41 protein-coding genes and 1 tRNA gene (2 of these 42 only partly in view) are annotated in these 57671 nt (G+C 51.0%); 17 read left to right on the plus strand and 25 right to left on the minus strand.

Features of this window, described 5'->3' with window-relative positions; all coding sequences use genetic code 11:
- Together HJG54_RS02195 and HJG54_RS02200 are read right to left on the minus strand one after the other, a co-directional pair.
- Positions 1 to 811 carry the 5' portion of a homocysteine S-methyltransferase family protein gene (locus HJG54_RS02195; RefSeq protein WP_316433101.1) on the minus strand. The gene continues 173 nt to the left of window position 1, outside the view, so 811 of the gene's 984 nt are visible here — the first part of the coding sequence; the start codon lies at positions 809 to 811; its stop codon lies off the left edge, out of view.
- 244 nt (positions 812 to 1055) lie between these two features.
- Complete coding sequence (locus tag HJG54_RS02200; RefSeq protein ID WP_316433102.1) at positions 1056 to 1568, minus strand: hypothetical protein; 513 nt, start codon at positions 1566 to 1568, stop codon at positions 1056 to 1058.
- Positions 1569 to 1994: 426 nt separating this feature from the next.
- Between HJG54_RS02200 and HJG54_RS02205 the strand changes: the two genes are divergently transcribed.
- Positions 1995 to 3701, plus strand: coding sequence for an alpha/beta hydrolase (locus HJG54_RS02205; protein WP_316433104.1), 1707 nt, complete (start codon positions 1995 to 1997; stop codon positions 3699 to 3701).
- Positions 3702 to 3864: 163 nt separating this feature from the next.
- On the opposite strand, the gene HJG54_RS02210 is transcribed toward HJG54_RS02205, so the two are convergent.
- From HJG54_RS02210 to HJG54_RS02240, 7 genes are all read right to left on the minus strand, one after another.
- Entirely contained in the window at positions 3865 to 4644 is a 780-nt protein-coding gene (locus HJG54_RS02210; RefSeq protein WP_316433105.1) for a PRC-barrel domain-containing protein, read from the minus strand.
- A 137-nt stretch (positions 4645 to 4781) separates the two neighbouring features.
- Positions 4782 to 5081, minus strand: a complete 300-nt coding sequence (locus tag HJG54_RS02215; RefSeq protein WP_316433106.1) for a hypothetical protein — start codon at positions 5079 to 5081, stop codon at positions 4782 to 4784.
- A gap of 463 nt (positions 5082 to 5544) precedes the next feature.
- A complete protein-coding gene (locus tag HJG54_RS02220) occupies positions 5545 to 6129 on the minus strand; it encodes an IS630 family transposase (RefSeq protein ID WP_316435597.1) in 585 nt (194 codons plus the stop codon).
- Complete coding sequence (locus HJG54_RS02225) at positions 6090 to 6575, minus strand: helix-turn-helix domain-containing protein (protein ID WP_316430114.1); 486 nt, start codon at positions 6573 to 6575, stop codon at positions 6090 to 6092. The genes HJG54_RS02220 and HJG54_RS02225 overlap by 40 nt, the downstream gene beginning before the upstream one ends.
- Positions 6576 to 6940: 365 nt before the next feature.
- A complete protein-coding gene (locus HJG54_RS02230) occupies positions 6941 to 7339 on the minus strand; it encodes a hypothetical protein (RefSeq protein ID WP_316433107.1) in 399 nt (132 codons plus the stop codon).
- A gap of 216 nt (positions 7340 to 7555) precedes the next feature.
- Entirely contained in the window at positions 7556 to 7726 is a 171-nt protein-coding gene (locus tag HJG54_RS02235; RefSeq protein ID WP_316433108.1) for a hypothetical protein, read from the minus strand.
- Between the two features lie 263 nt (positions 7727 to 7989).
- Positions 7990 to 8062: transfer RNA gene (locus HJG54_RS02240), tRNA-His, on the minus strand.
- A 284-nt stretch (positions 8063 to 8346) separates the two neighbouring features.
- On the opposite strand from HJG54_RS02240, the gene HJG54_RS02245 reads away from it, so the two are divergent.
- Entirely contained in the window at positions 8347 to 8754 is a 408-nt protein-coding gene (locus tag HJG54_RS02245) for a DUF4359 domain-containing protein (protein WP_316433109.1), read from the plus strand.
- Positions 8755 to 8802: 48 nt separating this feature from the next.
- Here the strand turns inward: HJG54_RS02245 and lnt are convergent, their stop codons facing one another.
- Positions 8803 to 10410 (minus strand): apolipoprotein N-acyltransferase, encoded by a 1608-nt coding sequence (lnt, locus tag HJG54_RS02250; protein WP_316433110.1) that lies wholly within the window; start codon positions 10408 to 10410, stop codon positions 8803 to 8805.
- Positions 10411 to 10578: 168 nt separating this feature from the next.
- Here lnt and HJG54_RS02255 point away from each other — a divergent pair, with 168 nt between their 5' ends.
- Positions 10579 to 11835, plus strand: coding sequence for a serine hydrolase domain-containing protein (locus tag HJG54_RS02255; protein ID WP_316433111.1), 1257 nt, complete (start codon positions 10579 to 10581; stop codon positions 11833 to 11835).
- Between the two features lie 29 nt (positions 11836 to 11864).
- Here the strand turns inward: HJG54_RS02255 and HJG54_RS02260 are convergent, their stop codons facing one another.
- Positions 11865 to 13355, minus strand: coding sequence for a low-complexity tail membrane protein (locus tag HJG54_RS02260; protein ID WP_316433113.1), 1491 nt, complete (start codon positions 13353 to 13355; stop codon positions 11865 to 11867).
- Between the two features lie 777 nt (positions 13356 to 14132).
- Between HJG54_RS02260 and HJG54_RS02265 the strand changes: the two genes are divergently transcribed.
- Positions 14133 to 15332 carry a homospermidine biosynthesis protein gene (locus tag HJG54_RS02265; protein WP_316433114.1) on the plus strand — a complete coding sequence of 400 codons (1200 nt, stop codon included), beginning with the start codon at positions 14133 to 14135 and terminating at the stop codon, positions 15330 to 15332.
- Between the two features lie 256 nt (positions 15333 to 15588).
- On the opposite strand, the gene HJG54_RS02270 is transcribed toward HJG54_RS02265, so the two are convergent.
- The gene (locus tag HJG54_RS02270) at positions 15589 to 16242 is read right to left on the minus strand and encodes a hypothetical protein (protein WP_316433115.1); all 654 of its coding nucleotides are present in this window, start codon (positions 16240 to 16242) and stop codon (positions 15589 to 15591) included.
- Positions 16243 to 16629: 387 nt separating this feature from the next.
- On the opposite strand from HJG54_RS02270, the gene HJG54_RS02275 reads away from it, so the two are divergent.
- The 4 genes from HJG54_RS02275 to HJG54_RS02290 all read left to right on the plus strand — a co-directional run bounded on the left by HJG54_RS02275 (position 16630) and on the right by HJG54_RS02290 (position 21069).
- On the plus strand, positions 16630 to 17622 hold the full coding sequence (locus tag HJG54_RS02275; RefSeq protein WP_316433116.1) for a DUF2382 domain-containing protein: 993 nt from the start codon (positions 16630 to 16632) through the stop codon (positions 17620 to 17622).
- A gap of 340 nt (positions 17623 to 17962) precedes the next feature.
- Positions 17963 to 18958: a PRC-barrel domain-containing protein gene (locus HJG54_RS02280; RefSeq protein ID WP_316433117.1), complete on the plus strand. Its 996-nt coding sequence runs from the start codon at positions 17963 to 17965 to the stop codon at positions 18956 to 18958.
- A gap of 281 nt (positions 18959 to 19239) precedes the next feature.
- On the plus strand, positions 19240 to 20136 hold the full coding sequence (locus HJG54_RS02285) for a carbohydrate ABC transporter permease (RefSeq protein WP_316433118.1): 897 nt from the start codon (positions 19240 to 19242) through the stop codon (positions 20134 to 20136).
- Between the two features lie 102 nt (positions 20137 to 20238).
- The gene (locus HJG54_RS02290) at positions 20239 to 21069 is read left to right on the plus strand and encodes a carbohydrate ABC transporter permease (RefSeq protein ID WP_316433119.1); all 831 of its coding nucleotides are present in this window, start codon (positions 20239 to 20241) and stop codon (positions 21067 to 21069) included.
- 33 nt (positions 21070 to 21102) lie between these two features.
- On the opposite strand, the gene HJG54_RS02295 is transcribed toward HJG54_RS02290, so the two are convergent.
- The gene (locus HJG54_RS02295; RefSeq protein WP_316433120.1) at positions 21103 to 22365 is read right to left on the minus strand and encodes an ABC transporter substrate-binding protein; all 1263 of its coding nucleotides are present in this window, start codon (positions 22363 to 22365) and stop codon (positions 21103 to 21105) included.
- Between the two features lie 267 nt (positions 22366 to 22632).
- On the opposite strand from HJG54_RS02295, the gene HJG54_RS35340 reads away from it, so the two are divergent.
- From HJG54_RS35340 to HJG54_RS02305, 3 genes are all read left to right on the plus strand, one after another.
- Entirely contained in the window at positions 22633 to 22734 is a 102-nt protein-coding gene (locus HJG54_RS35340) for a pentapeptide repeat-containing protein (RefSeq protein WP_420717315.1), read from the plus strand.
- A 113-nt stretch (positions 22735 to 22847) separates the two neighbouring features.
- The gene (locus tag HJG54_RS02300) at positions 22848 to 24287 is read left to right on the plus strand and encodes an MFS transporter (protein WP_316433121.1); all 1440 of its coding nucleotides are present in this window, start codon (positions 22848 to 22850) and stop codon (positions 24285 to 24287) included.
- Positions 24288 to 24650: 363 nt separating this feature from the next.
- Positions 24651 to 31244: a DUF4347 domain-containing protein gene (locus tag HJG54_RS02305; protein WP_316433122.1), complete on the plus strand. Its 6594-nt coding sequence runs from the start codon at positions 24651 to 24653 to the stop codon at positions 31242 to 31244.
- Between the two features lie 306 nt (positions 31245 to 31550).
- Here the strand turns inward: HJG54_RS02305 and HJG54_RS02310 are convergent, their stop codons facing one another.
- From HJG54_RS02310 to HJG54_RS02335, 6 genes are all read right to left on the minus strand, one after another.
- The gene (locus tag HJG54_RS02310) at positions 31551 to 32090 is read right to left on the minus strand and encodes a Dps family protein (protein WP_036001367.1); all 540 of its coding nucleotides are present in this window, start codon (positions 32088 to 32090) and stop codon (positions 31551 to 31553) included.
- A gap of 138 nt (positions 32091 to 32228) precedes the next feature.
- Positions 32229 to 33251 (minus strand): UV DNA damage repair endonuclease UvsE, encoded by a 1023-nt coding sequence (gene uvsE / locus HJG54_RS02315; RefSeq protein ID WP_316433123.1) that lies wholly within the window; start codon positions 33249 to 33251, stop codon positions 32229 to 32231.
- 240 nt (positions 33252 to 33491) lie between these two features.
- Complete coding sequence (locus HJG54_RS02320) at positions 33492 to 35120, minus strand: ABC transporter substrate-binding protein (protein WP_316433124.1); 1629 nt, start codon at positions 35118 to 35120, stop codon at positions 33492 to 33494.
- Positions 35121 to 35199: 79 nt separating this feature from the next.
- Positions 35200 to 36690, minus strand: a complete 1491-nt coding sequence (locus HJG54_RS02325; protein ID WP_316433125.1) for a glycosyltransferase — start codon at positions 36688 to 36690, stop codon at positions 35200 to 35202.
- Between the two features lie 197 nt (positions 36691 to 36887).
- Positions 36888 to 37331, minus strand: a complete 444-nt coding sequence (locus HJG54_RS02330) for a hypothetical protein (protein ID WP_316433126.1) — start codon at positions 37329 to 37331, stop codon at positions 36888 to 36890.
- A gap of 199 nt (positions 37332 to 37530) precedes the next feature.
- Positions 37531 to 38145, minus strand: coding sequence for an EVE domain-containing protein (locus HJG54_RS02335; RefSeq protein WP_316433127.1), 615 nt, complete (start codon positions 38143 to 38145; stop codon positions 37531 to 37533).
- A gap of 98 nt (positions 38146 to 38243) precedes the next feature.
- Between HJG54_RS02335 and HJG54_RS02340 the strand changes: the two genes are divergently transcribed.
- Both HJG54_RS02340 and HJG54_RS02345 read left to right on the plus strand, forming a co-directional pair.
- Positions 38244 to 39473, plus strand: a complete 1230-nt coding sequence (locus HJG54_RS02340) for a Coenzyme F420 hydrogenase/dehydrogenase, beta subunit C-terminal domain (protein ID WP_316433128.1) — start codon at positions 38244 to 38246, stop codon at positions 39471 to 39473.
- 137 nt (positions 39474 to 39610) lie between these two features.
- Positions 39611 to 41032 (plus strand): serine/threonine protein kinase, encoded by a 1422-nt coding sequence (locus HJG54_RS02345; RefSeq protein WP_316433129.1) that lies wholly within the window; start codon positions 39611 to 39613, stop codon positions 41030 to 41032.
- A gap of 169 nt (positions 41033 to 41201) precedes the next feature.
- Here HJG54_RS02345 and HJG54_RS02350 read toward each other — a convergent pair whose 3' ends face one another.
- Positions 41202 to 43517, minus strand: coding sequence for a hypothetical protein (locus HJG54_RS02350; protein ID WP_316433130.1), 2316 nt, complete (start codon positions 43515 to 43517; stop codon positions 41202 to 41204).
- A 165-nt stretch (positions 43518 to 43682) separates the two neighbouring features.
- Positions 43683 to 44909, minus strand: a complete 1227-nt coding sequence (locus HJG54_RS02355; protein WP_316433131.1) for a glycosyltransferase family 4 protein — start codon at positions 44907 to 44909, stop codon at positions 43683 to 43685.
- Between the two features lie 265 nt (positions 44910 to 45174).
- On the opposite strand from HJG54_RS02355, the gene smc reads away from it, so the two are divergent.
- Together smc and HJG54_RS02365 are read left to right on the plus strand one after the other, a co-directional pair.
- Positions 45175 to 48936, plus strand: coding sequence for a chromosome segregation protein SMC (smc, locus tag HJG54_RS02360; RefSeq protein ID WP_316433132.1), 3762 nt, complete (start codon positions 45175 to 45177; stop codon positions 48934 to 48936).
- A 123-nt stretch (positions 48937 to 49059) separates the two neighbouring features.
- Positions 49060 to 50040 carry a PRC-barrel domain-containing protein gene (locus tag HJG54_RS02365; RefSeq protein ID WP_036001386.1) on the plus strand — a complete coding sequence of 327 codons (981 nt, stop codon included), beginning with the start codon at positions 49060 to 49062 and terminating at the stop codon, positions 50038 to 50040.
- 24 nt (positions 50041 to 50064) lie between these two features.
- Here the strand turns inward: HJG54_RS02365 and HJG54_RS02370 are convergent, their stop codons facing one another.
- The 4 genes from HJG54_RS02370 to HJG54_RS02385 all read right to left on the minus strand — a co-directional run bounded on the left by HJG54_RS02370 (position 50065) and on the right by HJG54_RS02385 (position 54380).
- Positions 50065 to 50997, minus strand: a complete 933-nt coding sequence (locus HJG54_RS02370) for a Uma2 family endonuclease (RefSeq protein ID WP_316433133.1) — start codon at positions 50995 to 50997, stop codon at positions 50065 to 50067.
- A gap of 98 nt (positions 50998 to 51095) precedes the next feature.
- A complete protein-coding gene (kaiC, locus tag HJG54_RS02375; protein WP_316433134.1) occupies positions 51096 to 52670 on the minus strand; it encodes a circadian clock protein KaiC in 1575 nt (524 codons plus the stop codon).
- 319 nt (positions 52671 to 52989) lie between these two features.
- Positions 52990 to 53310 (minus strand): circadian clock protein KaiB, encoded by a 321-nt coding sequence (kaiB, locus tag HJG54_RS02380; RefSeq protein ID WP_036001394.1) that lies wholly within the window; start codon positions 53308 to 53310, stop codon positions 52990 to 52992.
- Between the two features lie 170 nt (positions 53311 to 53480).
- Complete coding sequence (locus tag HJG54_RS02385) at positions 53481 to 54380, minus strand: circadian clock protein KaiA (protein WP_420717319.1); 900 nt, start codon at positions 54378 to 54380, stop codon at positions 53481 to 53483.
- A gap of 228 nt (positions 54381 to 54608) precedes the next feature.
- On the opposite strand from HJG54_RS02385, the gene HJG54_RS02390 reads away from it, so the two are divergent.
- Both HJG54_RS02390 and HJG54_RS02395 read left to right on the plus strand, forming a co-directional pair.
- Positions 54609 to 54908: a hypothetical protein gene (locus HJG54_RS02390; protein WP_316433137.1), complete on the plus strand. Its 300-nt coding sequence runs from the start codon at positions 54609 to 54611 to the stop codon at positions 54906 to 54908.
- A protein-coding gene (locus tag HJG54_RS02395) for an ATP-binding protein (RefSeq protein WP_316433138.1) crosses the window boundary here: on the plus strand, positions 54905 to 57671 show its 5' portion. 380 nt of this gene lie beyond the right edge of the window; the window shows 2767 of its 3147 coding nt (coding positions 1-2767); the start codon lies at positions 54905 to 54907; its stop codon lies off the right edge, out of view. Before HJG54_RS02390 ends, HJG54_RS02395 begins: the two co-directional genes overlap by 4 nt.

Raw genomic sequence — 57671 nt, forward strand, 5'->3', positions numbered from 1 at the left:
CGTCGTCTAGGGTTTCCGACTCGTTGAGTTCGGCATGGCTTTTGGTGGATGCATTGGCGCGCAGGCCACGAATTCTTTCAGTCCAAGCTTCACCCGGTACTAGCGTAGTAGCGAAATGGGTGGGATGGGCACAGTTGATCATGTAGTAGGCCGGGAACTGGTTCGTGGCTTGTTCCACCTGTTCAATCGCTGCCTTTAAGGTCTGCCCAGTGGGTAATTTGCCATCGGTTTCTACGGTAAAGGAAATGACGACGGGCATACCAACCGATTGAGCAGCACGGGCAATGCCAATCGCTTCTTCTACATAATTCATGGTAATCGCCGTCACGAGGTCAGCGTCGGCATCCCGGAATGTTTCAATTTGGGGGCGGTGATACTCTGCGGCAGCTTCTACGGTCATGGCTTCTGCGGGAATATAACCATCCCCACGAGGACCAAGGCAACCACTAATCACCATCCGACTCTGCTCGGTTTCGTAGTCCTGGCGAATTTCATGCAAAAGGGCAATGGCCTTACGGTTCATCTCGGCTAGGGCAGTGCTGGAGTAGCCTAGTTTTGTACCCCAATCTGGGTTAGCTCGCCAGGTTGCACTCTCTAAAATCAACCCCACTTGATAGTTTCTAGCCAAGCTAGCATAGGTGCGAAAGTAAGTTTTCAACGCTTGATAACCGCCCTCATGCCTCAACAAATCGAAGGCGGCGAAATCAGGTAAATCCAAACCTTCGCGAAAGATCAGCGTCGTTTCAATTCCACCGTCTGTGAGAAATAGATCGCTCGATAATTGGGGCAGATTATTTCTGTATTGCAACATGGTCGTTCTCCTGCGATGCAGCTTTACGTATCTGCACCTACGGTAACGACAGCAGCGATCCGAAACCGTTCCGAAACCGATCCACCGCCGGGAGCAGAGCCAACCAAGTAAGTAGCGAGGCAAAATTACTCATCAAACGTAGAGCAGGCATCCAAATTGCTGGCGGACAAGATGTCCGCACTACGGGTTTACCGACTCAGGGTTATACATTTTTATACATTTATAGGTATTGAATCAACAGAACTCATGGCTCTGATTGTTCAATCGCCTGAGCTACAAGCTGCAAATTTTCGGAGGATAGTTCGCAGCCAGGGATAGCCGGGTTGGGGTCGGGAGCTATTCCACAACCAGGTTCGGTTGTTGGTCCCCAATTTGAATATTGAACTGATCTCCCCGCGGCGATCTCAACAAAGGGACTAATAGAGCCTAAATTTCCACGCATCATTTCAAAATAGGTGAAAACTGCCAGTGCACAGTCTTGATAATAGGTGATGCCAGCAAGTCGGTTGTTTCCTAAATCCATAGTTTCAACCAGCTTGACAGGGACCTCTACCCCACAGGCTTTATTATGATTTGTAGTAAAAACAGTAGGTTTATCCTCAAACGGCCCATCATGTACAACTGCAAACTGCGCTAATTCTGAGGCAGTCATTCCTTGACGAGAAGAGGCTTGATTGGAGGAGTCGTTAGAAGCGGTTGTTACAACTCCACAACTGCTGATGATTAAACCAATCAGTAAGATAGAGAGCTTAAGCATTGTCATTGCCTCCTTAATTTTCGATGCCTTGCTATCTTAATTAACGAGCTGAGAATTCTTGTGTTCTACCTTTCAACCACTCTTCGTTCAAAATCTTATGACTCAAAGCTCTCATAGTCACTTTGAGTCACAGTTACTGTTTAAGCTTTGTTTAACCTCTTCAGTTACAACCTTGTAGCTGATGGTTGTCTTTCAATTATGTACTAACCCGTCAAGCATCAATTTATAAGTTACATTACAAAGACGATTCTGAGGTGTTAGGCTGATAGACTGTCAAATCGCTTGCTTGCGGCAGTTTTAGAGGTATTGGCGATAGCTTGCCGTCAGGTATAGCGGCTTCTCGCAGAGTCACTGCTGCGACACAAACGATGACGCACCCTACACTATTTATGGTAGGCTGATTCCCTACTCGAAATGTTCCCCTCTATGCATTTTCCTGCTTCAAACTCATTTTGGCTTCCGCGTTTCAATCAAACCCGCAAACTAAAGCGGTTTGGGTTACAGACTCTGTTAGGATTTGTCTGCACTATATCCCTCCCCCTTCCTGGCAAAGCGGCAGAAACCGTCCATTTTAGCTATGGCCTGTTTGAGCGCTCGGTTGCGGTTACTTCCCTCGAAGCCTATGCCAAAGATGGCACCGTTCATCCCGATCTCGCCTTTTTCCTGGGGTTTCTCACACCCGAAGTGCGGGAAGAGTTCCGCACAGCCCTCAGAACCTCCCATCAGCTCAGCCCGGTCGTGGTTTCCCAAAGCTTTTATGAACCAATGGGAGAAAAAGCGCTAGGCTATGTGGGCAACCTGATCCAAACCGGCAAACGCCAAAACGGTCTACATGCCTTGCGATCGGCCCTGATTTTGGCAGCAGCTCAACCCGGCGGTTTTACCCTGATCGATGTATTGCGACAGTTTCCAACTCAGGATATGCGGATTGACCTGCGAGTAGCGCTGAATGCATTACGACAGGGCGAAGCGTTTTTTCAGGAAACGAACGCGGTAATTACCGGAATTGAGCAACTAGCCCGGCAGAGTGAATCGGCATCAGCGATTGAACCGACAGATATTCCAGATCTCCGTCAACCTGGAGGCGTTCAATTTTCCAAACAAACTCTGATTCTAGAAGACAAACGCCGCAATCGCACCTATCCGGTTGATCTGTACTTACCACAAACCTCTAGTTCGGTTCCAGCCTCAGTACCAGTGATTGTGTTATCCCATGGGTTGGGATCGAGTCGAGCCGATTTTGCTGATGTTGCTGAACATATTGCCAGCTATGGCTTTGCCGTTGCTCTGCCCGAACATATTGGCAGCAATCATGATTTGCAGCAGGCGGTTTTAGCTGGAAGAGCTTCTGAGGTATTCCACGTCAGGGAATTTATCGACCGTCCGCTAGATATTAGTTTTTTACTCGACCAGCTAGAGCAGCGCAATCAATCCGAGTGGCAGGGACGCTTAAATCTAGAGCAAGTTGCCGCCGCTGGCCATTCGTTTGGGGGCTATACGGTCTTGGTCTTAGGGGGAGCAACTGTCGATTTTGCCCATCTCCGCCAAGATTGCCAGCAAGATAGTTTTATTGATTTTCTCAATCCTTCTCTGCTGTTGCAATGCCGAGCGCTAGAGCTAGAATCTTCTTCCACGGCAGTCCAGCAGCTCACCCAGGGATTGCAAGATGAGCGGGTGAGTTTCATCATTGCCTTCAACCCAGTAAACGCCAGCATTTTTGGGCCGCAGGGGTTAAGCCGAGTACAAATTCCGGTCGTTATTGGCGCGAGTGGTTATGATCCGGCTGCCCCGATTGTGCCGGAACAAGCCCATTCCTTTACCTGGCTGACCGCTCCTCAAAAATATTTGCTGTTAGCCAGAGGCGGAGCGCATATCCCTCAGTTGACGGCTATGATCAATCGGATTCTGTCTCCATCGCTGGACCCCCAACAGCTTGAAGAAGAGATTACGCTGTTTCGCAGCAATGTCAGAGCGTTACTGCTAGCATTCTTGCAGCTCTATCTGGCAGATCGAACCGAATATGAGCGGTATCTAGAGCCATTCAACATCCAAACATTAGGTGATCCACCCTTTCAGTTCAGTTTAATTCGTTCGCTCAGTACAGACCAATTAACGCAGATGTTAGAAAAATAATAGAGAAGATTGAAGTATTAACTCTTCCCAAAACCAATCGCCCCCTACCCGACCTGCCAGAATTTCAGCAACAGCTTGAACCAACAAGTACTCGCTTTACGCTGTGGCAAGCTGTGGGGCAAACCCTCGCGATTATTTCAAGCCAGTGGCGTAGTGGGGCAACTCAGGCACGGGGTTTTGTTAATCGCGTCCAGGCAGAATCGACAGCTTGTTTCAGCCGTTGTTCAGTGCGGCTCAAGCTCTGCTGAACAGCATTCCATTTGTCTTGTAAAAATTCAGTGGCTTCTTGCAGCGCATTTTTGTCATGTCGTCCAGATGTGGCTAGTTCATCGTGGACTTCTTTGATCTTGACGCGCACGACCTCAGGCTTATCGTTAGGAGAAACAAGAGATTTGAGGCGATCGCCCATTTTTTTAACCAATGTTTTGACCTGTTGTGATTTTTCACTTAAAAAGCCTTTCAACCCCTCTGATTCACTCTTGAGGCGGCTCGTTGCATCTTCTTTAATCACAATCACGTCTGCATCAATTACCTCTACATCCTCGGGAAACAGGACTGCCCGCCCGCCAAACGGTGCGGCAACAGTACCACCAAGGATATACGCCGCAATGTCACCGGTTTCCCAATCAAACAAAAAGTCTTCCACCCAACCGATTGGCTCAGCAATAGATGGGGATTGCACTGCCATACGATATAGGCGTCGCAGTGCCGTTGGCGGTTCCGTTGCCAGATCAGAAATTGCCAGATCAGAATAGGTGAGGACGGCATCGGAACCAATCATGGAAACTTGTTCAAAGGGAATAAAGCCAGCAGTGCTAGCGAAGTAAACGACCCGGCCATCTGCATCAACCCATACCTCTTCTACACCACCCATACGAGTTGCAGTACTGCTATCCATTGCCATTAAACCAACCATCTGACTACGGCGAACAATGTTCAACATGACTCAATCCTCCGTAAGTGAACGGAAACTGCATAAGAGGGACATACAGATGATTTATGGCTTGCCCCTGTTAACTTAGAAATAGAAATAGTTAGAAATAGCCAGAATCGAAAGAGGATGCTCGGAAGATCAACTCATTAGTAGCTTTGGCTGGCAGTTTTGATAGATTGTTGCAGTTCTTGTAAATAGTCTCGCCCTTTGGCAGTCATCTTGCCGCAAATGAAGTGAATTGGCTGAGGCAAAATAGCGAATGCCGCATAAGCTCCTGGAGTGAACTCTCCCTCGATGAAACCCTTTTCATTCAGATAATCCAGGTGAAACACTAAATCATATTCTTCATTAAACAAATGAGCAATGTCTTTCTCTTCAAAGCCTGCTTCTCCTTTTCTATCAGCAATCTCTAGAACTTGCTGAATAATGTCTCGGTTTAGTCGCATAATATTCTATCTCCTGCAATTGATGTACTGTAATTGATGTAATTGATATAACCATTCTCAGTCCAGATAGATTCAAGTCGTTTAATCATTGGTCATTAGGTGTTGATCATTGATCATTGGCTGTTCACAAATGACCAATGATCAACACCTAATGACCAGTTCCTAAGCCGCTTGATTAATCTCAGATACCCGGTTAAAGAAGCTAGAGAACTTATCTTGAAGTCACAGTCACAACGTCAGTTTTCGTGTGCTCATTCGAGTTAGCAATAAGATGCCGTTAAAGTTCGTTAAAGCTGTTGTGTTTTACAATTGTGACCTTAATTGATACAGATTTAGACCCGCACCACAAACGTTTCCGACGCATCTTTAATCAGTTCTCTATTATAAGTTGAAAAACGGATTTCAAGGCATCGTTTCTTACCGTGAAACAACCCATTGAAATCATACACAAACTACAGCCATCCTAGATAGGAGATGAACAGTAGCCGTACATAAACGCCTTGGCGAAAGCAAAGGTTTGACAATGCGTGACCAATTGAAACAGAAACTTGACCGACCCAAATCTTCTACACATTCGTGCATACTTGCGAATAAACTGCTTCGCTTGTAACCAAACATCCTCAACTGGATTCTGCTCAGGTGCATTAGGGGCTAAGCGAATACAGGTAATCTTCCACGCCTCAGTCGGTAAGCCTCCATTGGTCTGCTCCAGAAATTCCTGCACCACCTTTGAGCGGTGGTAGCTCACCCCATCCCAGACAATCACCAGGCGCGTGTTCTCAACATACAAAGACTGGAGATACTGTAGGAAGGCAACCGTATTCTCTTCGTTGCCTGCGCTGTACTCTTTGACAACAAACTGCTTGGTGAGATAATCCAATGCCCCATAGTAGGTCTGTCGTTGCTTGGTAGACTTGACTTCCACATCCACCCGTTGCTTGCGGCGGCTCCACCCATAGCCACTGATATCGCCCCACAACAGGTGGCATTCGTCGAGAAATAAAACTCTTAATTGTCCATCGGCGATCTCAGATTGATGCGTTGCCAGTAGCGCTTCAAGTTCTCTTTTTTTTCCTGAACCAGAGTTTCATCCTTGTCAGGGTGAACCGGTTGTGCCTTCTTCCAACTGAAGCCAGCGTCTCTGAGCAGGGCATAGTAGCTCTGGAGTGATTGGTAGACCACCCCATACTCATCCTCAATGTGGTCAATTACCTCCTGGAGTGTCCAAGCATCCTGCCCGTCGAGCCACCGAAACAACGCTTGCTTCTGCTCACAATCGAGATAGCCTTGGGTGCCCCAATAGTTGGAGCGCAGTCCCTCCACACCTGAGCATTCGTAGCGTTGATGGCTAGCTGTGATGAAGCCAACCGACACTTGCAGAATGTCACGGATCTCCCGATAGCTGTGACCGCCTTGACTCATCTGCACAGCGAGTGCACGCTTGAGTTCCAACGGAGGTGGGTTACTTTGAATGAACTGTTCGAGCGTTTCCATCGGCTGAGGGGGTAAAGTTTGGGGCACGTCCTCAGCCTACCATTTGTTCACATCCTATTTAGGATGCCTATAGGATTCATCCAGTTGCTATTCCGAGTTAGACTAATTCATTAGACTAATTCAGCCGATTACAAGTCTGTTCCGAATGATTTAACAGCAGATCTTTACCTTTGGCAGAATTGTAGAACGCAATCCAAAGAAAAGGGGGTCGGTTTTCCAGGTCAGAAAGGTTCCTGTTTCCGACCCTAGTTGAGCGGGTTGTGTCGCAAAAACAGGTTAATGGTAAGCTCGGGAAGCCTAACACCTTCCCCCCCCTTAACCGAGCCTATATTGAGCTGTGTTCAGCACCGTGTAGCGATGGCTGGTTATTCCGGCTGAACAAATGCTGTTTCCCTTACGATAACCCACCTACCATTTTTCTTCTCAAGGTGTAAGCTGAAGATGGATTTCTCCGGTCTATCTTTCATCTTCATACGCCTCGTGACAATTACCTGACCTCTATGCTCATCCGCTTCAACGTAATTATAGACAGTTTCTTTACTGAGCGGTTCATCTCCACGAGTCCGTTTAGAAGCGAAGAAATCCAATGTTGCCTTTTTAGTTAATACCTCTACATTGCCAAGTTCGTCTATCTTGACGATTTTCAGGCTATCATCATAAATCTCGTTCAGTTTCTCGACATTGTAAGTTGTGCCGTGTTCAATCAGGCTTTCGACCGTCTTTTTGACTTCTTGCTCTAAAGTTGAACCTGTGTTGGTGTTCATAACTTTACCTCCTGATAGATACAAGCAAAAGTAATGCGCAAGGAAGCCACCGCACTCTGAATTAATTCTCTTCTAAGGAATCAGCAATGATTTTCTGGAGACACACAGAATGCGATCGTATTCCTCTTGAGTGTGCAACCAAACGGTCATCCGACGAATACCATAGAACGGAGTCGCGGTGTACTGTTGGTCACACGCCTTCAGCGGGGCGAAGTCCTACAGGTTCATCAGATACAACTTACACAAGTCTACTTCAACCGGCTTGTAGTACCAACTCGAACGGGCTAAATCAAGCAAATTACACTGACGAGACAGGCTGATAGTGGGATAGTTGGCTTCGACCAGCAATCGTTTATGGGCGAGGGGACAATCCCAGATTTTTTTCAACCAGTCCAACTCCACTTTGAGTTGTCCAATTTGTTGACTATAGGCTGACGGTCAAGTCTTCCTGCTCCTTCTGGTTTTGGGCATGACGAGACGAGACGATGCTAGGCAATTCTGTAAGCAGTTGAGCAGTTGTTTTTTCCACTGATGAAGGCGCGAACCTACAGCGCCCCATCCCTATAAACAGCGCTTGGGCTATGGAGATAGAGAGTACTTGGTTTCGGCACCTAACTCGGCACCTCGATTTCAGCAACCTCTGAAACCAGGGCGAACGAGGGGACTCGAACCCCCGAGTGGCGGAACCACAATCCGCTGCCTTAACCACTTGGCTACGCTCGCCATTCCGTTCCCTATTATAACACTCCTGACTGACTTGAACCAGGTTGCCAGAGCAATTTTTTCAACTGCTGCTAGCTGACCCAATTCCGTCAACTCGGTTTGTTAGCCTGTTGTTAGAAACGAATTAGCGAAAAGAACCAGGAGGCAAACAGTGGAGCTTTTGCATAGTTTCTTGGCACAGTTGAAGACTCTTTGACTGCATAGGCAACTGTTGCTGATTTTCTATTTCAATTTCAATCCATATCGATTCTATTTAAGGCTGTATTGTTTGACTGGGCGAGGCTATGAAAAAAACTAAGATTGGATGGTATGTAGCAGCAATGGCGTTAGTCGGCATCGGCGCAGCAATGGCTGTCACCAATCCAGATCAGGAACGCTATAACCAGTACGCAGCTCAGCGGTTGAGCCAGCATCTGCAAGCAGAAGAATGCGTCAAGCTGGATGATGCGGTACGCGAGCTGTGCAAACTTTTGGAACGGGAACAAGGGCAAGCGCTGTTAACTCGCCTGATTGCTGACAACACCGAGCGCCAAGACTTTCTGTTGTGGAGCACCTATACCACCAACCTTTCGACGCAGAATCTGCTGCCATCATTTTTAAGCAATTTGCTATCAGTACCGACCCTCTCGTATCGAGCTGAAACCGTCGGCCTCTTCGGTCAGTTTCAGACCTATCGGATTGAGCGGGAATAGGTCGGAGCAGGAGTCAGGAGCAGAAGCCGGGATGTGATTGATCCAGGTTTAATTGCGTCGCAGTGCTCTGATGATCCAAATTGCGCTGCTGAGTCCTAGCAGCCCAGGGGTTAACCAGTCGCCCCAGCGCACATAGAGAGTTTGGATTTGGCGACGGTAGATGGTGTGGGCGTGGGTTTCAAAACTGCGGAAGCGTGACAGCCATGCGGTGTGTCCGTGGGGATCGACAATGCCTGATAAACCAGTGTTGGTGGCTCGCACCGCCCAGCGGTTGGTTTCAACTGCCCGCATCACATCCTGAGCATGGTGTTGGGCCATCATGGCGCGACCGTAGGGATCGTTGTTGGAGGCTGTGAGAATAAAGCTACCGCCGCTAGCTGCCTGATGCCGAAACAGATCCGGAAAGGCCGATTCGTAGCAAATTCCGGCAATGGCCTGACCGAAAGGGGTTTGCAGACGTTGATCTAACTCTCCAGGTAGCATCGAAGCGCCCACCGGCGAGAGTCGGTTAATCAAGCCACCCAGCACCGATTCAAACGGAATATATTCTCCCAGCGGCACGAGCTTGACTTTGTCGTAGCGGCCAACTAGTTCCCCTGTAGCGCTAATGCTAAACAAGGTTTGGGTAACTCTGCCCTGCCGCAGGCCAACCGTGCCAATCCAAGCTGGTACACCGTTTTCTACAATTGCCCGATAAAGCGGATTGTCAGTCGGCTGTTGAATCCAGAGCCAGGGCAGTGCGCCTTCGGGAGTGAGTACAGCATCAACGCCTTCCGCAACCAAACGCTCGTAACCTTTGACGTAATTCTCTAACGATAAGCGCAGACCCTGCTCAAACAGCTTGATCCGGGTTGGAATATTACCCTGCACAATTCCTACCTTGAGGGCTGAATCGGTGGAATCGGCCAGTGGTTGACTGTAGAGCAGAAATCCAACTAGATGCAAGCCTAATAGCAGCGCTAGCCCTGTGATTAGTAAGCGCCGAACTGCTAAAACTACCTGCCGCTGCCATTGCAGCCACGCTTCTGCCAGGACGCCGTTAAATGCCACAAGCGCCGCCGTTACGGCGAGTGGGCCGGAGAGCTGTCCTAGATGCAAAATCGCCAAATTATGGGGACTCTGGGTGTAGGAAAGCGAAGTCCAGTACAGCACACCTCGGCCCCACAGCGCTTCTAGGCCACACCAGAGGGCAACGCCCAATAAAATCCGAAACCAAACCGTACAGTCCGTCCGGGATTTGCCGGCGATTCCCGTCAAGCGTCGCAGCAGCCAAGCCCATAGCACCACTAAAAGAGCACCCCAGAGGGTAATAAAGGCCCAGCAGAATCCGGTAATAGCCAAACTGGCCAACCAGGGGACGCCCATCCAGGTGAGGGGATGCAGGTCGCGAATCCAGGAAAGGGCCAGCCCGTGGTAGCCAATGCCCCAAACTAAGGCCGCCGGCAGTGGAGCTGCAGAGCGGTATACCAGTACCCAGAGTGGCGCTAGGGCGATCCAAGCTAGAAACCAAGCATTGCCGGGAGCTGGAGCCAGCCCCATGCCCACACCGCTACCAAAGGCCAGCAGCAGTAAGGTAGAGCGGGACAACCTGAGTGGAAAATCAGCAGTTGGGCTAGGCTTAATGATAGGTACTTGTGAATCTGCGGGGGGTGGCATACCCAGAAAATCCTGTCACTGTTGCCCAGCATAAGGGATTTTGCCGCCGGGTTGAGTCCATCCTGAGGTCATGCTTCCTACTTAACCCCGCAGGAGGGTTGAAATTGAGAAACCCCAGCGATTCCGATAGGCTCTTAAGAGAGACAGCAGAGAGACAGCAGCAACGGTATGGCACGCCCTCGATTAAATTCGCTGTTTAGTATTGGTTTGGCTGCGCTGGTGGTGAGTTCCGGGTGCCGCAGTGGTTCGGTAGCCACTCCCTTAGAGCGAGGCATTGCAACGCGCCTACAGGACTGGTTTGCTGACTCTAAACCCGCTTTCCAACCGGCCCTGTTTTCTCTAGAAACCGAAAGCGAGTTACATACAGCACTAGAGCGCTCGGCTAAAGCTGCTGAGCTACCGGGAGCTGTTTTGGTCGTTTCTGCGGCTCAGCAAACCTGGATGGGCGCAACGGGCCAAGCGAATCTGGAAAAACAAGTTGCTATGCAGCCAACCGAACGCTTCCGACTTGGTCGTTTGAGTGAAATGTTTCTGGCGGTGGTCTGCTTGCAGCTTCACGAAGAGGGCGTGCTAAACCTAGATGACCGACTCAGCGACTGGTTGCCTGCCGAACTGGATCAGCAGATTCCCCAAAGCCGCTCAATTACGATTCGGCAATTGCTCAACCACACCAGTGGTCTGCCTGATCTCGAAGCTGATTCATTCGGCCAAGCTGTAGCAGCCGACCCCGCCTATCGCTGGCGTATCCCTGAACTGCTCGACTTCATGCCCGACCGCGAATCGGGCAAACCCAGAGGAAGCTTCTCCTATTCCACGGCTAATTACCTGCTGCTGCAATTGATCCTGGAGCAAGCAACAGGCAGTTCCCTGACCGAGGTGCTGCAAAGTCGCATCATCAAGCCGCTTGAGCTGAAAAATACATTTGTGGAGTTCAGCTCTAAGCAACCCTTTGCCCAAGGCTATCAGGACTGGAATCGGGATGGCACTGCTGAAAATGTCACCCAGCCACTGCTCAATACTGGTCTGGGACTTGGAGGCAATGCCCTGATCTCGAATGGTCCAGACTTAATTCGCTTCTTGCAGGCCCTGTTCTTCGAAAATACCTTGTTAGAGCTAAGCTCTCGCGACAAAATGTTGGTCTTAACGGAAATGAACAGCGGCAGCTATGGCCTCGGCATTTCCCACGTCATGACCCGCTGGGGCGAAATTTGGGGACAGATTGACAACACAACCGGCTTTTCGTCAGCCGTACTCTACTTACCCATCCATGACCTGATACTCGTCACCTGGACTAACAGCGGTGATTTGTCTGAGCGAGGGCCAGGACCCAAAAAGAATCAGGCCTCTGAGTTAGCAGAGGCTAGCCTTGATGTCATTTTAGGGCACCCTCCCCGCTTCTTTAGCAGGCAGGGAGGGCGCTGGTAGTTGCTACCGTTACGCGAAACCACCAGCATCTAGCCGATGGGTGGCTCAATCCGAATCACTGTATCAGTAACGTTCTTTTCCTGAAGTGGACTGGCATCAGATGGGGATTCTGGAGCTGGCGGCTCGACGGCTGGGGTCGAAATAGATTGTTGAATCGTGATAATCGTGACGACGGTATCGGTGACGCTTGATGGTGGATTACGGGCTGAATTCACAGGTGGTTCAGGGGCTGGATCATCAGTGGATTGAGGTGATGGTTGCAGCTTTGCCTGGGATTGGGGTGGCGGTTCCGCTGGCTGGTCGGCAATCCGTTGAGTATCTAACGATTCGAGGCTTTGAGGCTGGTCGGCAGCCAGTTGCTCGTCAGATTGGGCGATTGCTTGATCAATTTCTGGGTCGATTTCTGGGTCAATTTCTGGGTCGATTGGGTAATCAACCTGATGATCAATTTCGGTTGGATCTGCCTCACATTGGTCACTCTCAGTCCCAGCTTGAGACGAATCCTCAGAAACAACATCGGCTGACAGAGTTTCTGACAGTACAGGTTGTGAATCTTGAGATTGGCTGTCCTCTAGTTCCGGTGCAACCGGTTGTGGCTCCTCGACTGGATTTGCTGCCAGCGAGGGCGCGTCTGCCTCTAGTTGTGCCGAGGTGGGCTGACGCGGTTTGGACTGACTCTCCTGCAACGTTGCTTCCGCCTCAATTGATTGCAGAGGGACTGATTGCAGAGGGACTGATTGCAGGGAGGCGGGCTGTGCTGCATCGCCTGAGGGCGGTTCTTGACTGGGGACATCTGGTGAGACAGGCTCCGGAGTCACGGCTGGCGTTCCTGTTTCTTCAGCCAATTCTGCGACTGATTCTGTAACCGACTCTGCGACCGATTCTGCAACGACATTGGCCTTTTCCGGCTTTAGCCTGGGAGTCAGGGGCGGAAGAATTTGCTTGACCTGAAACCCAATCATCGTAAAGTCTCTAGCAATATCCTTGACTGGATAGGGGTCTGTAGCAACCAATAGCCGATCGGAAGTCAGCAGCACGGGCAGCACACTTGCTGGCACGTGCAGAAACAGATTCGTGAGCAAAAAGCTAGTAGCTGCTAAGATCAACCCACCAAAACTGCCAGCGGGCACCAGCTTAGCCTTGATCACCACCAGCGGCACCCATTGGTTAAGCTGCCACAAAATCGCCAGGGCCGCAATCGCCACGCTAACCGCGATGATTTTCCCCAATGGAGTCTTGAATCGACCTAGAATCCGTCGTTGGGTTTCAGTTAGTTGACTGGGCTTGAGCGCCAGAAAAACTAAGCTAAAAATATTGAAAGGCCGCTGCCACTGCATCCAAAATACCGGCCCGATGCCAATAACCGCTACCAGCAAAAACACCAGCCCTGCTGGTAGGCTAGTTTCAGCCGCTTTCAAACCCAACAAACACAGCTCCAGGAAAATGGGCACTGCCGCAATCCCTGCCAAATGTACCCAGAGATATGGCTCTGACCTTGTTGACTGTATGACCGACTGCATGACCTTCTCCCAGACAGCACTATAGCCATCGTAATACTGCACGGAAACTTGGCCTACGCCTGTTCACGTTTTGTAGAAGGAAACCTAAACCGCTGCCAGGATCAAATGCTAGGAGAACAGGCAAGCCTGCTTATAGATAACTTATAAGGTACTTTGAGCTGGAAAATCACCTCAAAGCAGGAAGGGAGCAGGAATTTCCGTGATTATTCTGAAGAGGTAAGGGATGTAGGTGTTACACTGATCTTGTCCATCACTTCCATTAAGGTTTTACGGCGTTGAAACACTTTTCATTGACTGGACACCCCTGGCTTTCCATGTGGTATCTGGAGATGAAACTACAGCGTAGGCGCTTCGCCGATCCTGCGCTCTCCTGGGCAGATCGTTGTGAAGGACCCAGTATGCGCTGATCGATCTGTAACTGTAGGTTTGCAGGTGGTTTGAGTTTTCTGAGCAACCGGCCTCTCTAAGCAGGCAACCTCGCAAACTCGGTCGATCAGGTGCTCTGTGTACCAGAGTTTTTTCCAACTGAATTGGGATGGGGATAGGTTGCCTGCAGGCAATTGGCCCCAAACTTTGCTGGCTGTACGAGCAGAAGGTGATTGATTTCAGCCTTGATTCAGTGCTGTGGTTGCTTGAACCCCTACAGCTTGAAATCGTGCGGTTTGAGATCGTTTAGCTTTGGGCTGGCATCAGGATGGCCGTTCTCATGCCCATTCATCATCACTCATGACTTACTGGTTCGTTCCGTATGTTTTTCAACCATTTAGGAGAGCAATCATGTCTTTACTTAGTCGCCAAATTTCACCCTCCCCCATGCCGGCCAACATCAGCGTGGTGGATTTGATTGATGGGTATTTCACTGCCTACAATTCGGCCCGGTTGCGGGAAATTTGCCATTTGCTGACTCGCGAAGTCATGCAGCCCGGAGTTACGGTTGGCCTCAGCCTATCAGGTGCCTTGACCCCAGCTGGCTTTGGTGTCTCAGCCCTGTCACCTCTAATCCGCCACGGTTTCATCGACTGGATTATCAGCACCGGGGCTAACTTGTACCACGACATGCACTATGGCTTGGGTCTGGAGCTATACGCCAGTAATCCCTTTGTTGACGATACAAAACTGCGTCAAGAAGGGCGGATTCGCATCTACGACATTGTGTTTGGCTACGATGTGTTGCTGGAAACTGATGCCTTTATTCGAGAGCTACTCAAGGCGGAACCGTTTCAGAAGCGCATGGGTACAGCAGAGTTTCACTATCTGTTAGGCAAGTATGTGCATGAGGTCGAAAAACAGCTCGGCGTCAAAAATCCCTGTCTGCTTTCGACGGCCTATGAATGTAGTGTACCGATCTACACCTCATCTCCAGGAGACAGCTCGATTGGCATGAACGTGGCAGCGCTTTCCCTAGAAGGCTATAAGCTGGTAATCGATCCATCGCTTGATGTGAACGAAACGGCGGCACTGGCCTATGCGGCGCGTGAATCGGGTATTCCAAATGTTGAAGGCAAGAGTGCGGCGTTGATTCTGGGCGGAGGCAGCCCCAAAAACTTCTTGCTGCAAACCCAGCCTCAACTCCACGAGGTACTGGGCCTAGAAGAGCGGGGGCACGACTACTTTATTCAAATTACCGACGCGCGTCCCGATACTGGCGGCCTATCTGGTGCTACTCCATCGGAGGCGGTGAGCTGGGGCAAAGTTGACCCCGAAGAGCTGCCCAACACAATTGTCTGCTATACCGACAGCACCATTGCTCTGCCAATTATCACAGCATACGTAATCGACCAGTGTGCTCCTCGTCCGCTGAAGCGACTGTATGACCGACGCGAAGAACTGTTGGAAAAGCTGCGGCTTGATTACTTGGCAGCCAAACTGCAACAGCCAGAGCAGTCAACCGTTGAAGTGGCAAAAGCTGTCAAGCAGGATTTGCAACCCGTTGCCACCTATCCCTGCGGCACACCCATTCGCAATGGCTATCGTTAACGGCTGCTCTGAAGGCCATACTGAAAGTGAGAAAAGACCGCTAGAAAGATTGTAAAGGGACGCTCATACTTTACATAAATCAATTAGAAAGAGGCGCAGTTAAGAACGCCTCTTTTTTTGCTGCCTTAAGCAGAGCAACGTGATTAATTTGAAGATCCGTAATGCCAGCGTCCGCTGGCGCGAGCAAGATGCCCGCACTCGTCTACCGTTTGATTTGGTTGACCTGCCTATTTTGCTTCAAACCATTTTGAATCCATTATGCATGGGGTTCCACGACCGTATGAGTTACAGTGGCGCGGGGATGACGAGTGCCTACCGAAGCACCCACCAAGGCTGCGATTAACCCCAACAGCGATCCCAACGCAAACGACCATCCAACTGTGGCAGCATTACCAGCAATATCGCGAGCTTGATCGGCAGTGACATTTGGTGGCGTATCCGGTAAATTACCACCCGTAGGAGCCTGGTTAATAATCTCGCCAGCATTGGAGGCCACGATTCCAAAGGCACCGGAAACACCGGTAGAGAGTAACCAGGCGCTGATCGCCAGCGTTGTGGCCCACAAAATTGCCCCATTCAACAAGGCTGTACTGCGATTCATTGGCCCACAAGCGCGCGCCGTGATCCACCCACCCAAGAATAAGGAGATCAGCAGACTAATAATCGACCAGATACCAACCGCCGAACCAACCGCGCCTGCATCGGTACGAGGAGCACCCGAATTGGCTAGCGTGGTCAGACCAATGGCCGCGCCAATACCGCTCAGAACGAGCTGCGAGCTAATCGCTGTTACCAATCCAGCCAGAATCGGACCCCAACGGACCCGGTCATGATAATCTACAGCCGGCACCGGGGCAATTCGCTCCGCTCCCCGGTTGATCGGATTCACAGGTTCATTCGTGTAAGTCATAGCTGACCGACTCCTACAAGCTTCTAAGTTAAAAAATGAGGCTAATTTAATTGATAGTTCAAACAATATAAAGGAGTTAGCAGCAGTACACCTGCCTTAAGAGAGAAATTAACCATTGCCCAATAAGCGACCAGCCAAGCAAGAAGCGAATATTAGCGTATATACAACCAACAAATATCGGCAGCGAGTATCAGCAGCTAGGAAAGGAAGCGAAAAAATTTAGTTTTGTGAACATTTCTCTGTCATGTTTGGATGGTCACTAAACACAGCTTCTAAGGCAGATTCTAAGGGTAGAGGTTGTCAGGCTATAGCCAGCTAAGAGATCCCTCAAAAGATTGCGCCATCTAGCCCAGCAGACAGATGGTGGACAGAAAGCGGACTCCTAGCATGGGAACTGTAACTCAAGGAATTGAGGTGAATAAAATGCCATTGCACAAAATTAGAGAGTTTTATCCAGATTATCGCGATCAGTTTGGCGATCATGACGTTTTGGGATACAGCTTCTATAGTGGTACCGACAAAATTGGCTCGGTTGATGATCTGTTAGTGGATGATGAAGGTCGTTTTCGCTACCTGGTAATCAACACTGGAGCCTGGATTTTTGGCAAGAAAGTGCTGCTACCAATCGGTCGTGCCCGTATTGATTACAACGATAAACGCATTTACGCTGACGGTTTGACCCGTGAACAGGTCGAGAACTTGCCAGAGTACGATCCAAACTCAGCGCTAGATTACGACTACGAAGAGCGCGTTCGTGGCGTCTATCGACCGATGGGTACAACGACAGGTACAACTGGCATGATGGCAAGCCCCACCTCGCTGGATGCAACGCCTGGGATGACCGATGACACTACCCTACCCCTTGGCGATCGTCCAGTCGCCGATCGGACCGTCAATCGTGACGTCAACCGCGATGTCAACCTGGGCCGTGACTACGACCGTAGCTCCTATCGCTATGACTATGATCCCGATCTATATAACCTGAACGAGCGGGATCACCAAACCCTCAGACTCTATGAGGAGCGCCTGATTGCTGACAAGACTCGGCGCAAGACTGGTGAAGTTGCTATCGGTAAGCATGTAGAAACTGAAACTCAGCATGTCTCTGTGCCCGTTGAGAAAGAGCGGGTAGTCATTGAACGAGTCAATCCCACAGACACTGACGTTGCTTCTACCGTTGGTACAGGCGCATTCCAAGAGGGAGAAGTCGTTCGCATGGAAGTCTACGAAGAGACTCCTGATATCCGCAAGGAAGCCTTTGTGCGTGAGGAAGTGCGGGTGCGCAAAGAAGTGGATCGGGATACGGTAGAAACCGATGAAACCATTCGCAAAGAGCGTCTGGACATCGACAAAGACGGTAATCCCCTTACCCGTGAGTAAAAGTGAGGCAAACTAGCCCAGCTATTGGGGTGTCCATTGGCGAGTGTTGCTGATCTGGCGGCTTCTTCCGTAACTTAGTAACGCTGACTAATGAGCCGATGCAGTAAGTCATTGAACTAAAGCCTTGAAGGCAAGGGACTGGAATGAATGCATAGGGGTGCATAAAGCAGATGCAATAAAGGCAAAATACTGCATCGCCATCAGCAGGTGCCAATGTTAAACCAATTTGGATTAACCAGTTGGTGTTGGCACCTGCTCCCCATTCGACGCCAAATCGGACGCAAATGCTTGTTTCCAATACTCATCACAGTCCATCAATAGTAATACCTAGTTTTTTCCTATGAATTTCTTAAGATTAAAAACAACCCATCCGCTGTATCGCCAGGGAATCGGAGAAACCGATATCGTTGGTTTTGATGTTGCTACTGAGCAACAGGACTCGATTGGCAAAGTCGTTGATGTTTTGATCGACGAAGCTCAACGTTCTTACTATCTAGTGGTGGAGACTAGTTCCTGGTTGTCTCGTAAATCTGTGTTGCTGCCCTTATCTCGATTTCAAGTGATGCCAAAAGAGCGGCGCTTGTACCTGATGGGGATTAGCAAAGCAGAAGTAGAGAAGCTACCGGCCTATATAGCGCGAACAATTACTGCCGATCAACTCCCTCAAACAGCAGCAGGAACACGATATGAGCCTGTATCTGCGTTAGAAGCCTCTCCTCCTCTAGAAGCATCCCTGCCATTGGAAGCAGATGTGTTGGTTCCTGTTACTAGAAGAGAGTCCTCAGTGGTTTCAGCTACTCCACCTGTCTCAACGACAATTCAGGAATTAAATGCACCGGCTCAGATTGAGCGAACAGTTCAACCCGTTGCTCAACCGGCCACTCAACCTGTAATTCAACCGGCAATTGCTGCCGAGGAAACGGTCCGATTGCTAGAAGAACGGCTCGTGGTGAATCGCCAGAAGCGTAAAGTCGGCGAGGTGATTGTCCGTAAAGAAATTGAAACCCGCATGGTGGAAGTGCCGGTGCGGCGAGAGCGGCTGATTATTGAGCAAGTTAACCCAGAACGAAAGCAGCTTGCTTCAATTGATTTGCATCAAGACTTAGTTGATCTAGATGGCGATAATGCAACCCTCTCCGGCGTGGAGTTACGAGACCCTACCTCTGTGAATGGAGTAGCCACGACTCAAACCATTCCAATTAATCTAGCCAATCAAGTGCTATACAAGCTGACGCAGTTTCCTCAATTCAGCAATGCTCAAGTTCAGCTAACTTTTTCTGACCCTGAACTGCAAGCTCAATACCAACGCTGGCTAACCGAGCGCAAAATGCCCTAACACCTAACAATAGTTCGGATAACAATAGTTCGAACTCGCTCTGAGTCCCAGACATGCCTTCTGATTCCAGCACTACTGAACGACAATAGGACGGCTTTGGTAACAGATATGGGCGGAACGTTCACACGTTCACACTGTCAGGATTATGACGAAGGAATGTCAGCATCGTGCTCGCGCAAGCATAGCTTTTCTCAGCAACGCTCTGCCTCCTGCCAGGCAAAATTGAGGCAAAATTGAGGCAAAATTGAGCTACAGCATCTCAAGTTTGTCCTGAAATCGCCATGCTGAGCAAGCTTAAGACCGACGATATCGAAAAGGTTAATGGCTATCTGTTTTTAGCACCCGCCCTATTGGTGTTGGGTGTGTTTATGGTGCTGCCGATTTTCTATACGCTCTTTCTCTGCTTTCATAAAGTCCAGCTTTTGGGAGAAATAAGCTATGAATTTGTCGGCTGGCGAAATTTTGCGCGGCTGCTGCAAGACCATCGCTTTTGGATTGCGCTTAGAAATACAGCAGAATACGTGATTATCGTGGTGCCGCTCCAAACCATATTAGCTTTGCTGCTAGCGGTCACACTCAATTCTGGCATCAAAGGGCAAAATGGATGGCGGGTGATTTATTTTTTACCAACGGTCACGGCCTCTGCGGTGTTAACCTTGATTTTTATGTGGATCTACAACACAAATGGTTTATTGAATCAAGTCTTAGCCGCACTGAGCTTGCCCACCTACAACTGGCTGCGGGATCCTGACGTTGCTCTCAAAGGCATCATGCTTATGAATATTTGGTCTACCGCCCCGCTTTATATGGTAATTTATTTGGCAGCTCTTCAAGAAATTCCACGCTCGCTCTACGAAGCTGCTCAAATTGATGGAGCCAGCGCCTGGGAGCAGTTTAGCCACATCACGCTACCCTTGCTGAAACCAGTCACTTTTTTCATCGTCACGATGGGCGTAATCGGCACATTTCAACTGTTTGATCAGGCTTACATTTTCTCCAATGGCTCCGGTGGTCCTAATAATTCTACGTTAACAATAGTGCTATTGATCTACCAATACGTCTTTCGGGATATGCAGTTGGGCTATGCGGCTGTGGTTACGGCTGCCTTAATGTTGCTGATTATTCTAGCCACAATTTTGCAACGACAATTGTTCAAAAGCAATCAAGATTCTGTTTAGCTCTAATAACTCAGCTCTAATAACTTATCACTAACAAGCGTTTATCCATTAACGTTATTAGAAACAAAGTTCTAAATTCTCTCAATATTAGATTTAAAAATTATGAATACGCAGTCAATCTGGATTAAAGGGTTTCTCTATAGTTTGCTAACAGCGTATGCCATTATTACACTCATCCCTTTTCTTTGGGCATTATCTGCTTCGTTTAAGCCGCTTTCAGAAATTATCAGCAGCGAGCTTAACTTTATCCCTAAGCAATTTACCTTAGAGAATTATCGCCAGGTATTCCTACAAGAACCATTATTTTTGCGCTGGTTACTCAATAGTCTAATCATTGCCGTTAGCGTGACGCTGCTCAATCTAATCTTCAACTCGATGGCAGGGTATGCCTTGGCGCGGTTACGGTTTCCCGGACGTCAGTTTTGGTTTTTTTTGATTTTAGCCATACTGGCTGTACCAATCCAGGTCACGCTAATTCCTACATTTCTGATTCTCAAAGCTTTAGGCTGGCTGAATTCCTATCAGGGTATGATTGCGCCAGTTATGGTCAATGCCACGTTCATCTTTCTGATGCGGCAGTTTTTCGTCAGCTTTCCGCACGAACTAGAAGAGGCAGCAGCACTTGATGGTTTGGGCCAATTTGCTACCTTTTGGCATATTGTGTTGCCGCTAGCGAAACCAGCCTTAGCGACTCAAGCAGTCTTAGTATTTATGGCAAGCTGGAACAATTTTCTACTGCCACTTGTGATCTTGTTCGACCCAGAGATGTTTACCCTGCCGTTAGGATTAAACACTTTCAAAGGTAACTACATCAGCTACTGGAATTACATCATGGCCGCATCAATGATCTTTACCCTACCTGTGCTGGGTCTTTATGCATTTTTCAACCGCTATCTGATTGAAGGCATCACTTCTACAGGTGGGAAAGGCTAGCCATCGGGCCAAAAGATTGAATCAAACCGACGGTCATGACGCTTCTGCGGCTTGAATCTGGGCATTGGCCTCTCGCTGTGCTTGCTCTAGAGCTTGCTGTAAGGGCTGTTGTCCCAACATTGCGCTTAAAAATTGGTTGTTAAACGAATTCATTACCGCACTGGGATAGGAGCCAATCTGCCAGGGAGTGGCGTAACTGACCCCGGCAACCAAAGCGGAGCGCAGTGGGTCACGGTCATACTGCAATTGGGCCGCGACTGATTTGCGCGTGGGCAACGCAAAGCCGCTGCTAGTCCAGTCCTTCATGCCTTGCTTCCCAGTTAAATAGGCGATCAATTGCCAAGCTTCGGCTTTGTGCTGGCTCTGGCGGTTCATCACATAGGCCACTGTGTATACCATTGTGCCGGGCTGCTGGTTCAGGGTCGGAACCTCTGAGGTGGCAAAGGCCAAATCGGGAAACGTGTCTTGCAAAAAGGGAATTGCCCAGTTGCCCTCAATCACCATTGCGGCCTTGCCCTGCCCAAACTGCTCGCTGCCCGAACTGCTGCCCACATCGGCTGGCTGTACAAAACTTCCCTGCGACCGATATGGGTTCACGATTTGGGCTAACCCCTGAGCAGCAGCCTCAGACCCATAGGCGGCATAGCCGTTGGCATTCACCATCTCACCCCCATAGGCGCGGATCACGTAGCCCAGCCGCGGTAGTTCAGCCATTACTCCAAAGCCGTATTGATCAATTCGGCCATCCTGGTTGCGGTCAATCGTGAGCTGTTTGGCTAGTGTGATCAGTTCATCCCAGGTGCTGGGAGGTTGCTGAATCCCAGCGTCGGCAAAGGCTTGCTGATTGTAGAAAAGCGCCAGCGTCGAGTAGTCTTTTGGCAAGCCATAGAGTTGACCTTGATGGCGGAACAGATCGAGCAAATTCGGTTCAAAATCTGCCAAGTCAAAGTCGGGCGTGATGTAAGCATCTAGCGGCTCCAGAACATTCTTATCGAGCAAAAATGGCGCTTCAGCCGCTTCTAGGTAAAACACATCTGGGGCGGCATCTCCAATCAGGCGGGTTTTGATTACATCCATGTACTGATCGGCAATGGTTTCGAACCGAACCCGAATGGTTGGATGGGTTGCTTCAAACTGACGCAAGACGGCCTGCAACAACCGCTGTTCAGATGGACTAGCTCCCCAACCGCTCATCTTTAGTGTCACTCCAGAATTGACTGCCGTTCCCTGACAGGCCCAAACCAAACCTAGCGTTAAAACTACCAAGAGGAATAATTGTAAGCGGCGATATCCCATAGACAATTCTTCCGAGCGGGTGGTGTGTTAGCTCAGCATCAACCTCTATTTTCTTAACAGCCATTCACGTGAAGCGCAAAGACACGGAGCATCCATTGAGTTTTAAGCATCCCAAATCTAGCATAGCGATTTCCCCAATCAAATTGCCGTTTGGGGGCTGTTAATTTTCATGCTTGCTCTTTACCCTAATTCACCGGAATTGTTCTATCACCACCTCCATGGCAGTTCTGCCGAAATACGCCTACGGAAACCGTTGCCAAAGTTTTGTTGTCACAAATAGATTTGTCACAAGTAGATTTGTCACAAGTAGATTTGTCACAAGTAGATTTGTCACAAATAGATTTGTCACAAATAGATTGCCAGAAATAGATTGCCAGAAATAGATTGCCCAAAATAATCTGAGCAAGCGGTTACAATGAGTGTTTAAATGTTTTCAGTTCTTAATCTAACCACCCCAGTTATTAAAACCAGTAGAACCAGCAGTGAATCTTGCAGTTGACGCACCTCCTCCCGATGATTCGCTCGAAGCTTCCCTAAGCTTGGCAATTCCAACATTGCCCCAAAGCGAACTTCCATCCCAGACTCAAAGTCCCAGTGATGCTAGAGCTGCAATTCGCCGCAGTTTGCACGCCTCAACACTGGATGGCGTGTTTGCAGCTGTGTTCTCGAATGCAACCGGTGGAGCAATTCTGAGCGGTTTCTTCTTGGAATTGGGTGCAAGTTCGAGTCAAATCGGGCTATTGGCTGCGATTCCCATGCTAGCCAACCTGTTGCAGCCCCTGGGAGCCTATATCTCCGAACTCACTACCAGTCGCCATCTCTATTGCCTGTGGATTTACGGCGTTTCTCGCTCGCTGTGGCTGTTTTTGGCTCTGGCCATTGGCTGGACAACTTGGCAGCACGGTAATTTGCATTGGCTGCTGTTGGGTACGCTGGTCGTAGCAGCAGCGAGTCATCTATTAGGTGCATTGGGCAGTGCTGCTTGGATGAGCTGGATGGCTGTGCTGGTGCCGCGACGAATCCGAGGACGTTATTTCGGGTTTCGCAATAGTGCTGCCAATCTAACCAATCTGATTGCTATGCCGCTGATGGGCTTGCTAATTTCCCATTGGTACGGTGGTTCTATCCAGGGATACAGCGTGGTTCTTGGTTTGGGAATTGTAGCAGGAATCATTAGTTTGGCTTTTCAGGGGTTCATGGTTGATGTAAATCCTCAGGTGCAACACAATCTTGCCGCCACACCAACTACATCAGATGAGACCACCTCAACTTCAACGCAAACATCTCTAATCGCATATCTAGTATTTTTCACCGGATGGACCTTTGCGTTTAACCTCAGCGCTCCTTTTTACAATCTTTATTTGTTTAATGCGCTGCATCTCGATATTAGTTTGGTAATGCTCTACAACAGTCTGAGTGCGGGAGCTAACCTAGCGCTACTGATGCTGTGGGGCAAATTAGCCGATCGGTTTGGTAACCGGCCAATTTTGCTAAGTATGGGCATTCTGATGGCAGTGTTGCCTTTATTATGGTTGGGGACCGGAGCTACCCCCTGGTCAATTTGGGTCTGGTTTCCGTTGCTGCATATTTTTTCCGGAGCCATTTGGGCCGGCGTTGATCTATGCAGCAGTAATTTGCAGATTGGAATTGCGCCGATGCAAAAACAATCCGCCTACTTTGGGCTAGTGGCCGCTCTTGCCGGGATTAGTGGAGCTTTTGGAACCATCGCAGGCGGCTTTTTAGCAGAAATCGACTTGATTGGCGGTGTGCTGGGCTTATTCGCACTTTCCAGTATTTTGCGGTTAATATCGCTGTTACCGCTTGTATTTGTGCAGGAACGCCACGGTCAACCCCTCAGCCAACTGATGCGAATGCTGTTCCCAAAGGTAGAAGCAACAGAACAAAAGCTTACGGGCATTTAGTCGCTAATCATAGCTATACCTAGCCTACTGCTTTGCCTTTGAGCAGCAGTCCAGGCAAATAACAGCATATCTACGGATCTTGCTTCTTCATAACCAATTCTATTCATGGAACCCACTGAAGGAGCTTGGGGTGTCATCTACCTATGGTGGTAATTACAGGCACTAGTTGAGCTATCAATTTACAGGCTTCCACTGCACTTTGAACGCTTCACGCAAAGCATGGCGACGGCACAGTGATCATTGCTCACCGTCAGCCAGATTTGTGCTGGGGCTGCATTGGGCTATTGCTCGTTAAGTTGTGTTGGATGCAAAGGGATAGTACTTAGCTACCGCTACTTGTATTCCGGAGTAATGGATTAACTTATGATCTGCTCGCATAACCCTGACTTAAAAAATACTGATTTGGCCGCCAAGGGCTTCACACTAGTTGTAATTGACCCCAGCATCACAGACTACACAACGTTAGCCGCTGCCGTCGTTTCGGAAGCCGTTGCCTTAATTTTAGATAGCAATCGGGATGGCGTTGAGCAAATCAGTGAGATTTTGCAGCAATATCCCCAGCAATATCCCCATACTACAAGCCTGCATATTGTTTCTCATGGTGCACCAGGCTGCGTGTACTTGGGCAATAGCCAACTCAGTTTGGCTACTATCCATCGCTATGCGAATCAACTCCGGAACTGGCCCGTTTCTTCTCTATTATTGTATGGTTGCAACGCGGCGGCGGGTGACGCGGGCGAAGAATTTTTAGCAAAACTGCATCGGACGACGGGCGCAAACATCGCAGCTTCTTCTACCCGCATTGGCAGTGCAGCTCAAGGCGCTAACTGGGAGCTAGATGTCCAGGTTGGCGAAGCATGTGGCCCGCTGGCGTTCACGTCCCAATTACTGCAAACCTATACGGGTGTTTTTTCTTTAGAACTCCGAGTAGATCTATCGGATCGAGCCGCGAATCCAACCGGAAATTGGAACGTGATTCCCAGTGCAGGTACATTTAATGCCCTGAAGGATTTCAACAGCGGCAGTGCCACTGATATCAGCCTAACCGTTGAGAATGTTTACATCGAAGTCGATTCGAACCAGTGGTTTGCCGGTACCACAGACTGGATTGATGGCAATGCGGGGGTAGATAACTTCTGGGGCCAGAACACGCCGCTGGTCGCTCGCTTTGCCGGGTTTACAGCAGGCAAACAATACCGAATCGAAGTTGTCTCTGCCACCAATGCGGGAGGCGTTAGCTCGGATGTGCAGGTGCAGGGCAGTTTTGCGAGCCGCAGTAGTGATGGACAAGGTGGGCTGGGCGACGACTGGAATGGCAATCTCGGCCTATACCGTTGGTTGATTTGGGATACTGTAACCGCAAATGCCAACGGTGAGATTGTCGTTACTAGTGGGCCGGGTGCTAATTCCCCCTCTGGATTGAGTGTACTTAACGATATCCGGATTGTTGAAATCACGAACGCTGCTCCGACTGATCTAAGTCTCAGCACCACTGCCATTGATGAAAATGTATCTGCAAACACTACTGTAGGTACCTTCACTACCACCGATCCGGATACGGGTAACACTTTTACCTATAGCTTGGTTGCTGGTACAGGCAGCACGGACAATAACGCATTCACCATTGTTGGCAATGAGCTGAAGATCAAAGATTCGCCTGACTACGAGCAAAAATCCAGCTACAGCATTCGTGTGCGCACCACTGACCAAAATGGCGCAACGTTCGAGAAGCCGCTAACCATTACGGTGAATGATGTCAATGAAGCTCCGGCAGGTCCGTTAGAACTGCGAGTAGACCTATCAGATCAAGCTGCTAATCCCGCCGGAAATTGGAATGTGATTCCCAGTGCAGGCACGTTCAATGGTCTGAAGGATTTCAATAGCGGCACGGCAACTGGTATCAGCTTAACCGTCCAGAATGTCTACACCGAGGTTGGATCGAACCAGTGGTTTGCCGGTAACAAGGACTGGATCGATGGCAATGCTGGCTCTGATAATTTTTTTGGTCAGAACACTCCGCTGGTCGCTCGCTTTGCCGGGTTTACTCCGGGCAAGCAATATAAAGTTGAGGTGGTTTCTGCCACTAATGCTGGTGGAATTAGCTCGGATGTGCAGGTGCAGGGCAGTTTTGCGAGCCGCAGCAGTGATGGGCAAGGTGGATTAGGCGACGACTGGAATGGAAACCTTGGCTTATACCGCTGGTTGATTTGGGATACTGTAACCGCGAATGCCAACGGTGAGATTCTAATCACCAGTGGGCCAGGTGCCAATTCAGCCTCTGGGTTGAGCGTGCTGAATGATATTCGGATTGTCGAAATCACAAACGCTGCTCCGACTGCTTTAGGTCTCAGCACCACTGCTGTTGAAGAGAATGTGCCGGCGAATACGGTGATTGGCACCTTTACGACGACCGATCCAGATACGGGTGATACCTTCACCTACTCGTTGGTTTCCGGTGAAGGAGATACCGATAACAACGCCTTCACGATTGTTGACAATCAACTGAGAATCAAAAACTCTCCCGATTTTGAGACCAAAAATGTTTACGATATTCGGGTCCGCACCACTGATCAGAAGGGGTTATCCCTTGAGCGCACGTTTGCCATCGAGGTGAGTGATGTAGATGAGACAGGTGGTAATGGCGGCAATAACGGTGGTAATAACGGTGGCAATAACGGTAATAATGCTGCACCGACTGACCTAAATCTCAGCAGCAACAGCGTCAATGAGAATGTTCCTGCAAACGCTACTGTTGGTACGCTCTCTAGCGCGGATCCAAACGAGGATACCACCTTTACCTACACGCTGGTTTCCGGCGAAGGTAGTACTGATAATAACTCCTTTCTGATTATTGGAAATGAACTGAAGCTAAAGTCTTCACCGAATTTCGAAGCCAAATCGAACCTCAGCATTCGAGTCCGCACGACTGATCAGGGTGGTCTCTCCTTTGAAAAAGTGCTGGCCATCGCGGTCAACAACGTTAATGAGGCACCAACCGACCTCAACCTCAGCGGCACCAGCGTGGTTGAGAACGTAGCCGCTAATACAGTCGTCGGAACCTTTGCAACCACCGACCCCGATACCGGCAACACCTTCACCTACACGCTCGTGTCTGGGGCTGGCAGCACCGACAATGCCGCCTTCTCGATTGTGGGTAATCAACTCCGCATCAATGCATCTCCCGATTACGAAGCCAAATCTTCCTACAATATCCGGGTCCGCACCACCGACCAAAACGGGCTTTCCTTCGAGAAACCGCTCACGGTCACGGTACAAGATGTTTCGGAATCGTTTGTTCAGTATGTTGCCTCTGCCGCAGCAGATGGTTTGCAAAATACACTCAACAAACTGCAAGAGGTACTCAACAATCAGTTGCTGCAAGCCAATCTACCGATTGTGGGCAGGCTCACTGGCGCGATTCCCAGCTTCCTCCACAGCATTCGCGATAGCCTGATACCCGCGATTCGCACTGCGAATAACCTGACCTATGAGGGCATGCAGTCCCTGCTGAATACACGGCTGAAGTCGCTGTTTCCGGGTGTGCAAATTGTCGGCAATGCCAACTCCAACGAGAGCACCTTTGAAGTTACGCTGACGCAGCAGCAGCAGGTAAATCGGCTCGCGAGCGATCTGGCTATGCCGGGATTGGGATTGAGCCGAGTCGCGGTTACGGGTGGCAGCCCTCAGGGCAGCTTGAATACCAATTTGAAATTAGTGTTTGGCTCCCACAAGGATCACGGCTTCTTTATCGACACCAATCGCACCAGCCTCAACTCCAAATTAGATGTTGGCTTAGGTAATGGATTCACGGCATCTGGCCGCATGGGGTTGTACAAGGTTCGGCTCACCGATGACGCCAGTAACCGCACCAAAGCGGAAGCGACCTTCTCGACGCGCCTGAGAGACATTGACAGCCCCGGAACTAACGATGGTGAGCGTCTGACTACGACTGAGCTACAGCGCAATTTCAACAACACTCAGCTCACCAATGTGTCCCTCACCAGCGATCCCAACCTGGGTCTGAGAATCAATACCGATATGGGCAGTGCCGCTATTCCAGGCATCAACACCACCCTGCGCGGCGACATTCCCAATCTCACGTTCACCAATACTCAGTTGGTCGGTACTCCCACCACGACCTTTGCCTTCACCAACACGGAACTGTCCCTCGGTTCAGTCGCTAACAACGTCGTCCTGCCGACGCTACGAGCAATTGACCGCGTCATCTCGCCAATGCGCCCGGTGATCAACCTGCTGTCCTATGACCTCAAATCGATTGGGGTTGGCTATCTATTCCCCGATGTTGACGGAGATGGCAAATCCACCATCATGGACATGGCCGGAGCAGCGGGCGGCAGAATTGGTAGCTTCTTGAACGCGATCAAAACCATCTCGGACTTGAGCCAGCGGGCAGCCAGTAGCACTGATACAGGGTTATTACTAGGTTCGTTCCGGGTGGATAACTTCAATCCCTTTGGAGCAACCAACAGTATTCGCAGTGGCAATGTGGTTCAAACCAGTTCGCCATTAGGGATCGATTCTCAGTTGGATCGGGCCGGTAGTTCCGGTGGGTTAATCAAAGACTTCAAGCGGCTTTCTGGCATTAAGTTCAACCTGTTCGATTCTTCTAGCAATGCGGTCAAAATGCTGATCGGCCAGCCGGTCACTCTGTTTACCTACGATTTGCCGGAATTGGCGCTCAACTTCTCGGTTCAGAAAGAGAAAACGGTTACACCCTACCCAGTGGTATTCTCTATCGGCGGCGGGATTGGCATTTCGGCAGATCTGGCCTTTGGCTACGACACCTTTGGGCTACAGCAATGGGCGGATGCCGACTATGCCACCAGTCAAGCTGCCAGAGTCTTCAACGGCTTCTATGTCAGCGATCGCGCTAATCCGGACGGCACAGGGGCAGATGTTAACGAGTTCAAGCTCGATCTATCACTCACACTGGCCGGGGGCGTCGGCATTACCTATAAGCCAGCCGTGTCGCTCTGGGGTGGTCCATATGGCGAATTAAAGGGCGGTCCGCGCTTTGACCTCAATGATCGCAACAACGATGGCCGAGTCAGAGGTGACGAGCTGTTTGCTGGTAATCCGGTTAACTTTGCCGGTGTCTCTGTCGATGCCGAACTGGGGGCAAAAGTCACGGGCAGCCTTGGTCCTTTAGAAGCGACGCTGGCTCAGCTCACCTTCATCGATACGGAACTGTTTAAGTATGACGCCAGAACTGGCAGCATCGAGCTATTCGGTTTACCAGTTCGCGATCTGACCAACATGGTGCGAGAAACCGTAGATCGGATCTATGGCGGTCTTCGCGATCTCGCTGCTCGATCGGCCCAACTGGCACTGGAAGCCGCAAAGAAGGCTGCTACAGTGGTTGTGAATACGGGTAAACAAGTCGTCAATACGGTTACTAATACCGTTAAGAACACAGCGAAGAAGGTTTTGGGCTGGTTCAGAAAAGATCCGATTGCTGACGCCACCGTTTTCTTTGACGCAAACTTTAACGAGATTCAGGATGAAGGTGAACCGTTTGGCACCACCTTCTCGGATGGTAGCTTCGCCTTTGATCTCGATCTCAACCTCTTTGATACCAACCAAAATGGACGAATCGATGCGTCAGAAGGCCAACTCGTGGGCGTAGGCGGTTACGACACCTATACCGGCCTGCCGCAAACGATGCCGTTCACTGCTCCCGCAGATGCCATTGCCATCAACCCAGTCACAACCCTTGTGAGTCAGATGCTCAAGCAGGGACTCAGTCAATACGAAGCCCAGATGCAAGTCGCTGAGGTGTTAGGTTTACCCCCCGGTCTCGATTTTGGCGGCTTCGACACCATGGGGGCAATTGCTGAAAATGATGGCTTGGGCGGCACCGTCGAGATGGTCTATTCTCAGATCAATAACGTCCTGGTGCAGACTACGCAACTGTTGGATGGGGCTTCGAATCTACCAGTTCAACAGATCCGAGAACAGGTGATCAAGGCGGTTGTTGCGCAAATCCAGCCAGGGACAAAACTCAGCCTCAGCAATGCGGCTGATGTCCAGAAAATTCTGCAAACCTCGGTAGCCAATCTCCAAACTCTCGACGCAAATCCGAAAGCGCAGAAGCTGCAAGCGTTGGTCGATGAAGTGGCTCAAGTCATGGCAACGGGCAACCAGCGGTTAGAGCAGATTGCCGCCAAGGGCGACCTGAAGAATCTACTGCGGGATCTGAGTGTGGTCCGCAAGGTGATGCTGAGTAAAACGGCTGAGGATCTTAAAGCCCTTGGAGCAGGCGAAAAGCAGATCAAGGAATTCATGGCCGAAAACATGGGCAAAGCCTTCGACAAACTCGTGGCAGAGGCTGTACGAGGTCTGACCAACGGCACTGATCAAGCCGATTTCCTACGGGGTAGCGACAAGAGAGACCGCATCAATGGGCGGGCTGGCGATGACCGCATCTTTGGCGTGGCGGGGGATGATCGACTGTTCGGCGATGAAAATAATGATGATCTGTTTGGTGAAGCAGGTAAGGATCGCCTAGAAGGTGGTTTAGGTAACGATAAACTGAACGGCGGCTTGAATCGCGATCGACTCGTGGGCGGCGATGGCAATGATGTGCTGGCTGGCGGTGATGCTGCTGACCTGCTCTTGGGCGGTGCCGGACGGGATCGCTTCAGTCTTGGTCTGGGAGAAGCTGGCCGCGACCGGATCCTGGACTTCACAAAGCAGGACATTCTAGAGATTGTGGGTCTCGCTAGCATCACTGACACTCCAGTCGGTAAGGCGATTAATCGCAATAACTTCCGTTTGGGCAGCAAAGCAGGCGACAGCAACGACTTCCTGATCTATAACGCTAAGAAAGGAGCACTATTCTTCGATGCCGATGGTAACGGTGCACTGCCACAAGTTCAGATTGCTAAACTAGCGGCTGGCGTAACGCTGACTCCGCAGAACGTGGTGGTTGCCTAGGGATAGCACAAACCATTGCAGCGGGCAGTTTAGCCCGATCATTGATCCAGTTCATTTAATTTAGGATTAGTTGAATCTAGGACATGGCAAATGCTGTGTCCTTTTTCGTTGTATAACTTGTTGAATAGGCAAAATTGAAAAACTCCTGGAGGATGAAGCCAGGAGTCAGAGAGGTCTAGTATTTTCGGAACGCAATCGAAACGTAGGAAGGATTTTGATTAAACGAGTAGGTGAGTTGGCTTAAGGATATCGAGTTAATTGAATCGAATCAATTCCACTCAAGCCGTTTCAATCAGCAAATCCAGGTTACACTCCTACAGGAGTCTTGATTTGCTGATTCACATTAGAACCATCAGCCGCCAATGCTTCCCCTTCAATGAACGAACGCAGCATCCATGCCATTTCTTCGTGACCTTCCATCAGACCAGTCAGGAAGTCAGCCGTACCTTCATCATGGAATTCATCGCTGCATTGATCAACATGCTGACGTAGGTTGCGAATAACTTGTTCGTGGTCGTTCACCAAGTTGGCAACCATTTCTGTCGCAGTCGGCACGCGGCCTTCATCCTCTTTGATGGAAGCCATTTGCAGGAAACCAGTAGCGGTTCCAACCGGATAACCACCCAGGGTACGAACGCGCTCTGCAAGGCTATCAATTGTTTCAGTCAGGGTTTGATACTGCTCTTCCCACATTTCGTGCAGCGAACGGAATTGTGGGCCTACCACATCCCAGTGGTACTTCTTCGTTTTGATCAAAAGCAAGTATGCATCAGACAAATCTCTGTTGAGCAGCTCGACTACACCCTGGCGCTGCTCTTCCGTCAATCCAATGTTCAGCTTACGCATTGCTTTGAAGTCTCCGTTTTTACTTTGCTTTTCACTTTGCTGTATCTATTCAACCGATTTCCTAGGCAAAGAACATCGATCGCAAGGGAGAAAGTCAACGTTACAGCCAGATGCCCATCTATACTAGGGCGTACCTCCCTAGGGAGTAGACAGTTCGGGATTAACTTCGGGCAACTCGACGCTAGGCTGGATTTGCGGTGGCTGAATTGAAGTTGCAATCAGCGGTGTGGTTGCTGCCTCAGCCAGAGAAGGCAACCAGGTTTGGCGCAGATGGGCAATCGCGTTTTCTTTTTGGCGCGCTTCGATTTCGATCCATTTGACGCGGTGATAGGCACTGGGCATCTGGGTAATGTAATCGCTGTGGCGCGGATCATGCAGAAATTCGCGGCCATTGGAAATATGCACCAACTGCCATTCGGGGACCGGCCAAGTTTGGCGAGATGCTGCTACTAAATCGACCACACTCCCATCTTCATAGCTCTCTAGGCGGTCGTGGATCAGGTGGTGATGAGCATCAAACACCATTGGCACTGAGGCGGCTTCGCAAATGGCTAGCATATCGGTTGCGCCGTAAGTGTACTCATCATTTTCGAGCGTCAGCCGCAGCCGAATCCCATCGGGCAACTCGCGAATCACCTGCACTAGCCGTTCAACCCGATCTCCTTTGCCACCGTGGATGTTCATGGCTGCCCAAGCCGAACGCGGTAGCCCCATCCAGTCAAACAGGCGGGCGTGGGCGCTAAGAATCTTAATGCTATTGGCGATTACCTCAGGACGGTCGGAGTTCAGCACTACAAACTGATCCGGATGCAGCACCAAGCGAATTCCTGCTGCCATGGCCTGCTCCCCAATCTGCCGCAGGTCGGTTGCCAATTCGGCCAGCACTGCCCCGCCCATCGGTTCATCGGAAAAAGGAAATACCGCTGAACTAAGCCGGTAAAGTCGAATCGCTTCACCCTGACAAAAACTCACCGCACTGCTGAGGCGTTTCAGATTTTCGGCATACAGGGTTCGCAACGCCTGTTCTTGTTCGGGCAGGGCAAGTTGCAGCAGCCGTTTGCGCGTCATGGCTCGGAACCGCACCCGATCTGATACGGTAATGCAAACCAAGCCTAGTTCAGGTGGCTGAACCGCTACGGCTGGTTGAAGCGCTAAATCCATTGCAAATTGTTTCCTAAAATAGGGATTGATTAATCTCTATCTCGGTAAGGGCTGACTCGAAAACTGGCTTTGGACAGAACTGGAATTTTATAATTTAGACGCTGATATTGTGCAGGCGTTTTGGCAAAACGCCTCTACGCGAACGCTGACGGATCAACCGGAAATGCTGCATTGTACAGGCGTTTTGGCAAAACGCCTCTACGTCTGGCTGATTAACTGGATTTGATATTATTGATTGATTTATCGACTCAACTCCTGCTGCAATTTGATTTCGATATCCCTGACAGCAGCTTCAGCAGGCTTTTCTCCTTTCAGCAGTTTATGAACTTCTTCAAAATAAGCTTTTGAAATGGCTGGGTAACTCTCGACAATCTGGGGAGAAATTCGCGTTACAGCATTGGTAATGCTCTCACGTAAATCCAAATTTTTAGGAAAGTTTAGCTCCCGCAGCATGGTTTGATCCTCGTAGAGGGCATTCCACACGGGTAGCTTGCCAGTCGCAATTGCCAAATCCTTCTGCGTCTCTTTCTGGGTGAGAAATCGTACAAATTCAATCGCCGCTTTCTTCTGTTTATGCCTAGTCTCGGCATTGACAATCAACTGCCAGCCTCCCAGGGTAGCAGCAGGGCGGGCGTTCATTCCATCTCCTTGCGGTAACAGCGTAACGCCAACCCTATCGCCCTCAGCCGCCCAACTCGCTTCCTGAGAGGCTCGATAAGCATAGGGCCAGTTCCGCATGAAGGCTGCGTTGCCCTCCATCCAGGTATCAAACGTTTTGCCTTCATCAAAGCTGGTGGAATTTGGGGGTGAAATGTCGCCAATCCAGTTTCTGGCTCGCTCAAACGCCGCAATTGTTTGGAGATTGTTGAGGTTGGCCTCGCCCTTGGAATTGATAATCGTTGGGTTGCCATTCGAGGCTTGCCATTCCAACGCGTTGCAGGTCAGCCCTTCATAGGCTTTGCCTTGCCAAATAAAGCCCCAGAAGTAGGGATTAGTCTCTCGTTCACCCTGCTGAATCACCCTAGCGGCGGTTTCTAGATCGCTCCAGGTCCTGGGAGGTTCTGGGATATCGTACTTTTTCAGCAAATCCTTGCGATAGTAGAGCAGCCCAATATCAATATGCCAAGGGATTGCCACTAATTTGCCATTGATTGTGTTGTTGACTGTAATGGCTGGAATGAACTGCTTTTGCACCTCCTGGAGGGCGGAAGTCAGATCCGCCGCATATTGCTGCATAATTCCAGTCCAGGCCAAATCAATGGTGAACACATCAACATCATTGATTGGATTGGTTCTCCAGTGATCGATGTGCTGAGGCGCGTCGAACTGCTTGAGATAGGCTTCGAGGCGTTGGGTGGCATTGGCAGGAGCTGGAATAATCATCACCTGTGCTCCCGTTTTTTGCCCAAAGCGCTCAGCAGTGCGCTGCTCCCAGTCGGCTGACCGTCGTTGGTCCAGAGTTTCGGGTGCTGGCTCAGTCGATAACATTACTTTGATGGTGACATTGCGAATATCTTGCTGATAGTAATGCCCAAATAGCCAGAGGCTGGCCAACCCACCGAGGAGAATCACCAACCAGATCAACCAGTTTTGCCGCCAATTCTGCCCATAGCTGGGATGCTTCCGCATCAACTGCACAATCACCAGTGCGGTAATGGCAACCAACCCAAGGGATACTGCATAATCTAAAATCACATAGCTGTTTAAATTGAGCAGCAGCGCTAGGGCCACCAAAGCACTGACGGCAGCCAGCTTCGACTCAAATCTGGAGTTATGTTGGTCTAAAGCCCAAAGTGCTCCGAGAACAAACAAGACCAAAGGTCCGATGTAGGTAACGAGGGGTCGTGCTGTCTCAAAGAACTGTTCCATGACCGAGTCTTTCCACACAGAGAGCAAGATGACGCTTGCTACTGATTCGGCCTCTACAATTGCTCCCTATAGCCGTTCCCTACAGCCGTTTGGTAGTTGAGTGCACCACGACTGGTTCATTCGAGGTTGAGGGCACCGTTTGATGCAGAATCGAATGGTAGTAGGGCTGCTTGCCGCGGGGCGTCACCTTCCAGCTATTATTGCCCCGCAGGTGGTCATAGACCCCAACGATGGCAATCACATTTTTGAAGGTGATGTAGGGAATCAGCAACAGCATGTGCTTGATGTAGTAAGAAACCGGATAGCGGATCGCGCCAATTTTCGCGGTGACTAAGGTTTGACAAACACCGCTAAAGAACGAGAGCAGCGTACTGAACCAGAGGTAATGACTGATTGTGGTCGGCACCGCGGTCCGATGCAGCGATAGGCTGATCATCAACGGAATAATCTGAATCGCCACCAGCGAGTAGAACTCACAGTAATAGAGCAAATAGGTCCAAAAGACCTTCTGCAATGAGTTGAGCTTATCAGACCTCCAGACATGACGCTGGTACTTCAATCCTACCTCCAGCCAGCCCTGTGCCCAACGCTTGCGCTGAAACCAAAAGGAGTAGAGATCAACCGGAGCCAGTTCGGTACTGATAATGCTGCGGTCATGCAAAATCCGATAGCCGTTGAGCAGGGTACGCATTGAGGCGTCGATGTCCTCAGTCAGCATGACGGGGTTAAACCGGATGCGCTTTAGTACCGAGGTGCGCCAGTAGCCATTCGAGCCACCAAAGATGCTGGAATCGGTCAGGAACGACTTGGCGGCGTGGATGATGCCATACATCATCTCGAACTCAATCGCCACGGTTTGGGTCAGCAGGTTTTGATCGTGGTTGCGGATAATGCTGCGGCCCTGCACCACGTCGTAGCCCTGGTCGATCCAGTGCCAGGCGCGAAAGAAACAGTCGGGGGCTGGATGATGATCGGCATCTAAGATGCAGGTAATCTCGCCGGTGACGCTCTCAAACGCGGCATTTAGGTTTTCGGCCTTGGAACGGCTGCCTTCTACACGGACGAGGCGCAACTCAGTGTAGAGCTGCGCCAGACGCTGAAGTTCCTGTTCAATCGGCAAATCAATCGGCGTGTTGTAGGCCAGGATGACTTCTAGGCCCCCTGGCGGACGTTCCACATTCAGCAAAATGTATTCTAGCGTCTCAAGAATGATGTCCTGTTCGTTAGGCAGGTAGGCCGCCACTAAGAAGGAACATTTAGGAACGGGGGCTTTGGGGTAGGGTTGTCTGGATCCTCCGACGCCTAGTAAAGCTTTTGCAGCGTAATAGGTTTGGTGGACCCTATTTTTGTCTTTCTTGTAGTCATCGGTAGCAAAGCGACGAAACACAGCTGAGGAAGACTCGATCAGCAGCATGAAAGCGCTAAACAAATAAAAAGTTGCAATCACTAGATGTATGCCGGTCAGGCTCCATCCACCCAGCCGCAAACAGTAGAAAAAAATTGCTGGAATCCCGATTAAAACGACGTGGGTGAAAACTGCCTTATGGATTTCAACCGACCACTTCCTCACTTCCCTTGCCCTCCTCACTGTGAAAAGAACCGCTGGCTATCGAGTCTACAAGATAGACGGAACTTTCGCTCATTCCTTTAACTCAGCGGCGGAACCCCTATCTGGCTCTAGCTTCTTTACTCTCAGCCAGGGCATCCAATAGCCATGAGATACCTGACAGAGGCAAAGTTCCCGGTTGTCCAGTAAACGCTCCACTTCTAGATCTGTCTAACCATTTCTCCACAATAGCGAACCCGATCGCCCACATTGAGATGCCAAGTGCGCACCTGGCGCTTTGGTGAGGTAGTCAGAACATCATCGAGACCCGGCAAAACTGCCAAAACAATCCGCTGGATCAGTGGAGTAGTGTAATCTGCCAGGACAGAGAAAATCAAGATTCCAAGTCCCCTAATCGGCAACCCTACACCCCAAAGCATTAAATTACTGCCAATAATCAGGCTGATGGTCCGACCTATGCCAAGATTGTGAGTCAAGAAATAGCTGTAGCTATAAGATCCTAGCCCCCCCATCATCTGCTTACGCTGAGTAACCTGCTCCAATCGCGAAATCGCACCATACAGCCAATGGTTTGCCAAATCGCAACCATCAGCTCTGCCACAACCCATTCGACTCGCTGAATCAGCAGCAAGAGCCTGGGGCATAGCATTAAGATGCTAGACGCTGCTAGCTAACCGGGTAAGACGCCAGGTGAATAAGCTTGTTGTGGATACACCGTTCGACTGGTACTATTCCGTAAACATCCTGTCAACAAAACTATCAGTCTGGGATCAATTTGGGTTAGCGGTAACAAAAACGGCAACCATCCTGTAGTGAGCTGCCGTAAGGCACTGCTGACCCAGCCTATGGCTTTGCTTTACCCTGGCTGATGGCTAAAATTTTTTCTGCGACTGGGGTGGCCACCGGCATCACCGAGAGCCGATTCCCCTGTCGCACCACTCCTAGCTGCTCAGGTGTGAATTGCTGCCGCAGCTGATCCAGCGGGATGAAATTGACAAATGTTTCTACATATTCCACCTGAACAGTTTGCCAGCGCGGATTGGCCTTCGTAGATTTGGCGTCGTAGTATTTGCTGCTGGGATCGAACTGACTGGGGTCAGCAAGGCCGGTTTGAACAATCTGCATCAGCCCGACAATTCCGGGCGGCGTTGTGTTGGAGTGATAAAAGAAGGCCAGATCGCCAACCTGCATCTCGCGCAAGAAGTTTCGTGCCTGATAGTTGCGCACACCATCCCAAATCGTTTGTTGATCGCGAGCCAGGTCTTGAATCCCGTAGACCTCCGGTTCCGATTTCATCAGCCAGTAGTTCATCGCCATCAAATTTCTATAGTTAACCAGGGATAAACAAATTAGCATGAATGCCTCGATTAAGCGGCGGATTCCTGTTGCAGCTCTCGGTTGGCAGATGCGGTCCAGGTCAGCATGGAATTGTTCTCTATCGATTTGGAGCTGACCCACTAACGTCACATAAGTACATTAGCTATGCTCGCCTTTCTGGGCAGTCTCTACGGTATTGTGATCAAGAGAGGAATCCGCGTTTAGATAGATACTTTTCAATGACTGCAATTACTCCAGCCGAGCACTCTGACTCATCGCACCACCAGGCTAAGCACCGCAAAGCACGAGCGCTAAAACCGGGAAGCCACCGCCCTGCCAAGGAACTATGCAGCGAATGTGGTCTATGCGATACCTACTATGTCCACTATGTCAAGGAAGCCTGCGCGTTTCTGAATCAGCAAATCCCGGCTTTAGAGGCACAAACCCACGGACGCAGTCGGGATCTATCCAACCAGGATGATTGGTACTTTGGTGTGCAGCAGCAGATGATGGCGGCTCGCAAACTCCAGCCAATTGAAGGTGCCCAGTGGACCGGCATTGTCAGCACCATTGCCATCGAAATGCTGACTCGCGGCTGGGTAGAAGGCGTGGTTTGTGTGCAGAATACCAAGGAAGATCGGTTTCAGCCAATGCCGATTATTGCCCGCACTCCAGAGGAAATTTTGGCTGCTCGGGTAAATAAACCCACTCTGTCGCCTAATTTGTCGGTGCTGGAGCAGATCGAACAATCGGGATTAAAAAAACTGCTGGTGATTGGGGTGGGCTGTCAGATCCAGGCTCTGCGCGCGGTGGAAAAGGAACTGGGGTTAGAAAAGCTGTATGTGTTGGGAACACCCTGCGTTGATAATGTCACCCGCGCTGGTTTGCAAAAATTCCTCGATACCACCAGCCGCTCGCCTGATACGGTGGTCTACTACGAATTCATGCAAGATTTCCGCGTCCACTTCAAGCATGAAGATGGCTCGACCGAGACGGTTCCCTTCTTCGGCCTCAAAACCAACCAGCTCAAGGATGTATTTGCGCCTTCTTGCATGAGCTGCTTCGACTATGTGAATTCCCTGGCCGATCTGGTGGTGGGCTATATGGGGGCACCGTTTGGCTGGCAGTGGATCGTGGTGCGCAATCAGCGTGGGCAGGAAATGCTGGATTTGGTGATGGACCAGATCGAAACTCAGCCGGTAATGTCTCAGGGGGATCGGAAAAACGCCGTGCAGCAAAGCATTCCCGCCTACGATAAGGGAGTAACGCTGCCAATGTGGGCTGCCAAGCTGATGGGGATCGTAATCGAAAAAATTGGTCCCAAAGGCTTAGAGTACGCTCGTTTTTCGATTGACTCCCACTTCACCCGCAATTATCTCTATGTCAAGCGACACCATCCTGAAAAGCTAGAGGCCCATGTGCCGGAATATGCCAAGCGCATCGTAGGTCAATACAAGCTGCCGGACTGACTTTTTGTTTTGAAACCACCTGAATCTTAGCTGGATCCAACTCCGGCCACTGGCAAAATCTGCGAGCTAGACTAAAGCTACATTTTTCGCAAATCAGGTTTCTAGACGCTTGAAGCCGTGGAGAGATGGGAGGCTCTATGTTGCAGACCGGAATGTTGCAGACCGGACAAGTGCTGCAAGACCGCTACCAGATTCAGCAAATGCTGGGCAAGAAACCGGGAAGACAGACCTTTCAAGCGCTCGATCGGCAGACCCAACAGCCCGTGATTCTCAAACTGCTGATTTTTGGCGGCGATATCGAGTGGGACCACTTCAAGCTGTTTGAACGCGAAGGACAGGTGCTGCAAAGCCTGGAGCATCCGGCAATCCCCAAGTATCTCGACACCTTCGAGCTGGATTTGCCCCAATGTCGCGGCTTTGTCTTAGTCCAGAGCTACATTGATGCGCCTTCGCTGCAAGCTCACCTGCAAATGGGCCGTACCTTCAGCCCGCAAGAATTGAAGCAATTGGCCGAATCGCTGCTGCAAATTCTGATCTATCTGCATCAGCGCCATCCCGCTATTGTGCATCGCGACCTCAAACCAAGCAACATTCTGCTGAGCTGCGAGCGCTCCGGCCACTGGGTGGGGCAAGTGTATCTCATCGACTTTGGTTCGGTCCAAAGTGCAGCTGCCACTCGCGAAGGCACCTTTACTGTTGTGGGCACCTATGGCTACACCGCACCGGAACAGTTTGGTGGACGGGCTGTACCCGCTTCCGATCTTTACAGTTTGGGCGCAACGCTAATTTACCTCGCCACCGGCAGGCATCCGGCAGAGCTACCTTTGCAGGCAGGACGAATCCAGTTCGAAGCGGTGGCTCAACTCAGTTCGGCTTTCTGCCAATGGTTAGTGCGAATGGTAGAACCCAGCTTGGATCGGCGGTTTGATTCGGCTCAAGCGGCTCTTACAGCTCTGAGGGCATGTAAACTCGATGCCCCCGTTGGCTTGCACCATCAGCTCGACAATAGCCGCATTTCCCTCAGCATTAGCCCCGACCAACTTCAGGTGGTGGTACCACCCAAACATAATTTTTTCACGGCGATGCGCTACCTGTCGGGCACGACGGCTCTACGCATGCTGAAAACACTGCCAATTGTGCTTTTAGTGTCTTTGCTGCTGCAATTGCCGATTCTGGGCTGGTTTCTTCTGTTTGGCTATCGGCACCAACTGTTGACGGCCTTGAGTCGGATTTGGCAAGAATATCGCTTCCCAGAGCTGAGGCAATTGCGCCTCTACATTGATCAGTACGAAATTTCTTTAATCCACGAACTGTTGGGCGTGCGAGTCGAATTCTTAGGGTCTGCCCCTCGGCGCGAGTTGGTGCGACTAGAGCGGATTCAGTCTCACACAGTGCAAGCTAAAAAGGCTACAGGAGAGCCTTTCATTAGTGCGATTGAACCGGCAGTGGTGTTACGAACGCGCCATAAAACCTTTGAACTAAAAGGACTCACCGAGCGAGAAGCCGATTGGCTAGCTGAGACTTTGAGTGAGTGGTTAGGGTTGTCATTGCAGCAGTGATCAGGAGTCAGGAGTCAGGAGTCAGGAATCGATTCAGCCCAATTAAAGTAAAGTGTAGGCTTCTGCTTGCAAACAAGAAGCTTACTTCAGCGGATGCTGCTCTACTAGTAATCGTTCAACCCTTGCCTCATTGATTCTGGCTATCATCTTTTGAACCATTTTAAAAATCTTAGTCAAATTGCTGCCGTTGACTTGACCATTTTTGTAAATTTAACTTACCTGCATTCATCACTATTAATATTGGTCGTCTGTTATTAGTATGTTCAACAATTGCAACCAAAAACCGCTCAGGATTATGCAGATCGCTGTAGATGAGCGATGAGCCAGAAAAGATCACCGTCCGGGGTGGATCTGTCGTAGCGGGTTCAATCGTTAGAATGGCTTCTGGCGTTTGATCGCCTGTGAGTTCCAGAAGCTGTATAGCCCAATCACCAAGCACTTGCAGCGGATCATCAGTTGCAGTTGGGGCAGGAATTAGCTCGGCGGTTTGTAGGTCTTGCCAGAGTTGGGGAACCAGTTTCTCTTGCCAAATCGGCTGTTGTGCTAGTTCTGCTAGAGTCAGCGTGGTAGAGGGCTGTGACCAGGAAATTGTGTCGGGTGTAACGGCCACAACGGCAGAACCATCGGGGAACTCCAATCGCTCTCCTGCGGCCAACAGGAAAAACCGACCCTGCTGGATCTGAACCGCCTTGACCGTAGCAGATAACGTCTGGACTGGTGTTGCATCTTGCCAAACCACAATTTGCAACTGTGAATTCTCTAATCCCAGCTCGTTTAATAGCGTTTGTGCTGGCTGAGTGGTCGAAATTGCACTCACTTCCACACCCAACCGAGCAGGCTGCCAGTCCTGACCATCGTGAAATCCCACCACCTCGATACGGTACCAGGTTTGCTGAGCTGGTAAGGTCAGGGATGCAACTGCCAACCAATCAGACGCTTGCACTGTTGTTATCGGGTTGACTGTACCGATCAAACCGCCGGCAACAGCCGGAGCAGCAGCTGGAACTGTTGGAACAGCCACCGGAGGCAAAACAGCATCAGGAATGGCATTTAGATCAGGCTTTGGCTGCAACAGGGCTAGGGTTTGTTCACTGGAGCGGTGATCGGCTGGATTGGGCTGACGGCGGAGCCAAGCAATGGCCTCGGTCCGATTCTGTTGGACGGCTAAAACCAGCGTGCCCCAAGCTTGCAGGTCCGCTTGATGGGGGTTCACCCGCAACGCCGCTTCTACCCGCTGCCAGAGGCGATCGGCATTCTGCTTCAGCAAATTCTCGATATCATAGCCGCTTTGATGGGCTGCCTTGAGTAAGCCGAGAGATTTTGCCCAGCGGCCATCCATCACCTGCGCCAAAATCTGCTGGGTGGGACTGGCCCAATCCCGATCCGCCTGAGTTTGGGTAATTTTGGCATGCAGCGCCACTACATCAAGCTGGCTCTGAGCCGCGCTCGACCATTTGCCTCGTTGTTTGACCGCTTTTAAGATCTGCAACGCCGACGACCACAATCCATGCCGCGCTAGCAATAACCCGTTGGCATATGTGCGATCTGCTAAAGCCGCTTCGGTGAGGGAAATAGCTTCCAATGTTGGAGGTTGGGCTGAGATCCGAGGCCGTCTTAGTTGGTACACCTGAAATTGCGGTTCCAATCCAATACTTTGATCCACGACGAGTTCGGCTGTGGCATCGCCAGTCACCTGCTGCCAACGCGGCCATTGCCCTGCTGGACTGCTCCACGCTTGCATCGCATAAAGTCTGCGGTGTTCTGGATCATATTGAACCACCTGGCCATACAGCACCCGACTGCCTCGCTTCCACTCGCCGCTGAGCTGCAACCAGATGCCAGCAGGAGCTTGTCCTTCGATGAAGTGCATATCGGTCAGGGGCAAGGTGCGGGTTGAGCCTTGGGTAATGGCTTTGTGCGACAGGCGGGCAATCGCGCTTAACTCTTCGGGGCCAGTCACTCCAATCCGATCAATCAATTCATAGACAGTACCCGGACCCTGAACCACCGATTGGCCGAGCAAGGATTGTCTGAAGGGTTGTCTGATAGAACGGTACACTCGCAGTTCCAGAATGGCACCACAGCGCCCTCCCTTCGGTTGACGGGTGCACTGCGGACCTGCTTGCAATATGGGCAATAGCACATCATTAAAACCAGCCCGTTGTTGCGTCATGCCGGGATAGCTACTGAAGTAGAGCGGCGCTCCAATAGCCTGCCCGACCTGTTGCACTTCAGCCCCAATTTCAGCCAGCGTTTGGGGTTGAGGAGCAGAGAAATCACCCCAGTGCGGCAGAATTTGACTCAACCAGGTCAACGAACCAGGACTGACAATCAACCGCACCCCCAACCAACTTCCAGCGAAGACTAGCCCCACTGCACCAGTCAAAAGCGTCCCTGTGAGCAAGGTAATCTTCCAGGAATTACGGGAAATTGACGATTGTTCCGTCACCCAGACCCGCACTTTCACTGGAACTTTTCGCCCCATGCCCAACTCCAAGCTTTAATAAATAAGTTTTGAGTTTTAAGGTTTGAGGTTTGAGTTTTAGAGCGTTGGGTGTGTATCGTACGTAATTCTAAAGTTTGGAGATCGGCCCAGTACTTGAGATAAGCCAACCTGTTGCCACGCAACGAATTGACTCCTTTACTTCACTCATTCAGAACTCAAAACTCTTTCATATGCCGCTCCTGCTCGTTCCCAAGTATACTCTTGCTGTACAAAAATGCGACCGGCTTGAGATAGATTTGTACGGAGGTTGGTGTCTTCGAGCAACCGGGTGATCGCCTTGATATAATCCTGAACCTGGTTGGCTCGCAGGGCGCGTAACGGGATGCCGGTGCCATCGACAGCTAGTCCTTCTAGGCCGCGATCGCTGGCTACGACCGGAACACCAGCTGCCATTGCTTCGAGGGTTTTGTTCTTGATGCCGAATCCAGTGCGGAGAGGAACAACGCAAATAGTAGCTTTGTGCAGCTCGTCTACCGTCGAGGAGACCTGCCCGGTCACGACAACACCTGGTCGCTTGGCGAGTTCTAAAACTTCTGCTACGGGCCGTGCCCCGACAATCCGAAAGGTGAGCTGCGGATAGCGCTGTCGTAAGGGCGGCATTACCTCGGTGGCAAAGAAGCGGGCAGCGTCGATATTGTGGGAGGCATCCATTGCGCCGACAAACACTAGATCGTAACTGCTGGGGTCGAAACTGCGATAGGGGAATAGGTCGAGATCTACCCCATTGGGAATCACATCAATGGCGGCATCAGGCACAAGGTTGAGCAATTCTTGCCGGTCGTCTTCGGTTGTCACGACAATTTGGGAAAACTTGCGGCAATAACGTTTTTCGTAGCGCTTCAGCAGCGGCAGATACAACCGATCTCGTCCAGGATGGGCAGAGGCACCCATTTCCAGATGATTGCGCGTCCAGGCATAGACCGAGCTGTGAACATCCACTACGGTTTTGATCGACTGCCGGAACTCTGGCTGGATATAAATTTCGTTGACGCTGTGCTCGCAGGTGATGACATCGTAATAGCCCGATTGCACCGCTGCCCTAATCCAGTCCTGCATCTGGGGCGAATAGCGATAAAGAACGTTGGGAGGGGTACTGCTCCAGAGGGATTGGGCCAAACGCTGAAGCTGGCCGCTGAGCCGCTTGAGCCGATTTGCCGCCGGAGATGTTTCTGAGAGAGCAAAAAGCTGGAGCTGATCCACCCAGGTCCGCAGTTCCTCCACTTCCTGATCGCTGACTCCCTTATGGCGTTGGGTGATAAGCGAGACTGAATGATGCTGCGACAAGTATTTCAGCAAATTAAACGTGCGAATTTCTGTCCCTCCCCGACTGGGCGGATAGGGAAACGTAGACGACAGCATCAAAATCTTCATCAGGCCGCTCTCCAGAATCATCGGTTCTAGAGTGCCTAGTCAGACGGGAAAACTATCGGGTGGGTCGGTTCACGTAGGGGTGCAGTGCTTCCTACCGCCTCCAAGATTACAAAATTTTAGTTGCGTTATGACGCACTTCTGCATTTTTTGAGTAAAGTTAGGAGCGTCTTTGTGTTTGCACCATGTCTGCACTGACCTTACACCAACAGGTCTTGCATTTTTTATTTAAGATAGTATATTTGTACTAAGCTCTCATGGACGGCCTGTGTATATCAAGCGCGTTGAACTGACGAATTTCAAGTCCTTTGGTGGCACCACAGAAGTTCCGCTGTTGCCAGGGTTCACCGTGATTTCTGGGCCAAACGGCTCTGGTAAATCCAACATTTTGGATGCGTTGCTGTTTGCCCTGGGCCTATCTAGCTCCAAGGGAATGCGAGCCGAGCGTTTGCCCGATTTGGTCAACCAGACCCAAGCCAGTCGAGGCCGTTCGATGGTGGAAGCCAGCGTCACCGTCACCTTTGCCCTTGATGCCGAAGATGTCCAGCGAGTCCTGGAGTCCGAGGAGGAAGAGGACAAACGGCTGCAATCCGTAGGTACCGAATCCAACGGTCACGAATCGAATGGTCACGAGCAAAACGGCCACGAGTCGAATGGTCACGAGCAAAACGGCCACGAGTCGAATGGTCATGCATCGAATGGTCACTCATCCACCCATCCACCCATCCACCCATCCACTCCCCCACTCCCCCACTCCCCCACTCCCCTCTCCGAATGGACCGTTACCCGTAAGCTGCGCGTCACCCAGCAGGGCACCTACACCTCCAACTACTACATCAACGCTCAACCCTGCACGCTCACCGAACTACACGAGCAGTTGCAGAAGTTTCATGTCTACCCCGAAGGCTATAACGTCGTGCTCCAGGGGGATGTCACCAGTATCATTTCGATGAACTCGCGGGAGCGGCGGGAAATTATTGATGAGCTGGCCGGTGTAGCCGCGTTTGATCGCAAAATTGACCAGGCGAAAGAAAAACTGGATGCGGTCAAAGAGCGAGAAGAGCGGTTTCGCATTGTGGAACGGGAGTTGATTGCCCAGCGGGATCGGTTGGCCCAGGACCGGCTCAAGGCCGAGAAGTATCAGCGTCTGAAGGCCGAATTTCAGGATAAATCCCAGTGGGAATCGGTGTTGCTCTGGAATACGAAGGCAAAACAGGCCGAGCAGATCCAGGCTCAAATTGTGGCGGGCGACCAGACCACTGCCGAACTAGCGGAGCGGTTGACCGGCATGGGTGAAGAAATCCGACAGGCCACGATTTTGCTGGATCAGTTGAATCGCCGTGTCAAAGCTTTGGGCGAAGATGAGCTTCTGGCACTCCAGGCCACCTTGGCCACCCGCGAGGCCGAACTGCGGCAGTTGCAGCGTCAGCAGCAGGAATTAGCCACCGCCCGTCAAGAAACCGCCGCTAACCTAGAGCGCACTCAGCAGGAGATTCAAGAGCAGGTGCAGCGCTTAGACGCTTTGGCCAAAGAAAAGCAGCAGGTAGAAGCAGAAGATTTGGTGACGCTCCGGGCGCATCGAGATCAGGCCCAGCAAGCGCTAGAGCAACAGCGAGAAGCAGCCAACACGATGGCTTCCGCCTCAGATGCCTGGATCCAAGAGCAAACGGCGTTGCGGCGGCAAATCGAAACTCTCCAGCAAAGCATTGAACCTCAGCGCACCGAACAGGCTCGTCTGCAAGAGCGCACCGAGCAACTCCGAGTCAAAATCCAGGAGCAAACCCAAGCGCTGCAAGCCTTAACCGAAGAAATTGCCGTTAAACAAACCCAACGTAGTCAGATCGAGTCGCAGCTGATCACCTCGATCCAGGACATGAACGGCCTTGAGCAGTCGGTTTCTGCCGCCGAACGCGAGTTGCAGCTCCAGCAGGAAACCCAAACCCGCCTGCTGCAAGAACAGCGCGACAAACAGCGCCAGCTCGACAAGCTAGAGGCCCAAGCCCAGGTGATCCGGGAAACCCAAGGCACCGGAATCAGTCAGATTTTGGCCGAGGCCGGGCTGCCGGGAATCTGCGGACTCGTGGCCGAACTGGGACGAGTCGATGCTCAGTATCAGCTAGCGCTGGAAATTGCTGCCGGTGCCCGCTTGAGCTACCTGATTGTCGAAGATGACAGCATTGCCGCCGCCGGAATTGAATTGCTCAAACGCCAGCGGGCCGGACGTGCTACCTTTTTGCCGCTCAACAAAATTAAAGCCCCAACTCTGGCTCCGCTTGCCAAGTGGAATCGTCCTGACGGCTTTATCGACTACGCCGCAAATTTGATTGACTGTGACGACCGCTATCGGGATGTGTTCGCCTATGTGTTTGGCAATACGGTTGTGTTTCAGGCGCTAGAAGCCGCTCGCCGTCAGATGGGGCAGTACCGAATCGTCACCCTAGACGGGGAACTGCTGGAAACTAGCGGCGCGATGACCGGCGGCAGCATCACCTCTCGACAGGGTACTCTCCACTTTGGCACCGTAGAAGCGGCAGAATCGGCTGAAGCGGTAGCGTTGCGGGAACGGCTCCAGGAAATTGCCCAGATCCTCCAGCGCTGCGAGCGGCAAATCCTTCAGGCGAGTCTGGCTGTCAAGGAGGGCGCTCAGGCCCTTGCAGAGGCCAAGCAGAATCAGCGCACCATCCAGCTTCAGGTGGAGCAGTTGCAGCAGCAGTTGGTCGGTCTGATTGCCCAAGAAGGCCAACTCCGCACCCAGTTGACGCAGAACAATCAGGAGTTGACGGCTGCCGAAGAGCGCTTATTCACCCTGGAACGCGAACTCCCCCGCCAAACAGCGACTCTGCAACAGCAGCGGCAAGCTTTGACCGAACTGGAGCAGTCCCAAACCCACAGTGAATGGCAGCAGATCCAGGCCGCCATCCGCCAGCAGGAAGCCGAATTGAACCAGCGGCAGCTCGCCTTGCAAACAGCAGAGCAGCGGATGCGGGATCTGGAGTTGCAACAACAACGCCTGCAAGAGCGAATCGAGCAATACCAGCAGCGCCTGCAAGACCACCGCAACCAGCAAACAGTTCAGCTCAACCAACACTCGACCCTCGCCACCCAGCACTCGGCCCTGACCGAACAAATCAGCGCCACCCAAACGGCCCTCGCCGCGATCGATCAAACCCTGGCTGCTGAAAAACAAGAGCGAGACCGAGCCGAACGCCAACTACGAGACCAGCAAACCGCCTACCAGCAGTTGGAATGGCAGCGGCAAAAACTGTTAGAAACGCAGCAAACCCGGCGACAGGAGCTAGCCACCCTACAGGAACAGCTCACCACTGAACGGGCCGAGTTACCCGATCCGCTGCCGGAGATTCCGGATAGTACCGACTTGGCTGCCTTGCAGCATGAGCTACGCTCGCTTCAGAAACGCCTGCAGGCGATGGAACCCGTGAATATGCTGGCTCTAGAGGAATATGAACGCACCCAGGCCCGCTTAGACGAGCTGAGCCAAAAGCTGACCACCCTGGATGAAGAGCGCACCGAACTGCTGTTGCGGATTGAAAACTTCACCACATTGCGGCAGCGAGCTTTCAAAGAAGCCTTTGATGCAGTCAACAAGAACTTCCAGACGATCTTTGCTGAACTTTCCGATGGAGACGGCTACTTGCAGCTTGATGACTCCCAGGATCCCTTTGCCGGCGGTTTGAACTTGGTGGCCCATCCCAAAGGCAAGCCGGTGCGCCGTTTGGCCTCGATGTCAGGGGGAGAAAAATCCTTGACCGCCCTCAGCTTTATCTTTGCGCTTCAACGCTACCGTCCTTCCCCCTTCTACGCCTTTGACGAAGTGGATATGTTCCTGGATGGGGCAAATGTAGAGCGATTAGCTAGAATGATTAAACATCAAGCTCAGCAAGCCCAATTTATTGTCGTTAGCCTACGGCGACCGATGATTGAATCTGCCGAGCGCACGATTGGTGTCACCCAAGCCCGAGGAGCCTACACGCAGGTTCTAGGGCTGAGCCTCCAGAGCGCTTCTGGATAGCTTCTGTATAATCGTTAAGATAACCCTGAAGCCTGTAATCTTAATTAATATTGATAGTTGAATCACTATTAATGACGGATTATTACTAGTATCTTAAGACCGCTTCGAGATTAGGACTCGAACATGAGCTTTGAACAACAGTATTGCCAACGTTCTGATTTAATAGGGACCCAGATCATTACCCGTGACGGCGGCAAGCGCCTAGGGGTGGTGAGCCAGCTTTGGGTAGATGTGGATCGCCGCGAGGTAGTGGCGATCGGCCTGCGCGAAAGTATGCTGTCTGGCGTGTTGTCCAACGTCCAGCAGGTGATGCTGCTCACTAGCGTGCGCCAAATTGGGGATGTGATTTTGGTGGATGACAACACGGCGACCGAGGACGACTTCAACACCGAAGCCTACAGTAGCCTGATCAATAGCGAAGTGATTACCGAAACTGGAGAGCTGCTTGGCAAGGTGCGCGGCTTCAAGTTCGACACTCAGGATGGCCGCGTGGAATCAATCGTGATAGCCTCGATTGGCCTGCCGCAGATTCCCGATCAGCTGATCAGCACCTACGAACTGTCGATGGATGAGGTGGTCAGCAGTGGCCCGGACCGCTTGATTGTGTTTGAAGGTGCCGAAGAAAAACTGAATCAGCTCACAGTAGGGTTGCTAGAGCGGATCGGCATCGGCAAAGCCCCTTGGGACCGGGAGGAAGACGAAGATTATGTCACTCCTGTCTCTACCGCTAACCAGTTGCCTTCGGGAATTCGCACGCCGGTCGAACCGATTCAGCAGCAGCGCCGTGTGCCCGTTGCCCAAGAAACCTGGGATGATGACCACTGGGAAGCCCAACAGCCGAAGCAACAGATGCGGGCAATGCAGGAGGAGCCGGTTTACGCTGAAGAATCAAACTGGGGCAGCGATGAACCCAAATACAATGAGGCCAAATACGAGGATGTGCCTTACGAGGAAATCCCAGAGGCTGATTTTGTCACGGTCGATGAGGATGTAACCAAAGACGCCTGGGAAGATGACGAGAATCCCAAACCTTACCGTGCTCCGCAGGTGAATATTCCCGAACGCAAGCGGGTGGTGGAATACGAAGAAGAAACGGACTACTAGGCGGGTCAGCTAGGCGGGGCAATTTCAGCCAGCCAAATTCTCGACCTCTGCTTCTGAAAGTCCGGTGAGTTGGGCCACTTGGGCTTTGCCCATTCCCTGCTGCAACAAGTTCAGCACCACTTGCCGGAGTTGGCGTTCTGCCTGTTCCGCTCGTTGGCGCTCTTGTTCGGCCTCTTGCACTAAAACTTGGTTTCGTTCGGCATCGGTCGGGATCCAGTTTCCCTGCTCGTCGTACCAGCGCAGCCACGGGCGGGTAATGCCGTCGTAGTCGCCAAACCAGAGGCCCAGTCCCAGCTCTAGTTCCGGAATCCAAATGCGGGGGTCGGCAGAATCGAGCCTCTGCTCTTGGTAGTGGCCGCCAATTAGCTGAAAGAAGCGCAGTTGATTCGTGTAGCGGCTAAAGACGATGTAGTAGGGAACACGCAGGATCTGTTCATAGACCTGCCATTTGCCTGGGGGTGTTTCTGTACTGGAACGACCGTTAGCAATATCAGACCGCTCAGGAGAACTATCCGCTGCTTCAATTTCTAGATCTGACGAAGCTGGCGGTAAGTTGGCATAGCGGCCCAAGTCTTCTTTCTCAGTGCCGGGGGAAAGCAGCTCCACCACCACAAACGGATTCACACCTTCTTGCCAAACCACATAGCTGGCCCGCAGATCCATCTGATCGTAGAGGCGCGGCACACCCAGGACCAAAAACCAATCCGGTCGCTTGTGCCAGAGGGGATGGCGCACATCGTAGTAGAGGTTGAGATCGGTGCCGGTAAAGATCTGATCGCTGGCATAGTAGCGCAGGCGGAGGGTAGCGCTCAAAAGCTGGGGCTGCAAATCATGAAATACATCCGGCAAACCAGGTTCCTCTGGGTCTTCACTGGGCAGATCGTACATCGTGGGAAGGGTGTCCCTGGGGGAGCGAGGCGGATCGGTTTGGGGAATCGGATAAAAGCGTGGATCCATAGGCAAAATTCAGCTCAGGCTTATTTTTATTTTGGCTGAATTCTCTGAGTTGAGGAGCACGCATCTGTTGAACCTATGCAGCCCAAGCTTGGCCGACGCTAATCCGGTTTACTGTCTGGGCTATCCTGCGACTTCTCCTGAAACCCGCGCACAATTCGAGACAGTTCATTCTTTTCATCAACCGCCACCCGCGATGGAGAGCCGCTAATGATACCCTCGAAGTTGCGGAACGAGTCTTTGATTTCGGGTCCATCGCCGCTGATGATATATTCTCGAATTGCCTTGTCATGCCAAGAGCCGCGCATCTTGAACACGTTGATCGCCCGCGCCATTTCGCCACGAATCTCCACATACTGCAACAGCAAAATTGTGTCGGTGATGGTGGAAATATGGGAATCGGTGATCGAGTGGGACCCCATGAACTGATCGGTGGTGTTGGTGAAGAAGCCGGTAATTTCCTCCTGCTTGGCAAACCCCGTCACGCCGATCACAAACTGCCGAAAGGCATTGTTGCTGACGCCCCGCGCCAAGGCTGAGAGGGAATCAATCGCAATCCGGGAGGGTTTGAACTCCGAAATCTCTGACTTAATGATTTGCAGGTGATCCTCTAAGCCTGCCGATTCAGGATAGGCGCAGATGATTTTCAGCAGTCCCTGCTGTTCTAGGTCTTCAAAATCAATGCCCCAAGAGTAGGCGTTCCGCGACAACTGCGCCCGCGATTCTTCATAGGCAAACAGCAGTGCCCGTTCGTTGACCCGGCAGCCATCCTGCAAGAATTTGCTCACCAACAGAGTTTTGCCCGTGCCGGTTGCGCCCGTCGCCAAAATAATCGAATCCTTGAAAAAGCCACCGCCGCACATTTGATCCAGCGTTTTAACGCCGGAAGAAACCCGCACATTCGAGGATCGTTGGGTTAGCCGCATTGCGCCGAGCGGGAAGATATTGATGCCCTGGTTGGTAATCGTAAAGGGATACTCTCCCTTCATATGAGTAGTGCCGCGCAGCTTTAGAATCTCCATCGTGCGCCGCCGCCGCTCCCCTTCCAGGACATTGCGGACAATGATCACGTTATCAGAGACAAATTCTTCCACCCCAAACCGTGCCACTGGCCCATACTCTTCCAAGCGCTCGGTGGTCATGATTGTGGTGGCACCCACCTGCTTCAGCCGCGCCACTAAGCGAAAAATTTCCCGCCGCACTACCGAAGCCGCATCGTACTGCTGAAATACCGCCGTCACCGAATCGATCGAAACCCGCTTGGCTTTGTATTTGCGAATCGCATACTGAATCCGCTCGATCAAGGCCGAGAGGTCAAAATTGCCGATCACATCTTGCCCTTCCGGATCAGGAGAGGCATCCAAAATAAACAGCTTGCCCTCGTCTACCAACTGCTGCAAATTCCAGCCAAAGCTGCAGGCATTTTTGATAATATCTGCCGGGGATTCTTCAAAGGTGACGAAAACACCAGGCTCATCAAATTGGGTAATGCCGTTGTAGAGAAACTGGGTGGCAAACAGGGTTTTACCTGTACCCGACGTGCCGCTGACCAATGTGGTTCGACCAACCGGCAAACCACCATGACTGATATCATCAAACCCCTCAATCATGGTGCGAATTTTTTGAACTCCAGCAATTGTCATGCTTTGCTGTCCATCTGGGCTGGTTTGGGTCATGGTTCAACGTAACCTTTACTCATTTTGATTAAGCGTGGAGCTTCGATAGAAAAAATTTGGCTTCATCTAAAGGATTCAAACATCCAAATTTATCAGATTTAGATGAACGCTAGATGGAGCGTGCGCCTGACCTTGCATTATACGCTTTAAGGGAAGCTCAACACTGGCTATTGCAGTCAGCGGTCCCCTACGAAAGGCAGACCATTGTAGCGAGGAAGATAAGAGTTGATATCAGCGGTCCGAAAGACTGGCAAGCAGTGACAAACACAACGCGGCGAAGATTTGAATCACCTATCCTATCGTAGGCAAACTTGGTCAATTACGTCAGATTTTCTGATTCTTCCTCTTGTAGTTCGTCGTAAAGCAGATCTAAACCAATTAATACCCGCTCCCGATCCGACAAATCACCAATAATTTTGCGCACAGGCGGCGGCAGGATCTTTGCTAATGTGGGAGTTGCTAAGATTTTATCTTCCTCAGCCAACTGAGGGTTTTTCAGCACATCGATCACTTTGAGGGCATACACCCCTTGAAACTCTTTCTCTAAAATGTTGTTCAGCGTTTTGAGCGCCCTCACCGAATTGGGCGTATTTCCTGCCACATAAAGCTTCAGAATATAGGTCTTTTTTAATGGACTCATGGGATTAGGGCTAGGCTCACAGGTAGAACTAATGGGCTAGGAGTAGGGTTAAAATCACAGGTGCTTATAGGGTTGATAATAAAGCAGGTAGCACAGTACGGCTTAGATCACAGGTAGTAGCAGCACAGATTCAGTTTGCCATCCTACCCTTAGATCAACTTAGCAGCAATCTAAGATTCGCGCGGAATTGATCGACGGTACATCTCGCACAAATGGGCCAATGTATCAATCAGGGTGAGGCGATAGTCAAGCAATACCTCGTCACTGCGGCCTTCTAGCTTAAGATGTTTGGAAAATTCATCCATTAACTCCATGTGAATTTCCACAATCTGGGAAATCGGCACATCCGCAAAGAAAGCAACGTTGACAAAGTGGTCAATCTTATCATTCAGACGAGGCTCATCTGAAAAATAAGCCAAAATGATTTCCCGGTAGTCTGCCTTAAGTTGCCGCAACAGGTCTTCCTTCTGAGGTGAAGCCATGTGACGTAAAAAATTGCGCGGATTTCGTTTGTAGTAGACACCTAAATAATCAAGCCGCTCCTTCAATTTTTCAGCTAATCGAAGCTGTTGTGCCATGAGTTCCCGACTGTTGAAAGATTCTGCAATAGTAGCAGGTACCTGCTTTCCGGGTTTGAGTTGAATGAATTTGCTAATGGCCTGGTCAATGGCCAGCCCGATCTGGTTAAACTGCTGAGCTGACAGGCAGACCATGGCCGCATGGTAGGAAAATTCCTCTAGATGGTTTGATTGCCCATCGGCTAAATCAGCCTGTTCGGAATTAGCTGGCTTCAGATCCGACGCCGGAGATTCTAAAATTACCGTTGGGAAAAACCAAGCCTGCTGTTGCAGCTGATCAAGAAACGCTTGCAGCTCCGGCTCTGCCTCCAGCACTAGACAATCCACATGGCCAGTCTGCTGAATATGGGCCAGCAAATCATCGCTGGAGCGGAATATGGTGCTGTGATAGCGGCCTACTTCGGGCAGCAACAGCTCTTCTAAGTAGGGCAAGAGGAGCTGAGCAAACGGTTCAGACGTGCAGAAGACACAAATTGAGAGGGAAGAACGCAAAGCTTTGAAGAATTGAGATTACAGCACAGCAACACTTTACAACTTAACGAAATCCGATCAATGGCTAAATTTGATTAAAACCATTGACTAACAGCGCTCAACGCAGGTAGGAGAATCGATATGCAAAGTCAATACCAATAAAAATACTTAACATTTATTGTAGTTGAAAAACGCCTGCTGACTCGACTATACCGTCATAATTGAGGTGGGTTCAGATTCTCGATTTCATTGCTGCTAGAAACTCGCTTGTTCACCGACTACCCAATAGAAATAGCTGGAAATCTGCTGATTGGGTTGCTGGCAGCCACCTCTGGCTCTGAATCTGTTAGTCCGGAAGCAGCTCGAGAATTTAGCTGTCGATTCGATTGCTTCACGTCCTACCCCACGCCCTACCCCACGCCCTACCCTTTGCTCTCTAGTCTGCCGTTCAGCTCTGTAGCTCAGCGCATGCCCCATCCTGATCAGCTTTGCTTCAGCTTTGCTCCTGTAACCGCCTCCTTTATTGCGTTCTGGCTCAGTGACGGATGAATATCTCTCCGCTTAGAGAATTCATTGTATCAGCTCCGGTCTGCGGTGAGACTGACTCCCTGGCCGCAATTTGGCAATTATTTCAGCAGGCGGGAACCGATCAGATAGTGGTCGTTGATGAACAGCAGGTGCCCTTGGGCGTGCTGAAGCTGAATCGATTTATCACCGTATTTGCCATCGGCAACGCGCTGCCGTCGATCCAGAGCCAGCTTCAGAATAGCCTGATCATGTATCAGCACTTGATTGATGCGGTGATTGTGCTCCGAACCGAGGCCAATTCCATCCAAGTGCAGACTCATCTAGTCGATATTGTTCAACGCTCTATCGTTTTGGTTGATGACAACGGGCGCTATGTGGGCGTGCTAGATCGCTTACAGCTGCTGCATCAGCTTGCTACAGAGGACCCAACTGAAGCACTGGCTCCAGAGATAGCAGCCTCAAACACACCAGTCGAAACCCATCCCATCCCATCCCTTCAGCCTTTGATCAGTGAGGCCATCTGCCCAGACCCGTTGATCGATCTCCTCGAACGCCTGCCTCTGCCCCTAATGCTACAGACCTCAGCCGGACGGGTGATCACTCAAAACCTGGCTTGGCGTCAACGAGTCGGCAGTATTCAGCATCCGCAGAGAATTCGACGTGCTGCCGCCCGCATTCTAGAAGCTACTTTAGCCTGCCGTACCGATGCCAAACCTCGCTCCCGGACTGAAGTACAGACTGGTTTGTCGGGTTCCCCTCCAGACTCATCGCCCGCGCTCAGCTCAATGCCAGTGCCGCCGGAACCCTCAACGTCGTTTGCCGTTTGTCACTTGGGCACAGAACCCAATACCTGCATCTGCGTCTGCCCCATGAAGGATGGACAAGAGCGAGTGTGGCAGTTCATCAAAGTGCCGATGGGCCTGGCTAACCCATTCACCAGCGAGGAAGGGAGTTCTGAGCTGGAAGCAACGGTGCCATCTTGGCCGCACCAATCCCTGGGCCAGTCTGCTCTGTTACCGTTCAAGCTAGCATCGCTTAAATTCAGCCCCGATCCGAACTGGCGAACGCTGATGCAAACCGAGCGGCTGTGGCTGGTTCTGGCGCAAGATATGACCGAACAGCAGCAGGTCGCCAAAGAGCTAGCCGCTAAAAATGCCGATCTGATTCAGCTCAATCGCCTCAAGGATGAATTTTTGGCCTGCATTAGCCACGAGCTGAAAACACCGCTAACGGCAGTGCTGGGGATGTCAAGTCTGCTCAAAGACCAGCTCCTGGGAGATTTGAATGAACGCCAATCTCACTATGCTCAGCTCATTTACCGCAGCGGACGCCACCTGATTGCCATCATCAACAATATTCTAGACCTGACTCGAATCGAGACCGGTCAGCTAGAGCTGCTGTTAGAGCAGGTGCATATTCCAACCGTGTGTCAGCAAGCCTACGAACTGGCTCAGCAGCAGCACCTAGTGGAAAACAACACCGATCTGGCACCGGAGCCACAGGTGCAGTTTCACTTGGATATCCATCCAGCCTTGCAGTACATTGTGGCGGATGAGCTGCGGCTGCGGCAGATGCTGATTAATTTGCTGTCAAATGCGATTAAATTCACCGAGTCGGGAGGTGAGATTGGTCTCCGGGTAGAAGCTTGGGAAGGATGGCTCACCTTCACCGTTTGGGACACGGGCATTGGCATTCCTGTCGAGAAACAGCACTTAGTGTTTCAGAAATTTCAGCAGCTTGAGCAAACTCTGACCCGCCAGTTTCACGGCACCGGGCTGGGATTGGTCTTGACACAGCGGCTGGCTCGTCTGCATGGAGGTGATATCTCCTTTACATCGGTGCCCCATGAAGGAAGTCAATTTACGCTGCTGTTGCCGCCTGTGCCTCCCCAAGCCAGCGAATCTGATTTTCAGTTGAACCTGGCAGCCTCGATCCAATCCTCGCGTTCTACTAGGGAGCGCAATCGCTTGGTGCTGATCGTGGAAGCTGGAGATGAGCGACTCGATGAGCGCGTCGAACAATTAACTGAACTGGGATATCGAGCAGTGGTGGCTCGCTCTGGTACAGAAGCAATTGAAAAAGCCCGCCGGTTACAGCCCACTGTGATTTTGCTCAATCCGCTACTGCCGCTGCTTTCCGGTTGGGATGTGCTGACGCTGCTGAAAACCGATGACACGACCCGCGCAATTCCGATTGTGGTCACTGCCGTCCGCGTTGAAAAGGATCAGGCGTATCAGCATGGCGCAGACGGCTTTTTGAGTTTGCCAATTGCCATCGAAGCGCTCGAACGCTGCCTCAATCGCTTGGTCAAACCACCTGCTCCTGAGCAGCACGCCCCTACTACCGCCATCACCGTCCTGCATCTGTATGAGGGACACCCCTCCCTAACGCTGATCTCAGATCACCATCATTGCCGGGTGCTGGAAGTAGATGATCTAGAACAGGCCGATCTACTGGCGCGGGTGTGGAAGCCAGACGTCGTGCTGATCGACCGGGTCGAGACAGACGTGCAAACCTTCGTGCAACAGCTCAGTCAGACAACCTCATTGGCCGATCTACCGCTAATTACCCTCACGGCTGATCTGACACGAGCAGCAAACCAAATTCCAGGGCTGGCCGTATTTCCCTACCTGGCGATGATTGCCGCCAGCGAAGATGGGTCCCTCCCCCAGCCTGACATGGCCGAACTAATACAAATCATGCAGCTTGCGGCAGGCGTGAGTTGGGTACCGCATATTCTGATCGTGGACTGCGGCGCAATCGAACTAGGTGAGCCGGTGGCTG

It is taken from the genome of Leptolyngbya sp. NK1-12, assembly GCF_032598965.1.
GTDB lineage: Bacteria > Cyanobacteriota > Cyanobacteriia > Elainellales > Elainellaceae > Elainella.

Bases quoted from the DNA above. Each gene is read 5' to 3' on its own strand.
- HJG54_RS02200 (WP_316433102.1), bottom strand. From the start codon at position 1,568: ATGCTTAAGCTCTCTATCTTACTGATTGGTTTAATCATCAGCAGTTGT.
- HJG54_RS02205 (WP_316433104.1), top strand. From the start codon at position 1,995: ATGCATTTTCCTGCTTCAAACTCATTTTGGCTTCCGCGTTTCAATCAA.
- HJG54_RS02210 (WP_316433105.1), bottom strand. From the start codon at position 4,644: ATGTTGAACATTGTTCGCCGTAGTCAGATGGTTGGTTTAATGGCAATG.
- HJG54_RS02215 (WP_316433106.1), bottom strand. From the start codon at position 5,081: ATGCGACTAAACCGAGACATTATTCAGCAAGTTCTAGAGATTGCTGAT.
- HJG54_RS02225 (WP_316430114.1), bottom strand. From the start codon at position 6,575: ATGGAAACGCTCGAACAGTTCATTCAAAGTAACCCACCTCCGTTGGAA.
- HJG54_RS02230 (WP_316433107.1), bottom strand. From the start codon at position 7,339: ATGAACACCAACACAGGTTCAACTTTAGAGCAAGAAGTCAAAAAGACG.
- HJG54_RS02245 (WP_316433109.1), top strand. From the start codon at position 8,347: ATGAAAAAAACTAAGATTGGATGGTATGTAGCAGCAATGGCGTTAGTC.
- lnt (WP_316433110.1), bottom strand. From the start codon at position 10,410: ATGCCACCCCCCGCAGATTCACAAGTACCTATCATTAAGCCTAGCCCA.
- HJG54_RS02255 (WP_316433111.1), top strand. From the start codon at position 10,579: ATGGCACGCCCTCGATTAAATTCGCTGTTTAGTATTGGTTTGGCTGCG.
- HJG54_RS02260 (WP_316433113.1), bottom strand. From the start codon at position 13,355: ATGCAGTCGGTCATACAGTCAACAAGGTCAGAGCCATATCTCTGGGTA.
- HJG54_RS02265 (WP_316433114.1), top strand. From the start codon at position 14,133: ATGTCTTTACTTAGTCGCCAAATTTCACCCTCCCCCATGCCGGCCAAC.
- HJG54_RS02270 (WP_316433115.1), bottom strand. From the start codon at position 16,242: ATGACTTACACGAATGAACCTGTGAATCCGATCAACCGGGGAGCGGAG.
- HJG54_RS02275 (WP_316433116.1), top strand. From the start codon at position 16,630: ATGGGAACTGTAACTCAAGGAATTGAGGTGAATAAAATGCCATTGCAC.
- HJG54_RS02280 (WP_316433117.1), top strand. From the start codon at position 17,963: ATGAATTTCTTAAGATTAAAAACAACCCATCCGCTGTATCGCCAGGGA.
- HJG54_RS02285 (WP_316433118.1), top strand. From the start codon at position 19,240: ATGCTGAGCAAGCTTAAGACCGACGATATCGAAAAGGTTAATGGCTAT.
- HJG54_RS02290 (WP_316433119.1), top strand. From the start codon at position 20,239: ATGAATACGCAGTCAATCTGGATTAAAGGGTTTCTCTATAGTTTGCTA.
- HJG54_RS02295 (WP_316433120.1), bottom strand. From the start codon at position 22,365: ATGGGATATCGCCGCTTACAATTATTCCTCTTGGTAGTTTTAACGCTA.
- HJG54_RS02305 (WP_316433122.1), top strand. From the start codon at position 24,651: ATGATCTGCTCGCATAACCCTGACTTAAAAAATACTGATTTGGCCGCC.
- HJG54_RS02310 (WP_036001367.1), bottom strand. From the start codon at position 32,090: ATGCGTAAGCTGAACATTGGATTGACGGAAGAGCAGCGCCAGGGTGTA.
- uvsE (WP_316433123.1), bottom strand. From the start codon at position 33,251: ATGGATTTAGCGCTTCAACCAGCCGTAGCGGTTCAGCCACCTGAACTA.
- HJG54_RS02320 (WP_316433124.1), bottom strand. From the start codon at position 35,120: ATGGAACAGTTCTTTGAGACAGCACGACCCCTCGTTACCTACATCGGA.
- HJG54_RS02330 (WP_316433126.1), bottom strand. From the start codon at position 37,331: ATGCCCCAGGCTCTTGCTGCTGATTCAGCGAGTCGAATGGGTTGTGGC.
- HJG54_RS02340 (WP_316433128.1), top strand. From the start codon at position 38,244: ATGACTGCAATTACTCCAGCCGAGCACTCTGACTCATCGCACCACCAG.
- HJG54_RS02345 (WP_316433129.1), top strand. From the start codon at position 39,611: ATGTTGCAGACCGGAATGTTGCAGACCGGACAAGTGCTGCAAGACCGC.
- HJG54_RS02350 (WP_316433130.1), bottom strand. From the start codon at position 43,517: ATGGGGCGAAAAGTTCCAGTGAAAGTGCGGGTCTGGGTGACGGAACAA.
- HJG54_RS02355 (WP_316433131.1), bottom strand. From the start codon at position 44,909: ATGAAGATTTTGATGCTGTCGTCTACGTTTCCCTATCCGCCCAGTCGG.
- HJG54_RS02365 (WP_036001386.1), top strand. From the start codon at position 49,060: ATGAGCTTTGAACAACAGTATTGCCAACGTTCTGATTTAATAGGGACC.
- HJG54_RS02370 (WP_316433133.1), bottom strand. From the start codon at position 50,997: ATGGATCCACGCTTTTATCCGATTCCCCAAACCGATCCGCCTCGCTCC.
- kaiC (WP_316433134.1), bottom strand. From the start codon at position 52,670: ATGACCCAAACCAGCCCAGATGGACAGCAAAGCATGACAATTGCTGGA.
- kaiB (WP_036001394.1), bottom strand. From the start codon at position 53,310: ATGAGTCCATTAAAAAAGACCTATATTCTGAAGCTTTATGTGGCAGGA.